Below are 47,103 nucleotides of genomic sequence, written 5' to 3' on the forward strand. Positions count from 1 at the left end.
AGATCGTCCAGTCAAAGTGCGCATCGAACCCCTTGATCACCTCCAGCAGGGCGTCGGCGGCCTTGCTGCGATAGCGCTCCTTCTGGCGCAGGCCAAAGTACCACCGCTCGGGCAGATTGAACGGCAGGGCAAACAGCGCGCGTGCCTCGATGGCGGGGGCCACCACCAGTTGCGACAGCACCGCATAGCCGATGCCCGCGCGCGCCGCCGCCAGCACCGCTTCGTTCGAAGGCAGGGTCAGCACGACGTTGAGGTCTGCCGGTGACAGGCCGCGATCGACCACCGCGCTTTCAAACGTCGATCGCGTGCCCGATCCCCGCTCGCGCATGATCCACGGCGCATCTTTCAGCCAGTCATTGGTCACCGTATCGACTTGCGCGCGACCGACCAGCAACATGCGGTCGGTGCCGATTTTCCAGTGCGCCAGCGCGGGCTCGTCGATCGCGCCTTCGATAAAGCCCAGCTCCGCCTCGCCGGTCAGCACCGATTGCGCGGCGTTTTCAGTGTTGGCGATGGCGACCGACAATTCGATCTCCGGATAGCGCTGGTGAAACGCGGCCAGGCGTTCGGGCAGCCAGTATCCGGCGATCGTCTGGCTGGCGACGAGGCGCAGATTGCCGCGCTTCAGCCCGGCATATTCCGACAGCGCGAGTTCCGCGCTGGCCGCGCGGGCCAACACCGCGCGCGCCTCGACCAGGAACATGCGCCCGGCATCGGTCAGTTCGATGCCGCGTCCGACCCGGTGGAACAGCTTGGTATCGTGTCGCGCCTCCAGCGCGGCGATCGCGCTGCTTGCCGCCGATTGGGTCACGTTGAGCATCTCGGCGGCGCGCGTGACATGTTCACGTTCGGCCACCGCGACGAAAATCCGCAATTGTTCGAGCGTCATCAATTCCTCGCCAGCATGGTGCGCCGACGCACCCTGCACAGCAAGCGCCGGATTGATCAATGCCTGATCGGGCCCGGTGACGATCTGCCCGCGGCGCCCGGCTCGATTTCCCGCCGCCGCGCTTGCCAGGCCGCCGTTGCGGCGGCATGGAACGGGCATGCGAATTGCCTTGTTCGAACCGGAAATTGCCGGAAATGTCGGCGCCATTCTGCGCCTTGGTGCGTGCCTGGGGGCGGCTGTCGATCTGATCGAGCCGATGGGCTTTGCCTGGGACGATCGCCGTGTGCGCCGCACGGCGATGGACTATATCGATCATGTGAGCGTCACGCGGCATGCCGGGTTTGACGCGTTTGCGGCCACCGTCGGCACTGGTCGCCTGGTGCTGTTCACCACCAAGAGCCGCCAGTCGGCCTATGAATTCACCTTCAGACCGGACGATATCTTGTTGTTTGGCAAGGAAAGCGCGGGCGTGCCCGGTGCCGTTGCCGAAGCGTGCCCGGCGCGCGTGCGCCTGCCGATGCGGCCGCAAGTGCGCTCGATGAACCTGGCAACGTCTGCCGCGCTGGCGCTGGGCGAGGCCTTGCGCCAGACCGGTGGCCTGCCGGAATGACGGGTTACGGGATCAGCACGGCCTTGATGCATTCGCCCCGGTGCTGCGCGGCGATTGCGTGATTGATCCGGGCGAGTGGGAAAGTGCTGATCAGCCGGTTGAACGGAAAACGTCCGGCGCGGTGCAGCGCGATCAATTCGGGGATGAACCCGTCGAGATCGCTGTCTCCCTCGATGATGCCGATGATGCGCTGGCCATACGTGATCGCAGCGGCCAGATTGAGCGACAGCGCGTCGTCGGGCCGGGGCGGCACGCCGACCAGCCCCAGCATGCCCCGGCTGGCCAGACTGGCAAGCGCGGCCTGGGCCACGGCGACCTGGCCGCTGGTTTCCAGCGCGAAGTCGACCCCTTCGGGAACCAGCGCGCGCAAGGCTGCGGCAACATCGCCGGTGGCCGGATCGATCACCTCGGTGGCGCCAAGGTCGCGCGCGATGGCGCGGCGCGCGGCCACCGGTTCAATCAGGATGATCCGCGCACAGCCCCGGTGATGGGCCGCCATCACCCCGGCCAGCCCGACCGGGCCGCCGCCGAACACCGCGATCGTGCTGCCGGGCGGGCAATCCATCGCCCGCAACACTGCGCCAGCCCCGGTCTGCAACCCGCAGCCCAGCGGCCCGAGGATGGCCAGATCGAGCCCTGTCGCATCGACTTTCACCACATTGCGCTGATCGGCGAGCGCGTGGCTGGCAAACGAGGACTGGCCAAAGAACGCCCCTGCCACCGGCACGCCGTCGCGTGATAGCGGGCTGGTGCCGCAGGGCCGCACCCCGGCATAGTTGCGCGCTACGAATTCGCGGCAATAGGACGGCAAGTGATCGGCACAGCGCGGGCATGTGCCGCAACTGGCAAAGCCCAGCACGACGGTATCGCCGGGCACGACTTTGGTGACGCCCGGGCCCATCGCCACGACCACCCCGGCACCTTCGTGGCCCAGCACGGCGGGTAGCGGAAACGGCACGAACTGGTCGCGAAACACGATGTCGGTGTGGCACAATCCGACGCCCGCGATCGCCACCAGCACTTCATCGGCGCCGGGCGCGGCCAGATCGAGTGTTTCGAGGGCAAAATCGGCGTGCGGGGCACGGGCGACGGCGGCGGTGATCTGCACGGTGGTGGTGTCCTTTACGATCAGGTTCGCGCGCGCTTGCGGAATTCGCTCGGCGCCTCGCCCGTGAACTGGCGAAAGGCGCGGGTGAAATGGCTCTGGCTGGCAAAGCCCAGGCCTTCGGCGACCATCGCGATCGACTGGTCGGTCTGGTGCAAGAGCTGCTGCGCCTTGTCGAGCCGGGTCTTCATCACATATTGATGCGGGGTCAGCCCGGTTGCCTTGCGGAACACGCGGCAGAAATGCGACGGGGTCAGCCCTGCAATGTCGGCCATTTCCTCCAGCGAATGCTGCGCTTCGGGGTGCCGCAGGATGCCGTTCATGACATGGTGGATGCGGTACGAGGAAAACGCCGATGTCGGCACTTCGCTGGCCGACATCGAATTGGCGCCGCGCAGGATATGCGCCTTCAGCGCATTGACCAGCGCGCCGACATAGACTTCGCGTTCATCGCTTTGCGGGGCATAGAGTTCCGACAGCACCTGCCGGGTCAGCGCCGCGCCCAGCGGATCGGAAAAGGCAAACCGCATCGTGCGGAACTGGTCGGCGGCGGGCGCCTTGTGCAACTGGTCCGACGCCACGCTCAGCGTCACCACATCCAGCTCTCCATCGATCAGCCAGCCGGTCTGCTGTCCGGCAGGCACGATCGTGGCGCATCCGTGCATCGAGGCATGTTCGCTCCACCCGCCGTTCAGCCAGGTGCGGTTGTGCTGCTGTCCCGCGATATGCACGGTATAGAGCGGTTCGGGCAGCGCGGGCACCACATACGATCCGACAAACTGGCGCCAGCGGCACAATTGCCAGCCATCGATCTGCGACCCCAGTTGCATGTCGGGCCCGCGCCCCAGCGCATCGGAAATGATCGCCTCGCAAGTCCCGGCGGGGTTGAAACGCGGGTGTGCAGCCATGAACGTTTCTCCCAAACGCGCGAGCGGTCACGCCGGCTCGAGGATCATCTCCAGGGTCTTGAGCCCGTTGATGAAATTCGACCGGAACCGACGCGGCGGGGACAGCAGGTCAAACCGCTTCACCCGCCCGGCCAGCAACCGGAATGCCACCCGCAATTGCATTTCGGCCAGACGCGACCCCACGCAGACGTGTTGCCCGTGGCCAAAGCCCAGATGCTGAATGTTTCCGCGCGTGATGTCAAAAGCATCGGGGCGATCGAACACGGTTTCGTCGCGATTGCCCGAGGCATACCACAGCACCACTTTGTCGCCGCGCTTGATCGCCTTGCCGCCCAGCACGGTGTCGGCGGTGGCGGTGCGGCGCATGTGGATGACCGGGCTGGCATGGCGCACCATTTCGCGCACCGCCGTTGTCAGGATCGCAGGGTCGGCGCGCACCATGTCCCATTGCGCCGGGTTGGCGGCAAAGTTGACCATCGTGTGGCTGAGCGAATTGCGCGTGGTCTCGTTCGCGCCGACCAGCGTCAGGATCATGTTGCCCAGAAAATCGCGAAACTGTGTCGGCTCGCCATTCACGTCGGCGCTTGCCAGCAGGGTCACCACATCGTTGCCCGGTCCATGTCTGCGCGCTGCGAACAGGCGCTGCATCAGCGCGAAAAAGCTGGCCAGAATGGCGCCCATGGCTTCCGGGCTCTGGCGGAATTCGGGATCGTCTTCACCGACGAAGGCGTTGGTCCAGTGATAGAGATCGCGCCAGTCGACATCGGGCGGCAGATCGAGCAATTCGCACAAAGTCATCAGCGGCAACGGCGCCGACAGCGCCTGCACCATGTCGACCGGCCGCCCCGGCTCGATCGCGTCGAGCAAGGCCGCGGTGCGGGCGACGATGCGATCCTCGATCCCCGCCAGCCGCCCCGGCGCGACGGCGGGCATCATCAGCTTGCGGTACTGCGTGTGCAGGGGCGGATCGATCGAGATGAACGGAATGCCGATCGCGCTGTCACCCGCCCCGGTCAGCCCGACTTCATTCTCGTTGAAAATGCGGTGGCCGCCATGGGCATGCGCCGATGAATAGAGGCCGGGCTGGCGCGAAACCTCGACGATGTCGTCATGGCGCAGCACCGCCCAGAACCCGGGTCCGTCGCTTTCCGCGTTCCAATAGACGCGTTCGTCGCGCCGCAATTGCCCAAACAGCGCATGCGGCATGGCCTCGATATAGAGATCGGGGTTCTTGAGATCGGGCCGCGATGGGGCGATGTCGGCCATGGATCAGAAACCGGCGTGAACGCTGATGCCGAACGTGCGCGGGGTGGATGGCACGAGGAAGTTGTAGGGGAACCCCGCACCGCGCAGATCGAGCCCATAGGCCAGCACTTTGGTATTGAACGCGTTGCTGACCCAGGCGCGGACCGCATAGCCGGCATGTTTCCACACCAATTGCGCGTTGACCTTGGTATACCCGTTCTGTTGCAGTTCGCTGTTGGCCTGCAACGCGTTGGCGTTCACCAGATTGAACGGCGTGAAATAGACATGGCTGGTATAGGCCAGGTTGGGCGACAGGCTGATTTCATCGGCGCCTTGGCGCCAGACCGCCCAGTCCACACCCGCCTGGGCGGTCACGTGCGGGGCAAAGGGCAGATCCTGTCCGGCCAGATCGACGCCTTGCAGGGTCAGTTCCTTGTATTTGGCGTGCAGCAGGCCCAGCGATCCGTTGAACGCCAGCGTGGGCAGGGCATGCCAGGTCGCCTCAAGCTCGCCGCCATAGATTTCCGACTTTGGCGCGTTGACCAGGATCGCGACCGGCCCCGGCAGCGTGTTCTGCAACTGCTGGTTCTGGTAATCGTCATAAAACGCGGCGGTCGAGAACGTCAGCGCGTGATCGAACAGGTGTCCTTTCAGGCCCACTTCATAGGCGTTGACCCGTTCGGGCAGGACATAGTCGATGCCCGTCTGCGATGTATAGGCACCGCCATTGAACGCGCCCGAGCGATAGCCCCGGTTATAGCTGGCATAGGCCAGCAGACCCTCGTCGAGCTTGTAGTTCAACGAGGCGCGCCCGGTCAGCGCTGCATTGTTGCCCGCCGCCGCATAAGGCGCAGAACCGGGCGTGCAGGCCGCGCCGGGTGCCGAAGGTGTGCACACCGTTGTCGCCAGCGGGGTTTCGCCCGCGCCCAGCAGGAACCCGCCGAAATATTCATCGGCCGTGCCGTTCTGATAGAGCGCCTTGTCCCAGGTTTCGCGCAGCCCGAGCGTCAGGCTCAGCCGCGGGGTGATCTGGTAATCCCCCTGCAGAAACGTCGCGACCGAATAGCGGTTCTGCACATAGTGCTGATAGTACCCGACCGCACCCAGCGTGGCGACGCCGATGTTGAAATCGTTGTCGGTGGTGGTGCGGTCCCACCCATAGAACACGCCGCCGACCAGCTTCAGCTTTCCGGATTCGTAGTTGACGCGCATTTCCTCGGTGAACTGGCGGAATATCGAATGCCAGTGGATATAGAGATCGCCCTCGCCGGTAACCGGTGATCCAAAATCGGCCGGGGCATAGGCGCCGCTTTCGGGCGTACCATCGGACGGTGACTGCATGTTCAGCCGCCCCCCGTCGTAGGACGTGATCGAGGTTGCCGTGAGGCCCGGCGTGAACGCGTACGACACGGTCAGCGCAGTGCCCCAGGCGCTGGTCCGGTCATACCCCACATTGCCTTCGTTGACGGTGAAGAAATCCAGACCCTGTCGCGCGGATGCCGGGCCGAACACCGGCGTGCTGGTGGGGTTGTCGCGCCCGGCATAGGCGCGCAGCTTGATATCCAACCCGCTGCCGGTGGGGCGGAACCGCACCGAAAAACGGCCCTGCAATGTATCCTGGCTGCCCGGACGCATGGCGCCCGGCGCCACATTGGCGAACTGTCCGTCGCCCTTCACATAATTGATCGCCGCGCGCATGCCCAACTGGCCATCGTCGGTGGTGATTTCGCCCGCGCCTTGCGCGGTGAACGTGTTGAAATTGCCATAGCCCAGATCGACATAGCCGTTGTCGCCCTGCAATTTGGGGCCCCTGGTGATGAAATCGATCGCGCCGCCGGTGGTGTTGCGGCCAAACAGCGTGCCCTGCGGCCCGCGCAGCACTTCGACCCGGTCGAGATCGAACAGCCCCATGCCGTGGCTGGCCCGCGCCGCCAGATAGACATCGTCCATATAGACGCCGACCGGCGAGACCTGGTTCGAATTGTATTCGTTGGCGACCGATATCCCGCGCATCGAAAAGTTGGGCTGGGCAGTGCCGAAATTGGTGCTGACCTGCAGATTGGGCACGACTTCGGCCAGATCGACCGAATTGGTCACGCCTTTGGCCGCCAGCGCATTGCCGCTGACCGCCGAAATCGACAAGGGCACATTCAGCACCGATTCCGATCGCCGCAGCGCGGTGACCAGAATTTCGCCGGTGGGCGGTGCGCTGTCGGTGGCCGGTGCCGCCGGGGCATCGCCAGCGGCGGCCCAGGCCGGGCTGACTGCCCCGCACAAAAATCCCGCGATCACCATGCGCAAGGCGCTCGATGCTACCATGTCCCGTCTCTCCCATCCTGGCCATGCGTGCATCTGCGGCACGCTGGGCCTTTTCGATTTTTTCTGGAGACAGGATCTACGCCGCGCCGGGGACGCAGGCTTTAGCCACACTTGCTGCGGTTTTTGACATTTCTTGTGGTGCGCATGCCCGATCGGGCATGCGCACTGGTCATTCGTCGAATTCGGCGTTCATGACGATCGCGCAAAAGCCGGGAATTGGCAAATGGGCGTGGTCGCGGCCCACTTCGCCCATCAGATTGACCGCGCCGGTCATCGGCTTGCGCCGGATTACCGCCGCCATCGCGTCGAGCATGGCGCGCTTGAAGCCGAGCCGGGGATATTCGGCCAGGATCATCTCGACGCTTTCAGGCGTCACCAGCGCGCGCGGGATTGCGCCGATGTCGATCCCTGCGCCCAATTGCACCAGCGCGATTTCCGGTTGTTTGCGCTGGGGCACGCCGGGTGTACTGTGCAATGCGATGGCATCCCACACGACGGCGATCTTGGCATCGCTATAGCCCTGTCGCGACAGGAATTCGGCGGCGGCATCGGCACCGTCGATCTCGAACCGGTCCTGGCCGATGAACCGTTCCACCAGGCCCAGATCGTGCAGCACCGCGCCGACGAAATAGAGCTCTTCATCATAGACCAGCCCTTGCAGCGCCGCCGCTTCGCGCCCGAAGGCATGGCTGCGCATGACATGGTTGAACAGGAACGGATCGAGATGGTCGCGCGCAAGCTGCAACGCGGCCAGCGCAATGGGCGTATCGGGGTGGGGCATCGGGCGTTCCCTCTGGCTGGGCGGCTGGACCAAAATCGCATCGGTCCTAGCTTTACGCGCGGCTGCGGATAATCGTCTTTCTGGTATCGGCACTCGATAGTGGCACGCTTGCACGCCATCGGCGTAACCACGGCCGGCGCGGTCCGGGCGTATGGCCTGATACGCTCCACAACGGGGTGCGGGCACCAGTCGCAGCAGGTTACGGGCGATTCCGGTGCCCGGTGCGGCACGATCGTGCCACACCCGAAATCCGGGCCGGGGGGCGATGTTGGCAGTTTATGCGATGATCGTGGCAGGATCCATGGGATCGATCCCATAGCCATCGCACGGAAAATCGCCGATCATCCAAAGTGTCAGATGGAGACCGGCGATGCACCTCGAACCCAATCACACCTCCGCCGCATCTGATGCGGTCACCTACCGGTTGGCCGGCACCGTTGGTGCAGCCTGTCTGGCCCTGCTTCCGGTCGAACTGCGCGACACATTGCCGCTGTTGGTGCGATCGGGTCCGGCGTTCGGGTTGCGCCTGCTGACAGGTCGTTAGCGGCACCCGATCCACCCCCGACCAAAGCGCGTCGTTCTGCCTGCGGGCGGAGGCGATGGCGCTTGCCCTCATCCATGTTCCCACAGGAGACTTTCGATGACCACCGTTCGCACATTGCTTGCCGCTGCTTCGTTCCTTGCGCTGTCGGGCGCCGCGGTTGCCGCCCCCGCCGGTGCACCGGTGCGCGCCATCGTCCTGGTTCACGGCGCCTTTGCCGATGGATCGGGCTGGCAACCGGTTGCCGAGATCCTGCGCAAGGACGGCTATACCGTCAGCGTGGTACAGGAACCCGAAACCTCGCTGGCCGACGATGTCGCGGCAACCAACCGCATTCTCGATCATCAGACGGGCCCGGCGGTGCTGGTCGGGCACAGCTATGGCGGCGCGATCATCACCGAGGCGGGCAACAACGCCCATGTCGCCAGCCTGGTCTATGTCGCCGCCTTTGCGCCCGATGAAGGCGAACGCCTGGGGCCGCTGACCGGCAGCAATCCGCCCGCATCGAACAGCATCGTGCCGATCGGCGATGGCTATCTGGAGGTTGATCCGGCCCAGTTCCCGGCCGATTTTGCCGCTGATGTGCCCGCTGCCGAGGCGCAGTTCATGGCCATTTCGCAAGTGCCGATCAAGGCGGACATCTTTGGCACGCCAATCACCGCGGCGGCCTGGAAAACCAAGCCCAGCTATGCCGTGGTGGCGACGCAGGACCGCATGATCAACCCCGCGCTGGAACGCACGATGTACAAGCGGGCGGGTGCCAAAGTGACCGAAATCACCGGCAGCCATGCGGTGTTCGTGTCGCAGCCCCGGTTGGTCGCCGATGTGATCGAGCGCGCGGCGCGCGACGCCGGCTAGGCCTGGGATAGAACCCATGGCCCGTCTCCGCCCGAACCGGGCGGGACGGGCCATGGCCCCCCCTTTGGCGGCATAGTCGGATCGCCGGGTTGGCAATCCCGCGCTTCAGGCGCGCGGTTTCAGGCCGTTGACAAACTCTGCAATCGCTGCGGCCAGCGCTGCGGGCGCTTCGAGCGGCACCAGATGGCCGATGTCGGGCAGCACTGTCAGCCGGGCATGGGGAATGCGCGGCATCAGTTCTGCCTCGATGATGGCCGGGCTGTCGACACGGTCGCCAGCCCCGCACACCACCAGAGTGGGAACGGCGATCTGCCCGACCAGCCCCGAAATGTCTTCGCGGCTGGTCGCCGTCGGCCACGCCAGCTTGGCCTGCGGGGCACCGCGCAAGCTGTCTTCGATCACCAGTTCGCGGTCGGCGGGAGCCAGCGGCGTGGCGGTCAGCACCTGGTCGATGGTCTGCTCGACACTGTGTCGCGAGGCATAGGCAGTGGCCATCATGTCGCGCGCGACCGGGGGCAGCGCCAGCGGGGTGGGCGGTGCGGGGGCCACCAGCACCAGTCCGTCGAGCCCGGCGGGGCGGCCTGCCGCCATCAACTGCGCCACTTTGCCGCCCATCGAGTGCCCGACGATGACGAACCGGTCCAGACCAAGCTGCCCGATCACGGCGAGGGCATCGGCGGCCAGATCCGCCAGCGCATAGCCGGCCGGTGGCGCGTCCGACCGGCCCCACCCGCGATGGTCGATGGCGATCGTGCGGCAGGACGGCGCCAGCCGGGCCGTAACGTGATGCCAGGTGCGCGAAGAGCCGCCCCAGTAATGCAGGAACACGATCGCCGGTCCCTGATCACCCTGCCGTTCGACATGAAGGTCAATACCATTCGCCACAATCACCGCGTCTGTCTCCGTCATCGGCCGGCATGGCCGACGTTGACCGCGAAAATAGGTTCCATCCCCCTTGTTGATAATCGACGCGCCGCTATCACCGATCGATAGTGTGGTGATCGAAAGGATGGCCAATGGACCGCTTGACCAGCATGGCGGTGTTCGTGACCGCAGCCGACGAGGGCAGCCTGATCGCTGCGGCGCGGCGCCATGGTCTGTCGCCATCGATGGCTGGCAAGCATGTCGCGGCGATCGAGGCCGATCTGAATGTGCGGCTGATGCAGCGCAGCACGCGCCATCTGTCGCTGACCGAGGCGGGACGCGCCTATTACGCGCGCAGCAGGCGCATCCTCGACGAATATGAGGATGCCAGGCGCGAAGCCGCACAGGCCCAGGCCGTGGTGCACGGCACGTTGCGCATCGCTGCGCCTTATACGTTTGGCGCCATGCACCTGAGCGGGGTCATCGCCGATTTCATGGCGCTCTATCCGCAAATTGCCATCGAGGCGGTGCTGAGCGACCGCTATATCGACTTGCTGGCCGATGCGATCGATGTGGCGGTGCGAATTGGCCGGCTGCGCGATTCAGACCTGGTGGCGCGGCGTCTGGCGCCGTGCCGCATGGTGTTCTGCGCCGCGCCCGCGTTTCTCGACCGGCACGGCGCATTGCGCACGGTTGCCGATTTGCGCAGTGCCCCGCGCCTGGCCTTCAGCGATGCGATTTCCGCCGGGGACTGGACGATTGTCGATCCCGACGGCACCTCGCATATGATCGGTGGGCCCACGCGGATGGTCGCCAACACCATGGAATTGCTGTTGGCAGCCGCCTTGCGCGGTGGCGGGGTGGCCTATGGTCCCAGCTTCGTGTTTGGCGAAAGGATCGCCACGGGTGACCTCGTGCAAGTGTTGCCCGACCACCGCACGATCGATCTGGCAATTCACGCGGTCTATCCCTCGAACCGCCATATCTCGTTGAAATTGAGAACATTCATCGATTTTTTGGTCGATCGTTTGGGCAGCAGCCTGCCCTGGGATGCCGCAGTCGCGTGATCCCGTCCGGTCAGTCTGCGGCTTCGAGCGCCCGGCCACGGCGACGCAGGGCCTGGGGCGTCTGCCCGTAAATGCGCAGACAGACGCGGCGCATGCGCTCCATGTCACCAAAACCGACCTGGATCGCGATCTGGTCGAGCGGCTCGGTGCTCGCCTCGATCTGCGGCAGCGCCGCCTCGCAGCGCAGGCGTTCGACCGCGCGCGCCGGGGTCTCGCCGGTTTCGGCGGTGAATTGGCGCGCAAACTGGCGCGGGCTGATCATTGCGACATCCGCCAGTTGTTCGACCGACAGGCGTTCGCGCAAGTGTGATCGCGCATAGGCCAGCGCATCGCGGATGCGGCCGGGGCGGGGTTCGAGTTCGAGCATGGTCGAAAACTGCGACTGGCCGCCGCTCCGCCGGTGATAGACCACCAGATCGCGCGCGATCGCCTTGGACGTGGCAATGCCGCAATCTTCCTCGATCATCGCCAGCGCCAGATCGATGCCCGCAGTGATCCCCGCCGAAGTCCAGATATCGTCCTCGCGCACAAAGATCCGGTCGGCATCGACCCGCAGCAAAGGATGGCGCCGTTGCAGTTCGGGGGCATAGCGCCAATGCGTAGTCGCGCGGTGGCCGTCCAGCAAGCCCGCCGCCGCCAGCAGAAACGCGCCGGTGCACACGCTTGCCTTGCGCCGTGCGCGCGGGGCCAGTGCGCGGACCAGATCGACCGTTTCGCTCTGGCGGTCGAGCACTTCGGCCGAAGGCGCGCCGACCACCACCAATGTATCAAGATGCCCCGGCGAAGGCGGCGCGATCGTATCGATCGCCACGCCCGACGATCCACGCACCAGGCCGCCCGCCGCCGACACCACGCGCACTTCGTAGGCGGCATGGTGATAGTCGATCGCCAGGTTGAACGCGCACAGCGGCCCGCCCAGATCGAGCAGTTCGAAGCCTGGAAACACGATGAACCAGATTGTCCTTGCGAGGCCGGGTTGGGGCATGGCCAGTCTCCGTGATTATGGCAGAATTTGCCGTTTATATGTCATTTCTGCCAAGGGGTCTTTGGTCTAAACCTTGGTCATCGAATGAACGACCAATCAGGGTCGGTCAAACATGGAGCAAGACAATGACCAAGGTATCGCACGCAATTCTGGTTCATGGCGCATGGGCCGACGGTTCGAGCTGGGGCAAGGTGATCCCGCTGCTGGCTGCCCAGGGACTTTCGGTGACCGCCGTGCAACTGCCGTTGACAAGCTTTGAAGCCGACGTGGCTGCGGTTCGCCGCGCCATCGCACTGACTGATGGCCCGATCGTGCTGGTCGGCCACAGCTATGCCGGTGCGGTCATTGGCGAAGCCGGCAACGATCCCAAAGTGGCGCGCCTGGTCTATATCGACGCCTTTGCGCCCGATGCCGGGGAATCCGCCGGTACGCTGTTCGCACAGTTCGAGGCCGCACCGCTGGGCGCCGCCATCATCCCCGACGCCGAAGGCTTTCTCTCGCTGTCGCAGGCCGGCGTGTTCGACTTGTTTGCCCAGGATCTCGATCCCGCCGAAAAGGCCGTGGTCTATGCCACGCAGGGCCCGATCAACGGCGCCGCGCTGGGCGGCACGCTGACCCAGGCGGCATGGCGCACCCGGCCGACGTTCTATCTGATCGGCGATCAGGATCACGCGATCCCGCAGATCGAACAGGAACGCATGGCGGCCCGCATGAACGCCACCGTCGCGCATGTGAACACCAGCCACGTGCCCATGCTGTCGCAGCCCGAAGCCGTCGCGCGCTTCATCGTCGACGCAGCCGCCTGACCGGTTGCACCCCACTGGCGAGGCGGCGCGCACGTTGTGCCGCCGCCTCTGCACTCTTCAAGGGACGCGTGCCATGATCGTTGTTGCCGATGGCGTCAGGCTGCATGTCGAACAGCGCGGGGCAGGTGTGCCCGCCCTGGTGTTTCTGCACTATTGGGGCGGATCGTCGCGCACCTGGCGGCATGTTGTCGATCGGCTGGCGCCGGATTTTCGCACCGTTGCGATCGACCAGCGCGGCTGGGGACAGTCTGACGCCCCGCCGACCGGTTATGCGCTGGCCGATCTGGCCGATGACGCCATGGCGGTGATCGCGGCGCTCGATCTGGAATTGTATGTCCTCGTCGGCCATTCGATGGGCGGCAAAGTCGCGCAACTGATCGCATCGCGTTGCCCGCCCGGGCTGATCGGCGTCGCGCTGGTCGCACCGCCGCCGCCGGGGCCGCTGGGCCTGCCGCTTGACGCACGGCGCGCGATGGTGCGTGCCTATGATGATCGCGCCAGCGTGACTGCCGCTGTCGAACACGTGCTCGCCCCGCATGGCCTGACCGTGCAGGATCTGGAAACCGTGGTTGCCGACAGCCTGGCCGGTGCGCCGGCCGCGCGCCTCGCCTGGCCGCTGGAATCGAGCCAGGAAGACCTGACCGCCGCCGTGGCCGCCATTGCGGTGCCGGTGATGATCATTTCGGGTGCCGACGATCGCGTCGATCCGCCCGAAACGCTGCGCCGCGAATTGCTGACCCGCATTCCGCACGCCCAGTTCCATGTGCTGCCCGGTGTCGGGCATCTGTCACCCTATGAGGCGCCCGCTGCCGTTGCCGGTCTGCTGCGCGACTTTGTCCATGCGCAAACGGCAGGCGATGGGTTCGCCGTGCCCGCGCACCCCATCGGCGGCCTGTGCGCGCGTTGCGGCATTGCCCTGATGAACACGCCGGTCGTCCATCCCGCCAGCCGTCGTTGACCCGGCCATTGTGCCAGCCACCAATCGAGGAATTGCCCATGAACAGCCCCGAAATCATCCGCATTCCGATCCTGCCGCTGGGCATGGTCAACGCCTTTCTGATCAGGAACGGGCAGGACTGCATCCTGGTCGATGCCGGGATTCCCGGCTCCGAGCGCAAGATTGCGCGCGTACTGGCGCGCCATGGTCTGACCTTTGGCGATATCCGCCTGATCATCGTCACCCATGCCCACACCGACCATGCGGGCAGCGCGGCGCGCCTGCGCCAATTGTCCGGCGCGCCGATCCTGGCGCACAAGGACGATGCCGATTTCTACAGCCGCAAGACGCCGATGACGTATTGCCCCACCGGTCCGTTCGGCCGGTTTTTCCTGAAAACGCCGCTGCCGCATGAGCCCTATGAGGGGTTTGTGCCCGATATGCTGATGTCCGATGGTGATCAGGTGCGCCTGGACGATTTCGGGGTTGAGGGCGTGGTGCGCCACACCGCCGGGCACACCCCAGGCTCGATCGCGGTCGAACTCGCCTCGCGCGAGGTGGTGGTCGGCGATCTGGTTGCTTCGGGCATCCTGATCGGCGGCATCGCCTTCACCGGGCGGGCGACCCGGCCTCCGTTCGAGGATGATCCGCACACTGTCGCACGCGAACTGACGCGGATGGTCACCGGCGGCGCGCAGCGTTTCCACATGGGCCATGGCGGGCCGCTGGGTGCCGGAGAAGTCCTGCGCCATGCGCAAGTGCTTGCCGCCCTGCCACACCAGGGTTGCGCGCACGGATAATGGTTTGCGCGGGTCAGACCGTGCGTCGCTCGACCAGCGGGCAGGCCAGGCGTTCGATGGTCGGCTGATCGTCGGTCCCGGCCAAGATCGCAAACAGCTTGTCCGCCGCGCGCATGCCGATCTCGTAATAGGGCAACGCCATAGTCGTCAGCGGGGGAACCACTTGTTCGGAAATGATGCGAAAATCGTCAAAGCCGATCACCGCGATATCGTCGGGCACGTGCAGATTGAGACTGGCGGCGGCAAACAGGCACTGCATGGCGATTTCATCGTTGCCGGTCAGCAACGCGGTCGGGCGGTCTTCGGCGGGGCGCGCCAGAAGGTCCCTGGCCGCGTCGTAGGCGCACATCACTTCCTCGCCGACCGCCCCGACGATACCCGGCCTGATCCAGTCGGGCCGGATCGGCAACCCGGCCTGGCCCATCGCGTCGACAAATGCCGCACCGCGTAATTCCGCCGCCAGGATCAGCGGGTTGAGCGTGACATAGGCGATGCGGGTGTGGCCCTGCGCGATCAGATGGCAGGTGGCGGCGTGGCTGCCCTGATAATCGTCGGGCAGGATCGCGGGCACATCGTCGCGCCCGGCGGCAAAGCAGTTGAGCAGGACCGTCGGCATGTTGTGCGTGGCCGGGTCGAATGTGATGGCATGGTGATACATCGTCGCGAACAGCACGCCGTCGATGCGGTGTTCCTGAAACGTGCGCCAGATGCGCGCCTCTTCGCCCGCTGCGCCCGACGTGTTGGCGATCAGCAGGCTGAGATTGGCGCGCGATACGCGGTCCTGCACCCCCCTGATGATGTCGACCGAATTCGGCGTGGTGGCGACCACGTCGGTGATCAGGCCGATCACGCCCGACCGGTTGGTGCGCACCATGCGCGCGGCCAGGTTGGGGATATAGTTCAACCGGGCGATCGCCTCTTCGACGCGGGCCCTGGTCTTGGCGCTGATATTGGGTTCGCCGTTGACGACCCGCGACACTGTGCGGTCGGAAACCCCGGCCAGTGCGGCCACATCCTTGATCGTCTGCAATCCCGGGCTCCGCCTGCAATGGGCCATACGCGCGCGGGGTTGGTTTAGCACCGGTTTCGGGGATGGCCAGATCGTTGTTGGCCGCGGCGGGCGCCTATTGCACCGCGATGGCGCGGGCCTGGAATGATGTCAGCCTGGCCGGGCCGCCATGGGCAAACACCTGCAGGCGCGTATAGGGCGCGCGCGGGAACAGCGCGGTGGTCATCGCGGTGGTGCCATGGTCCAGGAACGCCTCGACGCTGGTGGTGTCGATATAGAACGACATGCGGACCACCCGGTTGCCGCTCGCGCGCGGGGCCCGGTCGATCGAGGCGAAACCGGGCGCGAAATCGACCGCGCCGGAATGCGTGCGATCACTGACAAAGGCGTTCGTCCGGGCGTCGTAGCTGAAGGTGTAACGATCGCCGAGGCTGTTCGACAGTTCGATCCCCACGCTGGTGCGATGCCGGGGCAGGGCAAAGCTCAGCTCGATATGCGCGCGTGACACGCTCTCACCGGGCACGGCCACGGTGCTGGCACCCGCCAGATTGCGCGCGGGCAGGGTGACCAGGGGGCGTTCGAGCGCACGGATTTCGCGCACCGGCCGCTGGCGCAGCGCCATGCTGCCATCGCCAAGCCGGTACAGCGACAGCTCGCGCGGCAGGGTCATCGCGCTGCGCCAGGTGCTGGTCGGGGTTTTCTGGCCATAGTCCCAGTTGTTCATCCAGCCGATCATGATCGTTCGCGGGTCGGTGCGGGGCAAGTCGGACCAGGCCACGCCGGCATAGTTGTCGCGCCCCCAGTCGATCCAGCGCGGCCCATGCGCGGCGATCGAGCGGACAAAGGCCGGGTCTGGCGTAAATGTCGTGCCATTGAAATCGCCGACAAAATACTGCGTTGCCGATCCGCCGTTGGGCCCGCCGGGGTTGACGCTCTGGATCAGCACCCATCGGGTCCGGGTGCTGCCCTCGACCGCAATCGGCAGCAGGTCGGGGCATTCCCACACCCCGCCATGCGCGCCAAGCCCGCCGCCAAACCGGCTGAGCCGGTGCCACCGGGCCAGGTTGGACGAACCGAACAGTTCGGCATGGTCGCCCACTGCCAGCGCCATCACCCATGACTTTGTCGGCGCATGCCAGAACACCTTGGGATCGCGGAAATCGACCTGCCCGGCATCGGCGCGCAGCACCGGATTGGTGGCATATTTGCGCCAGGTTTCGCCCGCGTCCAGGCTATAGGCCAGCCCCTGGCTCTGCGAGGGTTGCCCGGCCTTGCGCGCGGCCGGGTTGTCATAGGTGAACAGCGCCAGCAGCGGCGGGGCGCCATCGTGCGACAGTCCGCTGGTGTTGTGCCAGTCGACCGCTGCGCTGCCGCTGAAGATCATCCCGTTGGCATCGGGCGCCAGCGCGATCGGGCGATCCTGCCAATGCACCAGATCGCGGCTGACCGCATGGCCCCAATGCATCGGCCCCCATACCGTCGCATCGGGATTGTACTGGTAGAACAAGTGATAGAGCCCGCGATAATAGACCAGCCCGTTGGGATCGTTCATCCAGTGCGCGGGCGGGGTGAAGTGATAGGCGGGTCGCAGCGGCTCGTTTGGCTGACGCGTCGGGATGGCGGGTGCGGCAACGGGGGCCTGCGCCGATGCCGGCACGGCAAGCGCGGCGAGCGGCAACACCAACAGGCGATGAAGACGGGACATCGGGAGGGAGCTTTCGATGGGGGAGGCGGCGCGGAATCTAGCGGCTGATCGACAGTTCCATGTCTTCAAGCGCGATGCCTTTGGTCTCGGGAAAGAATTTCAGCACCACCACGAACTGGATCGCCATCGCCACGGCAAACACCACGAACGGCAGCCCTTTCGAATAGGCTGCGATGATCGGAAACGCGGTGGCGATCAGCGCATCCATCAGCCAGTGGGTCGAGCAGCCCAGGCCCTGGCCGCGCGCGCGCACTTCGGTGGGGAACACTTCGGCGATATAGACCCAGATGATCGCCCCTTGCGAAAAGGCAAAGGCGGCGATGAACCCGATCAGCATCGGCAGCAGCAGCGCCTGATGCGTTCCGGTCAATTCGATGAACGCCACCCCGGTCAGGCTGGCGACCAGTCCGACCGAACCGATCAGCAGCAGGGTCTTGCGGCCGACGCGGTCGATCACGCTGAGCGCCAGCACGGTGAACACCAGATTGGTCGCCCCGATGATCACCGATTGCAGATCGGACGACACTTTGCCGAACCCGGCGGCGGCAAAGATGTCGTTGAGATAATAGAGAATGGCATTGATGCCCGACATCTGGTTGAAAAACGCCACCAGCACCGCGAGCGTGATCGGACGGGCATGTCTGCGCCACGACAGGCGGATTTTTTCACCGGCTGCGGCGGTGTGCTGGCGGGCATAGCTGGCCAGTTCGCCCGCGATGTCGGCATTGCCGATCTGGCCCAGCACGGCGCGCGCCTCGTCGATCCGGCCCTTGACCGCCAACCAGCGCGGGCTGTTGGGAATGGCATAGAGCAGCGCCGCCAGCACGAGAGCAGGCAGCGCGGTGATGCCGAATTTCCAGCGCCATTCCTGCGGTCCCAGATCGAGCAGGCCGATCAGATAGTTGCTGAAATAGGCGACCAGAATGCCGACCACGATGTTGAGCTGAAACACGCCGACCAGCTTGCCGCGCGCCTTGGCCGGGGCGATTTCCGCCAGGTACGTGGGCGCCAGCACGGACGATGCACCGACTGCCAGCCCCGCCAGCACACGCGCCGCGACCAGCACGGCCAGATCGGGCGCGAAGAAACAGCCCAGCGCGGACACCACATACAGGATCGCGATCGCGCGCAGGCAATTGCGCGCGCCGAACGCATCGCCCGGCATACCGGCGGTGAACGCCCCCACCAGCGTACCCCACAGCGCGCTGGACACCGTCAGCCCCAGAATGGCGGGGCTGAGATCAAACGTCTGCGCCAGCCCGTGGGTGGTCCCGGCGATCACTGCGGTGTCGAAACCGAACAGCAGACCCGACAGGCCGCCGACAAAAATGCCCCGCTTCAGGCTGGAATTCATGGGGGTGTTCCCTGTCATGTGAGCCAGGATCGGGGGGCGTGCCGGTTGCCAAACCGGCCCGCCTCCCGGCCTGGATCAGAACTTGTACTGCAACGATGCGGTTATTGTGCGGCCAAGTCCCACAGCCGTCGACAACACGTTGCTGCCCGGCGTGTAGCCATTGTCCGCGCTGCGGAAACCGAGCGTGTTGAGCAAGTTGGTGGCATTGACCCCCAGTTCGAGATTCGAGGTGGGACGCACGGTGGCAAAGGCGTTGATGAAAGTCGTCGCCGTCAGCTTGACCGCGTTGATATAGCCCGGCGTGGTAGCGGTCGGTTCATAGACATTGTAGTTCCATGTCCCGTCCTGGCCGTCGACCGAAAAGCCGACGCGTGCCAGCCCGAAATCATAGCTGGGGCTGATCACGTATTGCAGCTTGGGCGATCGCGGCGACTGGTATCCGGCCAGGCTCAGCGGCGCGTCGCCGCCATCGGCGGCATAGATCGAATGGGTATACGTCGCGATCGCCTGGATGGTGAACCGCGCGATGTGATACCCGGCATCGAGTTCCAGGCCATAGCTGTGGAACACCGCATCGGTGAACGGGTTGGACCCCGCCGGTGCCGTCAGATTGAAGTTGTGTTCGTCAAGTTGCGCGCGGAACAAAGTGGCCGACACATCGTATTGGCCGCCGACCACCCGGCCATGGCTTTTCAGGCCGATTTCCTGCTGGGTGACATAGTTGATGGCATCGCCATTGCCTGACGCGTTGAGCGAGCCGTCGGCGTTGAAACGGCTGGCATTCACCGTCTGGCGATCGGCGTTGAACCGGCCACCCCGGCTGATGCGGGCATAGACGGTGGTGGTACTGGCCAGGCTGTAGAGCGCGCCGAACGACCATGACGAATAGCTCTTGGTATAGTTGACCAGATTGCCCGACGAACAAATCGAGGGATTGCAGGCCAGCGTCGGCGTGCTGCCGGGCGCGGCACCTGGCGCATAGGCCGCCGCCGAGGCGCCCGCCACCCCGCTGGACAAGACCGATGACAGTTGCGCGGTGCCGAGCGCATCGCTGACCGCATACGTCGGCCCTTGCACGACGCCATCGTTCCAGCCGTCGGCGCGCACCGTGTTCCAGCGGAAGCTGCCATCGAGGTCAAGCTTGCCGAAATTGAATCCCAGATCGAGATAGGGCGCATCGTCGGTGAAATTGAAGCTGTAGTTGTCGGCGCCAAGGCCCCAGTTGTTGTTGAACCCGGCCTGGCCATTGGCCGTCAACTGCGCGCCGCTGGCGGTGAACAGATCGAGCATCGCGCCGTTGGCCGCGGCATCCGAAAACGTCTGGTTGACGTGCCAGTCCATGGCGATGGTCTGGCGCATGTGGAACCAGCCTGCGAACGCGGTGATCTTGACGGCATCGAGGGCGAACTTGCCCTCGACGCGCAAGTCGTTGGCCAGGCTGCCGACATCGCGCATGTTGGTGTTGATGTTCGGATTGCCGTTGTAATAGGCACCGGTATAGGCCTGCCCCTGGTGCGGGCCGTCGGCATATTTGATCGACGCGACGGTCTGGCCATTGACGGTCGATCCGATCAGGCTCGACGTGGTCAACGCGTTGTAGAACTGCGTGTTGAACACCCCGCTGGCATCGGTGTAGCGGAACTTGTCGTCGATGGTGATGTTGCTGTCGATCTCGTAATGCAGTTCGCCGCCAAATGCGGTTTCCTTGGGATGGATGCCCTGCATCGTTGCGGTCGTCACCTGGCCCTGGTTGTTGAGCACCTGATACTGCTGGTTATAGATCGACTGGTTGGTCTGATTGCGCGCGTCAAAACCGGGAAACTGCGAAAAACTGTGCAGGACGGTGGTCGTCAGCCCGCTGGAAATGCTGCCGGTGGTGGTCACATTGGCCAGCACGGGATTTTCCGTATAGGTCGGCTCCTGATCATCCATCCGCTTGAATGAAAAGCGGATGAAGCCCTTGCCGTCGTCAAATTCCTTGGTGATGTTGCCTTTGATCTGATAGCCCTTGGACGCCAGATAGCCAAAGTGGCGCGGGTCGTAACCGTCCTTGACGAAGCCGCCGAAATTGAAGCGCAAGGTGTCGTTGAGATGCCCGCCATAGTCGAAATCAAGGCGGTTCTGGCTGAAATTGACGCCTTCTTCCAGCTTGACCAGCCCGCCGTCACGATCGCCGGTCTTGCTGATATAGTTGATGACCGCACTCGGGCCTTGCGAGGCGAACGTGGAATCGCGGCCGCCGACCTGCGATTCGACGCGCGCATTGGCCAGATCGTTGCGGATCCAGTAGTCGGCATTGCCGAACTGGATATCGCCGAACAGCACGATCGGCAGGCCGTCTTCCTGCAATTGCACATATTCGGCGCCGCCGACATAGGAGGGCACGCCGCGGGCGGCGATGTTGAGATTGCCGCCCGGGCTGTCGCTGACGCCCTGAACCAGCACGCCGGGGATCAACCGGTAGAGCGAGGCTTCGCCGCGCGGCGCATAGTCCTCGATCGCCTGGTTTGAAATGCTGGTCACCGCGACGGAACTCTTGAGCTGGGTCTTGTCGCCTTTGGATGCGGTGACGACGATCTGTTCCAGCCCGATACCTTCGGGCGGCGCCTGATCGGCCTGTGCCGGGGCGGTTTGGGCGGGCGCATCGGCATAGGCCGACGTCATGCCGACGCCCATCGTCATGATCGACGCGGTCAGCGCAAGCAGACTCGTCGAATGGCGGAATTGTATGGTCATTTCCCCTCCCATGTCGCCCTTTGGCGATTGCGCAGTGTACGAACGCGGGCCCTCGTCGGGGCGCTGCGGAGCCCTGAATATCGCCGTTGTCGACGTTGTCAATTTAAAATGTCGACGTTGACAATTTGGCGCCAGTCGATGACACGGGGGCAGGGCCAGGGCTGCAGGGGATCGGAATTGTGCGGAGGAGCGGCGCGCCGGGTGCGATCATCATGACGCGCGTCGCATCACTTTGGCGTTATATGGCGGCCATGCCGAGTCTCGTCCCGCAGCCAATCCGCATCGATTGTGTTCGTCGCGCGGTTGTCCTGTTCGGCCTGCTGCTCGGGTCATGCGGCCCGCCGCCGCCGCGCGGCGATCGCATCGATCTGGTGCTGTGGAAAAACCAGGTCGGGCTTGATGAGGCGGCGATCACCAACGTGCTGATCGACCGCTTCAACGCCGGGCAGCATCGCTGGCGCGTGATCGCACAATCGCTGCCGCAGGGTGGTTATGACCAGTCGATCGTGGCCGCCTCGCTGGCCGGGCGCATGCCGTGCATTGTGGCGGTCGATAGCCCGATGGTCGCCCGCTATGCCTGGGCCGGGCATCTGCGCCCGCTCGACGGCCAGGTTTCGGCCGCGCTGTTGCGCCGGGTCAGCCCGGCGGCGGTCGGTCGCTATGGCGGGCATGCCTATGCGGTCGGCCAGTTCGATGCGGCGCTGGCGCTCTATACCCGCGCGTCGATCCTGCGCCGCATGCACACCCGCGTGCCCACGCTCGACCGACCCTGGACCGGGGCGGAATTCCAGACTTTGCTCGAACGGTTGAAGGCCGAGGGCGCTTATCGCTATCCGCTCGATCTGGCGACGCGCGACGACAAAGTCAGTTGGTGGACATATGCCTTCAGCCCGATGCTGCAAAGTTTTGGCGGCGACCTGATCGACCGGCGCACCATGACCAGCGCCGAAGGCGTGCTGAACGGTGCCCCGGCGCAGGCGTTCGGTGCGTGGTTTCAGGCGCTGTTTGCCAAAGGGCTGGTGGCACGGGCCGAACCCGACGAAAATGCCTTTGTCAAAGCGCGCGCCGCGATTGCCTATAGCGGCGACTGGTGGGAACCGGATTTTCGCAAGGCCTGGGGCAGCGACCTGCTGGTGCTGCCACCGCCCGATTTCGGGCATGGCGTCGTGATCGGCGGCGGATCGTGGCAATGGGCGATCAGCAGAACCTGTCCGCACCCGGACGGGGCCGGGGCCTTCATCACGTTCATGCTGCAGGACAAGCAGATCGCGGCGATGAGCGATGCATCGGGCAATGTTCCCGTGACAGAGCATGCCGCCGCGCTGTCGCGCGATTTTGGTCCGCACGGGCAATCGCGCGTGTTTTTCGAACTGATGAGGCGGTTCGCGCGACAGCGCCCGGCCACGCCCGCCTTTCCCACCATTGCCAATGCCTTCACATTTGCCATGCGCGACGTGATGGATGGCAAGGATGTCCAAGATTCGCTCGACGATGCGACCGACGATATCGACCGCGCGCTGGCCGATACGGTCGGCGTCGACGATCGCGGGCGGGCGAGGGGGGCACGGTGATGGGCGTGCGACGCCACAGCCCGATCGCGCCCTGGCTGTTCGGCGCGCCGGCGCTGATCGGCCTGATGCTGTTTCTGGTGCTGCCGTTCGTGATGGCGGTGATCCTGACATTCACCGATCAGCGGCTGGTCTCGCCCCGGCCCGGCGCGTTTGTCGGCCTGCGCAATTATCAGCGGTTGCTGTCGGTCGGCGCGCTGGTACAGACCCCCGAACGCAGTGCGGCGGGCGCGCCGGTCTATGCGCGGGTGCGGTCGATCACGCGCGGCAATCGCGCCTATGCCGGGTATCGCCCGTTAACGGCGTTCCGGCTGGGCAATCGGCGTGTGACGGTGCTCGCCACCGATCCGGCGTTTCTGCAGGCGCTGGGCAACACGATGCTGTTTGCCGTGCTGGTGGTGCCGCTGCAATGCGCGATGGCGCTGGGGCTGGCGCTGCTGGTCAACGCCGGGCTGCGCGGGCAGACGCTGTTTCGCGCGATCTTCTTTTCGCCGGTGGTGATGTCGATGGTCATCGTCTCGGTGGTCTGGGCGTTCCTGTTCAACAAGGATCTGGGCCTGTTCAACCAGGCGCTTGGCTGGATCAGCCTGGGCGCGGTCAGGCCGGTCGACTGGCTGGGCAATCCGGCCACCGCGATGCCCGCGATCGTGATCATGTCGGCCTGGCAGGGTGCGGGGTTCCAGATGCTGATCCTGCTGGCCGGGCTGCAGGGCATATCGCAGGAGCTGTATGATGCGGCGCGGCTTGACGGGGCCAGTGCGTGGCAGCGGTTTGTGCATATCACGCTGCCTGGCCTGCGCCAGACCGTGCTGTTTGTCGCCGTGGTTACCACGATTGCCGCGCTCGGCCTGTTTACCCAGGTTGACGTGATGACCGGCGGCGGACCGCGCGGCACCACCGCAACCGTCATGTTCGAGGCGGTGCGCCACGGCGTGCGCGAGGAAAACATTGCCTATGGCGCGACGATATCGGTGGTCTATTTCGCGCTGATCACGCTGGTGATCGTGGTGCAGCAGGCGATCCGGCGCCGCCGTGGCGGGGGTGTAGCATGACGCCCGCGCAACGCCGGTCGATCCCGCTGCGGCTCGCGCTCCATGCGCTGATGGTGGTGTTGGCCGCGGTATTCCTGTTTCCGTTCCTGTTCATGCTGGCCTCGTCGTTAAAGACCAACGACGCGATCTTTGCCGATCTGGAAAGTGGCCGCGCGCTGCTGCCGGTCGGGGATCTGACCGGGGCAAACTATGTCGGGGCCTTTGCGCGCGGCCATATCGGGCATTATCTGGCAAATTCGGTGCTGATCACGGTGGTAACCGTGGCGCTGGGGCTGGTCGTCAACAGTCTGGCGGCGTTTGCGCTGGCGCGGCTGGAATGGCGCGGCAAACAGGCGGTGATCACGCTGCTGGTGATCCTGCTGGTGGTGCCGTTCGAAGCGATCAGCGTGCCGCTGATGCTGCTGGTGGCCAAACTGCCGGGGATCGCGTTCGGTGCCGATGGCGTGGTGCTGACCGGATCGTGGCTGGACACGATCTATGTCCAGATCATCCCGTTTGTCGCCAACACCTTTTCGATTTTCCTGTTCTATCAGGTGTTTCGCGACATCCCCAAGGATTTTGACGAAGCCGCCTATGTCGACGGGGCAACCCCCTGGCAGGTCTATCGCCACATCATCGTGCCCTCATCGGGGCCGGTGTTTGCAACCGTGACGATCCTCCAGGCGCTGGCCATGTGGAACCAGTATCTGTGGCCGCTGATCACCGTGCCGGGTGAGGCCGCGCGCCCGCTGATGGTGGGCATGGAACAGTTTTTCAGCGCGCGCAAAACCGCCTGGGGCGAAGTGATGGCCTATGCCGCGCTGATCACCGTGCCGGTGCTGATCGCGTTCGTGTTTTTCCAGCGCTGGTTTGTGCGCAGCGTCGTCGGCAGCGGCGTAAAGGGGTGATGATCGCATGCCCGCATCGCTGATCCTTCGCGATATCCGCAAAAGCTATGGCGCGACCGAAATCATCAGAGGCATCGACCTGACGGTTGCGCCGGGCGAATTTGTCGCGCTGGTCGGCCCGTCGGGTTGCGGCAAATCGACGCTGTTGCGGATGATTGCGGGGCTGGAAGAGATCACGTCGGGCGAACTGCGGTTCGACGACAGCGTCGTCAACGACTGGGACCCGGCGCGACGGCGAGTGGGCATGGTGTTCCAGTCCTATGCGCTCTATCCGCACATGACGGTCGAACAGAATGTCGGGTTCGGGCTCAAACTGGCCGGGACCCCGCCCGCAGAACTGGCGGCGCGGGTCGACCAGGCTTTGCACGTGCTGCAATTGACCGCCTTGCGCAAACACCGCCCCAGCCAGTTGTCGGGCGGCCAGCGCCAGCGCGTGGCGATCGGGCGGGCGATCGTGCGCAATCCCAATGTGTTCCTGTTCGACGAACCGCTGTCCAATCTCGACGCCGCCTTGCGCGGGCAGATGCGGCTGGAAATCGGCAAGCTGCACCAGCAACTCAAAAACACCGTGATCTACGTGACCCACGACCAGGTCGAGGCGATGACGCTGGCCGACCGGATCGTCGTGCTCGAAGGCGGGCTGGTGCGTCAGGTCGGCAGGCCGATGGATTTGTACGAGCACCCGGCCAATCGCTTTGTCGCCGGGTTCATCGGCACGCCGACGATGGGGTTTCTGGCCGGGCAGGTCACCGCGGCGGGATCGGGTGGGATGGCGGTTGCGCTCGATGGTGCGGTCGGGCGCGTGGTGACGGTGCCCGCGCGGGCGGCGTCGCCGGCCGTGGGCGCGGCGGTGACGCTGGGCGTGCGGCCTGAACATTGCACGGTGTGCCCGGTCGATCAGGCCGTGCTGCCGGGCACGGTGGTCATGCTGGAACGGCTGGGTGCCGACACCTTCGCCTTTCTCGATGTGCCGGGTGCGCCCGCCCCGATCGCGGTCAGGCTGGGCGGGGCGGATGCCGACGTTGCGCCGGGCCAGCGCGTCGGGCTGCGGTTCGACAGCGATCACGCTCATGTGTTCGCCGATGACGGCACTGCCCTGGCCAAAGCCGCCCCTTCAACCGACCGAGTAACCGCGCCCGCCATGATTCCAGCCTCTGCCAGTCCCGCCGTGCCGCCCCTCGGATCCGAGCCGTTCCGCCCGCAGTTCCATTTCACCGCGCGGCGCAACTGGATCAACGATCCCAACGGACTGGTCTGGTTCGATGGCGAATATCATCTGTTTTTCCAGCACAATCCCCATGGCACCGACTGGGGCCACATGAGCTGGGGCCACGCGATCAGCACAGACCTGCTGCACTGGCGTGAATTGGCAGTGGCCATTCCCGAAAGCGATCACATGATCTTTTCGGGCAGCGTGGTGGTCGATCGGGATAATGTGTCGGGGCTGGGCGATGGCCGCACGCCGCCCATGCTGGCGTTCTACACCGCCTACCATCCGGGCAGCGAAATCCAGGCGCAGCATCTGGCGGTCAGCCAGGATCGGGGCCGCACGTTCACCGCCTATGCGCTCAATCCCGTGATCGATCTTGGGGCAACCGACTTTCGCGATCCCAAAGTGTTCTGGCACGCGCCAAGCGGGGCGTGGATCATGGCGGCGGTGCTGGCGCGCCGCCAGGTGGTGCAGTTCTATCGCTCGGCCAATTTGCGCGACTGGGTGCTGGCAGGCGAATTCGGCGGCCACGGCGCGGTTGCCGGGCAATGGGAGTGCCCCGATCTGATCCAGGTCGGCGTCGATGGCGATGACCGGCAGGCGCACTGGGTGCTCAAGGTCGATGTTGATACCGGGCTGCTGGCGGGCGGATCGGGCGCGCAATACTTTGTTGGCGCCTTTGATGGCCATCGCTTTGTGCTCGATCCGCAGCGGGGCAATCCGGCTGGCGATCCGGTCGATTGCGGCCCCGATTTCTATGCCGCGGTGACCTGGGGCGACTTGCCGCCCGATCAGCCGGGGCCGGTGTGGATCGGCTGGCAGTCGAACCACCAGTCGGGCAAGGCCTATCCCACGATGCCCTGGCGCGGCGCGCTGTCGCTGCCGCGCCAGGTGTTCCTGTTCGAAGAGGCGGGGCGCTGGCGGCTGGGCCAGCGCCTGATCGGCGCGCTGGACGATTTGCGCCAGGCCGGAACGATGCTGCCCCCGGTCACGCTCGACGACGGTGACCAAACCGTTGTGCCGCTGCCCGGTGCCGGGTTCAGCCAGTCGGTGCGACTGATCGACCGGGGCGCAGGCCGGATCGCGCTGACGCTGCACGATCACGATCACGCGTTGCTGACCATGACGTTCGATCTGCCGGCCGGGACGATCGCGTTCGATCGCCACGCCTCGGCAGTGTGCCCGCAGGACAGCTTTGCGCGCCTGACCACCACCCAAATGCCTGCGTCGGGGGCCGTCGATCTGACCATCGTGTGCGATGCCGGTCTGGTCGAGATTGTCATTGCGGGCGGGCGCCGGATATGGACGGGCGTGGTCTTTCCGCCAGGGCCGCTGCACCTGGTGATGCGGGCCACGGCGGGCACTGCGCGGGTCGAGGCGATCGCCGGCTGGACACTGCGGCGGTCAATCGATTTTGTCACTTGAACCGATCGATTTTTTTTCGCGAAAGGCGCGCCCCGCACATCTTGAATACCATCACTGGCATTCTTATAGTTGCCACCGCAATGAATAATTGACAACGCCGGGAATGGCCCCGTGCGGTGGTGTGCACAGGAGAATGACCGATGACCGACGCAACCCAGGCCCGGATCGCCGATGCCATTGCGTCGCATGATGTCGTGCTGTTCATGAAGGGCACGCCGCTGTTTCCGCAGTGTGGCTTTTCCAGCCGTGCGGTCGCCATTCTCGACCAACTGGGTGTCGAATATGCCTCTGTCGACGTGCTGCGGGATCAGGCCATGCGCCAGGGCATCAAGGCCTATTCGGATTGGCCGACGGTGCCCCAGCTTTATGTCAGGGGCGAATTCATCGGCGGGTCGGATATCATGATGGAAATGTACCAGGCGGGCGAACTGGCCGACGTGGTGCATGGCATGTCTGCCGGGGACGCGGTCAAATGATCGCCCCGGCCCACAGCAACGGTGACGCGTCGCGGGCGCTGCCTGCGGTACGGTTGCGCCACGATGACCGGCGCCGGACCATGCGTACCCGGCGCAAAATGGTGGCACGCACGCGCGTCACGCTGCCGGCGATCGGCACGCCGCGCGCACCGGTGGCGGCGGCGCACCCGTCGCGAGGCCTCGCCCCCGCCGCGCTGCTGGCGCTTGGCGGTGGGGTTCTGGCCTGGCTGGGAGCGATTGCCTGGATCGGCGCCGATCTGGCCGATCCGCTGATCGCCACGGCAGTGGTTACTTATGTCAGCCTGCCGTTTGTGGTGTTCTTCAAGCCCGGCGGCGATCGCAGGCGCTATCGCCGCTGAACCTTGCGGGATCAGTGTGACGCAATCTCTTCGATCTTGCGAAAATTCTCTTCCCATTTGTCGAGGTTGCTGACCGCATCGCGGACAAAGGCCGACCGCCTGATCCCGCCCAGAAACGCCTTGGCAATCGCGCGGCCGGGTTGGCGCAAGGGCCGCTCGAACTGCACCAGCAGGACGATCCGCGTGCCATCGGTGTCGTTCCACACCTCGTGCGGATACGTATCGTCGAAAAACAGCGTTTCGCCTTCGCGCCAGCGCAGTTCGCGGTCATCGACCATCATCCGCAGCGGGCCTTCGGGCACCACCAGACCCAGGTGACAGGTGATCAGGCCCTTGGTCACGCCGACATGGCGGGGAATGTGTGTGCCGGGTTTGAGGATCGAGAAAAACCCGCTGTTGAGACCGGGCACATGCGCCAGCACAGACGCGGTGACCGGGCACTGGTCGAGGTTGCGCTGAATCCGTGCACCATAGCCGACGAGGAAAAAGCTCCGCCAACCCTGGTCGGCAGCGATGGTCTGGTGGTCGGGGGATATGGTGTTGAGCGCGGGCACTGCATCGGGGTTGCGCGCCACCACCAGCGCCTCTTGCCGGATCGCCTGCCAATGCGCGCGCAGCATTTCGGCCCAGCCAAACGCGGCGGAATCGAACACCGGATCGGTTCCAATCAGCGAGAACGGCGTCATCATCTGATCAAGGTGAGGGCGCAATTTGCTGCCGATGCGGATGGTCAGCGGGCGCCGGGTTCGCGCCGGGCGGTTCAGCACACTTTGGCCGGAGAGAGTTTGCTGCATTCGTCGGTCCTCCTCCAATCTGGTCGCGCAACGCTGTGCGGATGCACAGGCGCACGCGGCGGACGGACGGACTCTGCGGCATTGCTGCGGATCGATCTTGGAAGAATATGCTTCAAATTGCAGATCGGTATCACAATGCGTGGCCGACGACGCGTGCTGCTTTGCTACGCCTGTTTTAACGGAATTTCACAGCGATTGGAACAGGTTGTCGTATCGGCCCGGTCGCTGGCGCGACCGGGCCGATGGCCTATGCCGCAGACTGTGCGCCGCGTGCCTGGGTATGGCGGTTGACCGGGAAGGGCAGGCCAAGCTGTTCGCGGAACGTACCGCCCTCGTAGTCGTGGTGGAACAGGCCGCGCTCTTGCAGGATCGGGATCACGTGGTCGACAAACAGACGCAATTGTCCCGGCAGCGGCTCGAACAGCACAAAGCCGTCGGCGGCTTCGCTTGCGAACCATTCCTGCAACTTGTCGGCCACCTGCACCGGCGTTCCGACGAAATCGCCCCTGGGGCTGGCCAGCCGTTGCGCGACCTGGCGCAGCGTCAGGTTTTCCTCGCGCACCAGCTTGAGGATACGCTGCGTTCCGCTCTGCTGGCTGTTCCAGCCAATATGTTCGACATCGGGGAACGGCCCGTCGAGATCATAGCGGCGGAAATCGTGATCGTTGAACGTGCGGGCCAGGAAACCCAGTCCGGTCTCGATCGAGGTGAGCGCGAGCAGTTCCTGATAGCGCGCTTCGGCATCGGTTTCGTCCAGGCCGACAATCGGCGCAACGCCGGGCAGGATCAGCGGTTCGCGGCCTTCGCGGCCAAAGCCGCGTGCGCGGGCCTTCACGTCGCGATAATAGCTTTGCGCCTCGTCGATGTTGGCCGGTCCGCAGAAAATCGCCTCGGCGCGTTTGGCCGCGAAATTGCGCCCGTCGTCCGATGCCCCCGCCTGAAAGATCACCGGCTGGCCCTGGCGCGACCGCTTGATGTTGAGTGGGCCGCGCACCTGAAAGAATTCGCCCTTGTGGTTCAGCGCATGCAGCTTGTCGGGGTTGACGAACACCCCGGTGGATTTGTCGGCCACCAGCGCATCGTCCTCCCAACTGTCCCACAACCCTTGCACGACATCGAGGTATTCGGCGGCGATGCGATAGCGCACGTCGTGCGCCGGGTGCTCGGCGCGGCTGAAATTGGCGGACGTTTCGCCTAGCCACGATGTCACCACGTTCCATCCGGCCCGCCCGCCCGACAGATGGTCTAGCGACGAGAACTGCCGCGCGACATTGAACGGTTCGGAATAGCTGACCGTCAGCGTGCCGACGAGGCCGATTTTCGATGTGACCGCCGCCAGCCCCGACAGGATGGTCAGCGGTTCAAACCGGTTGAGGTAATGCGGGCTCGATTTGTCGTTGATCGACAGGCTGTCGGCAACGAACAGAAAGTGGAACTTGCCCTGTTCGGCAAGCTGCGCCTGCTGGGTGTAGAACGCGAAATTGGTACTGGCCGTCACGTCGCGGTCGGGATGCCGCCAGTCGTCCCAGGTGCGGCCGACCCCGTGCAGGATAAGGCCGAGTTTGATGGTGCGCGCCGAAGTCATGGCATGGTCTCCTAAGGGGGATTACCGTGCCAGTGTTCGGCCTGTTCGCGGGCCCGCGACACCGAGTTCTTATTATATGGCGATGAATTAATCTGGATGCGCGGGCAGCCATGGCAGCAATGCCGTGGCTGCCCGCGCAGCGTCAGAACGCCGCTTCGGCCAGCGCCATGGTCGAGGCCTTGCCGGCCTTGATCGCCAGGAACGCGGCGGTGGCCTGCGGCAACAGCCGATCGTAGAAGAACTGCGCGGTATGGATCTTGGCGGTGTAAAAGGCAGCGTCGTCGCTGCCTTCGGCCAGCCGCGCCTGCGCGACTTTGACCGCGCGGGCGAACACATAGGCCATCGCCACCAGCCCCATCAACCGCAGATAGTCGGTGGCGGCCGCGCCCGCTTCTTCGGGATCGCGCAAACCGCGCTCGGCGATCATCGCGGTCGCGCCCTGCAAGGCCTCGAACGCGCGCTTCAGCCCGGTGACAAACGGGGCAAGGCCTGCATCGGCGCCATTGTCCTCGATAAATCCGGCGATCGGGTGGAACAGGCCGCGCAATTTGCGGCCCATGTCGGCCGGCAGCTTGCGCCCGACCAGATCGAGCGCCTGGATGCCGTTGGTGCCTTCATAGAGCATCGCGATGCGCGCATCGCGCATGTACTGTTCGACCCCGCTTTCGCGGATGAAGCCGTGCCCGCCATAGACCTGCACCGCCAGGCTGGCGCTTTCCAGACCCAGATCGGTGAACAGCGCCTTGACCACCGGGGTCATCAGCGCGACGAAATCGGCGGCGCGGGCGCGGGCCTGCGGATTGGGGGCGTGCTTTTCGGCATCGAGCGCGCGCGACACCCATCCGGCAATGCCCCGGCACCCTTCGTTCCACGCGCGCATGGTCAGCAGCATGCGCCGCACATCGGGGTGCACGATGATCGGATCGGCGGCCAGTTCGGGATGTTTGGTGCCCGCCAGCGACCGGCCCTGGACTCGGTCTTTGGCATACCACACCGCCGCCTGATAGGCCGCCTCGCCGATCCCCAGCCCTTGGATACCGACGCCGACGCGTTCGGCGTTCATCATCGTGAACATCGCTTCGAGCCCGCGATGGGGTTCGCCGACCAGCCAGCCGGTGGCATCCTCGAACAGCATCTGGCACGTGACAGACGCCTTGATGCCCATCTTGTGCTCGATCGCGGTGCAATGCGCGCCATTGCGCACCGACCACTGGCCTTGCGCATCGGGCAGGAATTTGGGCACCAGAAACAGGCTGATGCCTTTGACGCCCTTGGGCGCATCGGGCAGGCGCGCCAGCACCAGATGGACGATGTTGTCGGTCAGATCCTGTTCGCCCGCCGAAATGAAGATCTTGGCGCCCGACACGCGATAGCTGCCGTCTTCGGCGGGGACCGCGCGGGTGCGCAGCAGGCCCAGATCGGTGCCGCAATGCGGCTCGGTCAGGCACATCGTGCCCGACCATTCGCCGCCGACCATCCGGGGCAGATAGGTCGCCTTCAGCGCGTCGGTAGCATAGCCGTCGATCGCCGCGATCGCCCCGTTGGTCAGGCCCGGATAGAGGCTGAATGACACATTGGCGGCGCAGACCATTTCATCGACCAGTTTGCCCAGCGCTTCGGGCAGGCCCTGTCCGCCCCATTGCGGGGGCAGCACCAGCGCATTCCAGCCACCGGCAACAAACTGGTCCCACGCCGCCTTGAACCCGGCGGGGGTGCGCACGGTGCCGTTTTCGAAATGGCAGCCTTCCTCATCGCCGCTGCGGTTGAGCGGGGCGATCACCGCATCGCACAGCCTGGCCGCCTCGGTCAGCACCGCCTCGGCCAGATCGGGGGTGACTTCGGCAAAGGCGGGCAGATCGCCAAAGCCATCGTCGGTGTGGAGTTCGTGAAGCACGAAGCGCATGTCGCGCAAAGGAGCGGAATAGACCTGCATGATCGGGTATCCTTCAATTGCGCAGCGGTTTGCCGGTGGTCAGCATGTGCTCCACGCGGTCTTGCGTTGCGGGATTGCGCACCAGCGCCAGAAATGCCTTGCGTTCGAGCGCCAGCAGATCGCCCTCGGTCACGGTGTCGACCAGATCGGCTTCGCCGCCGGTCAGCACATCGGCCAGATGCGCAGACACCACCACATCGTGCGGCGTTGCCTTGCCTTGCGCACGAAAGCCAGCGACGGCCAGCGCAATCGCCGCCTTGCCACCCGCGCCGGGCAGGCGATAGGTCGGCGGGGCAGGGGGCTGATAGCCGGGCGCCAGCGCCAGCGCGCGCGCCTTGGCATCGGCCAGCAGGCGATCGCGGTTCATCGAAATGCCGTCGGTGGGCCTCAGGAAGCCAAGCTCCACCGCCTGCGCTGCCGATTTCGACACGGTCGCGGTGGAGATCGTTTCGAACACTTTGGTCATCGCCGGCATGGGCCCCTTGGGCAAGCCGGGCATCGCCTGCCAACGTGCGAGCATTTCGCCGCAGCCGCCCCAGCCCGGCACCAGCCCGACCCCGCATTCGACCAGTCCGATATAGCTTTCGGCATGGGCCTGCACTGCATCGGCATGCAGCACGATTTCGCACCCACCGCCCAGCGCCATGCCCGCAGGCGCAGCCACCACCGGGAACGGCGCGTATTTCAGCGCCTTCAAGGCCATCTGCCCGCCGCTGACCAGCTTTTCGATCTCGCCCCAAGCGGCGATGTTGACCGCAAACATGGCAAGGCCCAGATTGGCCCCGGCGGAGAAATTGCCGCCCTCGTTATAGATCACCAGCGCCTTGAATCGGCTGGCCACCAGCGGCACGGCCTGGCCGATCAGCTTGAGAATCTCGCCATCGATGGCGTTCATCTTCGAGGTGAATTCCAGCGCGGCCACCCCGTCGCCAATATCCCACAGCGATGCAGAACCGTTCTTCAGCAGCGGCTTGGCCGTCAGCTTGATATCATCGAGCAACAGCACGCCGTCGGGCCGCACCACATCGCCATAGCTGCCATCGGCGCCGAGCACCTGGCGACGTCCGGCCTCGATGCGATAGAACGGGCGGCCATCGGCCACGCGCAGGATCGCCGGAACCGGGCGCCCTTCGGCCTCCAGCCGGGCAACGAAGGTCGCCACGCCGATCCGGTCGATCAGTTCGAACGGGCCATATTTCCAGTTATAGCCCAGCTTCATCGCCACATCGATGGCCAGCACATCGTCCGAGGCCTGCGGCACCAGCGCGGCGGCATAGCTGAGCGTGGGGCCCAGGATCGCCCAGGCATAGGCGCCCGCCGCACCGGGCAGCGCGAGCAGCGCGTTGAGTTCTTTCAGCGCGCGCGATGGCAGCGGTTCGGGCTTGGCCTGCGGGCGATAGTCGCCGCTGACCAGATCGATCGCCTCGCGCCGTTTGCCCGCCTCGCGGTTGACGCGATAGAACCCGCCCTTGCCCTTGCGTCCGGTAAACCCGTCGGCGATCATGCGATCGATCAGCGGGTGATCGATCGCGATCGCCTGATAAGGATCGTCGGCGGGCAGGGTGCTGGTCAGGCTGGCCTTGAGATGCGGCATCAGGTCGATGCCGACCAGATCGACCAGCCCGAAAATGCCGGTGCCTGGCACGCCCATTGGCTTGCCCGCGATGGCATCGGCCTGTTCGACCGTCAGGCCCAGTTCGAACGCGGCGTTGACCGCGCTTTGCAGCCAGAACGTGCCGACCCGGTTGGCCAGAAAGCCCGGCGTATCCTTGCACGCGACGATCGTCTTGCCGAGCGCGCGGTCGGCAAAATCGGCGATCCGTTTCACCAGACTGGCATCGCTGCGCGGCCCGGCAACCACTTCGAGCAGGCGCATATAGCGCGGCGGATTGAAGAAATGGGTGATGAAGAAATCGCGCGCAAAGGCATCGCTGCGCCCCGCCACGAGTTGCCCGAGCGGGATCGTCGAGGTGTTCGAAGTCACCGCCGTGCCGGGGCGGCGCACGCTTTCCAGCTTTTCATAGAGCGCGTGCTTCAGATCGAGCCGTTCGATGATCGCCTCGATCACCCAGTCGCATTCGGCGACACGGGCCAGATCGTCCTCGATATTGCCCACTTCGACCAGCTTGACCGCGCCGCGCGACATGAACGCGGCGGGTTCGGCCTTTTGCAACTGCTTGAGCGCGCCGGCGGCCACCGCGTTGCGATCGGCGGGGTTGCGCACGATATCGAGCAGCAGCACCGGCACCCCGGCATTGGCGACTTGTGCCGCGATCCCGGCGCCCATCACCCCGGCACCGATCACGCAGACCTTTTTGACCGGTTCGCTCATCAGATCGCCTCCAGCACGGTGGCGATACCCTGACCGCCGCCGATGCATTGCGTGGCCAGCGCAAACCGGCCGCCTTCGCGCCGCAGCAGCGACGCCGCCTTGCCGACGATGCGCGCCCCGGTGGCGCCCAGCGGATGGCCGAGCGCGATCGCCCCGCCGTCGAGATTGATCCTGGACTGATCGAGCCCGAGTTCGGCAATGCACGACAGCGCCTGGCTGGCAAAGGCCTCGTTCAATTCGATCACGTCGAGGTCGGCGACGCCGATCCCGGCGCGTGCCAGCGCCTTGCGGCTCGATTCGACCGGGCCGATGCCCATGATGTCGGGGCTGCATCCCGAAATCGCAGTGCCGCGAATGCGCGCCAGGATCGGCAGGCCATGGGCGCGGGCATAGTCTTCACTCGCCACCAGCACCGCGCTGGCGCCGTCGGTCAGCGGCGAGGACGTGCCCGCCGTGACCGAGCCGTTGGCGCTGAACGCGGGCTTCAGCGCGGCCAGCGCCTCGGCAGTCGTCGACGGACGCGGGCAGCCGTCGGTATCGACCAGCCCGGCCTTGGTGCTGATCGGCACGATTTCATCGGCCAGTTTGCCCGCCGTCATGGCCCCAGCGGCCTTGCGCTGGCTGTCCACGGCAAAGGCTTCCTGGGTGGCACGGTCGATGCCATAGCGGCTGGCCAGGTTTTCGGCGGTATCGCCCATCGGGATATAGGCGCTGCTGGTCTTGGCCAGCGCCGGGTTGGGCAGGGGGTTGAACCCCTGCATCGGCACCCGGCTCATGCTTTCGACGCCCGCCGCGATGAACACCTCGCCCGCGCCCAGCGCGATCTGCCCGGCCGCATAATGCACCGCGCTCATCGACGAACCGCAGAACCGGTTGACCGTCATGCCCCCGGTGTTCAACGGCAGACCCGCGATCAGCCCGATCATGCGCGCCACGTTCAGCCCTTGTTCGCCCTCGGGGAACGCGCAGCCGAGCACCAGATCCTCGATCGCGGAGGGATCGACGCCGGTGCGTTCGACCAGCGCGCGCACCACGGCGGCGGCCAGGTCGTCGGGCCGGGTACGCGCCAGCGCGCCCTTGCCGGCCAGATGGAACGGGGACCGGGCGTAACCGGCGATGACAACACTGGTCATGTCAATTCCTCTTCAAGATCGGGCGGGACGCGAATCTCGTGCCCCGGACAGCGACTGCGCCGCAAGCTTCTCTAAGGGTGCTCAACTTTACCTATACGTCAATCAAAATTTGCGGCATAGGGTGATTCGTCACGGTGAACGACACCGGTCCCTTCGGGTGCAAGGATGTGTGAAGAATGAAAGGTTTATCGCTCGCCGTTTGCGGTCTGGCGGCCCTTCTGGCCAGTGTTTCGGGCAGCGCGGCCCCGGTGTCGCAACCCGACGATGTGATCGGCCGATGGGCGACTCCGTCAAAACACGGCGAAGTTGAAATCACCGCGTGCGGCACTAGCGTGTGCGGCCGCCTGATGTCTTCGGACGCCATCCGCGCCAACGCCGATGCCCGGGACACCAAGAACAGCGATGCCGCGTTGCGCAGCCGCCCGCTCAAGGGCCTGATGCTGCTCGGCGGGTTCCACCGCACGCGTGGCGGCTGGGACGGCGGCACGATCTACAACCCCGAAGACGGCGGCACCTACCACGCCACGATGACGCTGGCGGGCGTCGACACCATCACGCTCAAGGGCTGTATCGTGTGGCCCTTGTGCAAGTCGCAGACCTGGCAGCGTCTTCATTGACAACCCCGGTGCCCATGGCATGGGCGCGCGTTTTCCTCCCCCAACAAGCGGATCCCCCCCAGAATGACCCAGATTTCTCGCCTGTTCGCCACCACCCTGATCGCCAGCGGCGGATTTTTCGCCCTGGCGCAACCGGCGATGGCCAGCGGCTTTTACCTTCAGGAACAGTCGGCGCGCGCGACCGGCCGCGCGGATTCGGGCGAAATCGCCGACACCGGGGCCGACAGCCTGTGGTGGAACCCGGCGGCGATCGGCGGCATGATCGGCGGCGACGTTTCGATCAATGCCACCGAAATCCTGCCGCGCGCGACGGTCACCGACACCGGTTCGCTGATCGTGCGTCCCGGGCAATACCCGGCCTCGGTCGGCGGCAATCCGGTCACCAACGATCCGATTTCGAACGGCCTGGTGCCGCAGGGCGCGATTGCCCATGCGCTGACCCGCCAGATCGCGGTCGGGCTGGCGATCAGCGCGCCGTACAATTTCACCACCAATTATGCGGCTGACAGCTTTGCGCGCTATTCGGCGCTGTCGACCCGGCTGCGCACGATCGACATCCAGCCGACCGTCGCGGTCCATTTCGACGGCCCCGACGGCATCGGCATCAATCTGGGCGGCGGCATCAACATCGAACGCGCCAGCGCAACCTTCGGCAATGCGCTACCCAACCTCGTCGCCGCCTTGCCCGATGGGCAGCAGATCCTGTCGGGCCATGGCTGGGACGTCGGCTTTTCGCTCGGCGCGCGGATTGAGGCCGGGCGGCTGAGCTTTGGCACCAGCTACAAGTCGGCGATCGTCCATCATCTCGACGGACAAGTCGTTGTGTCGGGCCTCGACGGTCCGCTGGCGGGCGGCAATGGCTCGACGGCGACCACCGCCTCGTTCACCACGCCCTGGCAACTGGGCGCGGGCGCGCGGTACAAGCTGACCCAGCGGTTGACGCTCGATGCCGAAGTGATCCGCTTTGGCTGGAGCAAGTTCAACCAGATCAACCTGGGCGCGCCGCTCGATACGGCCATCCCCGAAAACTATCGCAACACCTGGAACTATGCGCTCGGCCTCGATGCCGATGTCGCCAAGGGCTGGACGGTGCGCGGCGGGGTGCAGCGCGATCTCAGCCCGGTGCAGGACGACCAGCGCGACGCCCGCGTGCCCGATAGCAATCGCTGGACATTTGCCACCGGCGCCAGCCATGACGTGACCAGGAACCTGACGCTCGACGCCGCATTCAACTATGTCGCGCTGAAATCGGCGGCGATCGATCGGCCGACCGAAGCCTATGTCGGGACCGCCGTGGCGACCCCGGTGCTGATGAGCGGCGAGGTAACTTCGGCGCATGTGTTCATCGTCTCGTTCGGTGGACGCCTGCGTTTCTGATATAGCTTTCACGACCGAGGCCGCCATGATCGCACCTGCTTCCCCATCTCCCGTCTTGTGGCAACCGCCGGTCATGCTGGTGGGCGACTTGCTGGCAGGGGCAGTGCGCGATCATGGCGACCGGCCCGGGGTCGATTTCCTGGGCCGGTGCTGGACCTGGGCGGAGATCGGCGACTGGGCCGCGCGCGCGGCGCGGGGCCTTCAGGATCTGGGGCTGGGCAAGGGCGACCGGCTGGCGCTGTGCCTGCCCAACACGCCGCACTATATCGCGCTCTATTATGCGGCGGCGCGCATCGGCGTGGTCGTGGTCAATTGCAACCCGCTCTACACCGCGCGCGAAGTGCGCCACCTGCTCGACGATTCGGGGGCGGTGGCGATCGCGGTGCCCGATATTGCCGAATTCCATGGCAAAGTGGTGGAGGCCGCCGCCGACACCGCGTTGCGCCATGTCATCGTCTGCCCGATGGCCGAAATCCTGCCCTGGCCAAAGGCGCTGGGCTGGCGGCTGTTCAAGCGGGCCGAACATGCCCGCATCCCCGCCTCGGGCCCGGTGGCACATATCACCTTTGCCCGGCTGGCGCGCAACCGCGCCGCGCCCGATGTGGTGACGCTGGCGCCCGACGATCTGGCCGTTCTGCAATATACCGGCGGCACCACCGGCACGCCCAAGGCGGCCATGCTGACCCATCGCAACCTCACCGCCAATGCGCTGCAACAGCGCAAACATATCGGGGTGGATTTGCCCGCGCCGCAGCGGACGATGGCGGTGCTGCCGTTCTTCCATGTCTTTGCGCTGACCGCGGTGCTCGATTTTTCGGTGCTGATCGGCGCCGAACTGGTGTTGTTGCCGCGCTTTGAAATGAACGCGATGCGCGCCGCGTGCCGCCGCAAGCCGCCGACGATGTTCTTTGGCGTGCCCACGCTGTTCATCGCGATTGCCGCACTGGCCGATGCCGATCTGCCCGATCTCAGCCGGGTGATCGCGTGCATTTCGGGCGGCGCACCGCTGCCGTTCGATGTGCGCACGGTGTTTGAACAGCGCACCGGGGTGCGCATCTGCGAAGGCTATGGCCTGACCGAGGCCTCGCCGGTGATCGCCTGCAACCCGGTGTTCGGCGAAGCGCGTGCCAATTCGTGCGGGGTTGCCTTTCCCGGCACCACGCTGGAAATCCGCGATCCCGAAGACCCCACGCGCATCCTGCCGCAGGGCGAACGCGGCGAAGTCTGCGCGCGCGGGCCGCAAGTGATGGCGGGGTACTGGAACAAGCCCGAGGACACTGTGGCAACCTTCGTCGATGGCGCGCTGCGCACCGGCGATGTCGGCTATTTCGATGAAGACGGCTATCTCTACCTGGTCGATCGCATCAAGGACGTGATCCTGGCGGGCGGCTACAACGTCTATCCGCGCGTGATCGAGGAAGCCGCCTATCTCCATCCCGCGATCGAGGAAGCCATCGCCATCGGCATCCCCGATCGCTATCGCGGGCAAAGTCCCAAGCTGTTCGTCAAGCTGCACGACGGCGCAAGCGTAACGCCCGAGGCCTTGCGCACGTTTCTGGCCGATCACCTGAGCAAGATCGAATTGCCCAGGGCGATCGAGATCCGCGATGCCCTTCCGCGCACGATGATCGGCAAGCTGTCCAAGAAGGAACTCGTCGCCGAAGAGCAGGCGCGCGCCGACGCCCTTCAAGCACCTTGATCTGGTTGCGCATTTCTGGTCGACTGGCGAAGGGATTGTTTGGGGGGATAACCGGCCTTTGGCGAGCGAACACATGACCCATGGGTCAGACGACGGATCGGTTGTGCCGCAGGCGATCGACCATGCGCCGCATCCCGGCGATGCGGGGGCGGCGCTGGCGGGACTTTGCGGGATCAACGAGGTTGCGGCGGATCTGGGCATTACCCACCGCACGCTGCGCTTCTATGAAGACAAGGGCCTGATCGAGCCCGCGCGGGTCGGCAACACGCGGATCTATTCGCGGCGCGACGTGGCACGCATGCAATTGATCCTGCGCGGCAAACGGCTGGGGTTCTCGATCCGCGAGATCAAGGAGTTCCTCGATCTTTATGACGCCGATCCGACCCAGCTTGAACAGATGCAGCATCTGGTCGCGCAGATCCGCGTGCGCACCCGCCAACTGGAACGCCAGCGCGCTGCGCTCGACATGACGATTGCCGAACTCAAATCGATGGATCAGCAAGCCAGCGCGCGGATTACCGAACTGTCATCGTGACCAACCCGGAAAGGTTCCTCCCCGTGCCGGTGAGGATACAAAAAATCTCAGATCAGCGCCTGGATCTGCGAGGCGATGGCCTGGAGGATCGCGTCCGATCCAGCGGGATCGGCATCGCGTATGGCGCGGGACAACGCTAGGCCGCCGACCATGGCGGCAAACACGGTGATCACCCGGTCGCGACCGTGTTCGCGTCCGGCGCGTTCGAGCGTTTCTCCGGCCAGGCCGACAAAGTTCTCCAGCCCGTCGCGAAACGCCTGCTGGGTGGTGGCCGGTTGGCGCGCGACTTCCCCGGCGAGCGCGGCATTGGGGCATCCTGCTTCGGGATGATCGCGGTGGCTGGCTGACAGATACCAGGCCAGAAAATCGTCCATGCTGGCGCCGGTGAACGCCTGCAGGGTCTGTGCGAACGCGGCCCTGATTGCTGCGGCGGCGAGTTCATCCTTGGATTTGAAGTGGCTATACAGCGCACCATGGGTCAGACCGGCGGCGCGGGCGACTTCGGCCACGCTCATCTGGTCAAACCCGCGCAGACGCAGTTGCGCGGCGGCGGCGCGGATGATTGCATCCCGGTTTTCGGACGCCTGCGCCTTGCTGACTTTCATGATCGGTTCCGGGCTTGCAGCGACACAGTGCCGCCGGTGAATTAATAATTGCGTCAGCAATGATAATGGCCGGTTGCAATCAAGTCAAGATTGGCGGCGGCGGCCTGCCGTCGGCGCGTCGCGATACCAATGTATAGCCCGCGCCCCCTTGATCCCAATCATTGGATATGCAATCTAACCAATCATTGCGAAGATAATGATTGTGGGGCCAGACCGGCCAGGCCGCACCCCTCCACTGATGGAGATCAATATGAAAATTGCTGGTTCTGTGGCTCTCGTTACCGGTGCCAATGGTGGCATCGGTCAGGCCTATGCGCGCGCTCTGGTCCAACCGGGTGCGGCGAAGATCTACCTCGCGGCGCGCGACGTCACCTCGCTCGGCGCGTTGCTGGCCGAATCCGATGTGTTCGTTCCGATCGAACTCGATGTGACCAACCCGGCGCAGATCGCGCGTGCGGCGGAACTCGTCAGCGACGTTACCCTGCTGATCAACAATGCCGGTGTCGCCATGTTTGCGGGCGCGCTGTCGACCGACACGCTCGACAAGGCGCGGCTTGAAATGGAGGTGAACTATTTCGGCATCCTGGCACTGGCCCAGGCGCTGCGCCACACTCCGGCGTTCCAGTCGGGCGGCGCGATCGTCAACGTGCTGTCGTTCCTGGCGCTGGCCACGCTGCCGGCTGCGGGCACATATTCGGCATCGAAGGCGGCTGGCCTGTCGCTGACGCGCACTTTGCGTGCAGAACTGGCCCCGCGCGGCGTGCGTGTGCTGGCCGTTCTGCCGGTACAAGTCGACACGGCAATGGGGGCGGCGCTTCCCGAACCCCGGCTGACCCCCGAAACCGTCGCCTTGGCCACGCTTGAAGCGCTGGAAGGCACCACCGACGACGTGTTCCCCGGCGAACTGACGCAGCAGGTGGCGCACGCTTTCCGCAACGATCCCGCGGCGGTCCAGGCCCAGTTGTCGGGCATGGTTCACGCCATCGCATGACCAGGTGCCCCGGCCCTGGGCCGGGGCAGCAGACGTGACACGGGCCAGGTGGTTGTGATTGTGCAACTGCCGCCGGGCTTCGACCTGGCCCAACCAGCCGCCGTCCCGTGCCTCTGTGCTTAGGGGGGCGGGCGGATCACTGCCCGCACCCCCGAACTGATCCCGCCAAGGAGAACCCCGTGATGACCAGACTGCCCTCGACACCCCCCGCCAAAGGGCCCTTGGCCCGTTTCTGGACATGGCTGACGCTGTGGGCCGAAGCAGTCGAGCGGTCCGAGACCGCCAGCCTCGAAGAGCGGATCATGCGGGTCGAGATCGATCTGGCGGCCCTGCAGGCCGACCGCGGCAAACCCTGCGGCGACACGATCTGACGCGCGATCAGCCGTGACCGGCGCGCCGGTGTGTGACGGTCAGGGTCATGGCGCCAGACTGCGCAGGACCAGGCCGGTCAATTCGACGAGCCCTTCGGGCACCAGGTCCAGATTGTGTTGCAAGGCGCGTGGGTCCATGAACGGACTGATCGCGAGCATGATCGAACGAACGGTTTCATCAAGCGGTGTTTTGCGTTCGAATTCGCCGGAGGCGCGGCCCTCGGTCAGGATCTGGCGGATGAATTCTGCCACCGCGTGCCTGTACCGTTTGGAGGATCCCCACTGTTCGTCATACGATGCTGCGGCAATGTCGTGCAGCCTGCGATCGTGGAAAAACGTATCGACGCCAAAATTGGCAATGATCTTGAAGGTCTTGCGCAATTTTTCGGTGGGATATTCGGCGGCCATTGCGTCGTTGGCGATGGCGGTCAGAATTCTTTGCAGGGTTATTTCGCAAATTGCCTCGCCAATCTCCTGCTTTGATTTGAAAAAGCGGTAGATATAGCTTTTGGAAAAGCCCACTTCCCGGGCCAGCTCCGCCAGCGTGGTCTTGGCATAGCCATATCGGCTGAAATGCACGGCTGCGGCTTCGATCAGTTGCGTGCGAACCGAATGCTCGCCCTCGTGCGATGCGGCCGTGGGTGCGGCGTGTGATGCCCGGTCATGTGTCATGGCCATCGGATATAGGCCGACGCCGTCAATGCACAACCAGTGACCGATCGGTTTTCTGGACACTGCGGCCCAATCCGAAACTGCCCATGCGCACACGATCCGAGAGGCCAACAGGGTCTATATCTAGGTATAGTAGGGTGCCAGAGTGACGTAATTAAATATAATAAAAACAGATATATAATGGGAAAAATTGGAGGCGGTTCGGATCCTGTCGGTGCAGCGGCGGGGGCGTAATCCTTTGGTATAATTTGAGCGTAGGGCGACCTTGCCCCTAGTCAGGATGCATGTTCAGCCCACACGGGAGATTACCATGGCCCTGTTCGTTACGCCGCAACGCGACCCCGCGGTACGCTTGAACGTCACCACCATCACCGAAATGCATGTGCCGTTTGACGAGGCCGTCAGCGTCAGCCGGATCCGGTCGGGCGATGTCCATCGCGGGCACCTGATTGCCTTTGGCAATCGCGATGCGGATTCGGTGCGAATCCCGCTCAGGGACGCGCCGCAGACGACGCTGGTGCTCAATTCGGGCCAGGTGGTCCTGCCGCCCGCGCGGGCCTATCAATCGATGATGCGCGATCTGCGCCCCGGTCAGGCGTGGTGGAGCGACTATGATCTGGATCTGCTGACGTTCGACATCCCCGGGGCGGCGATCGATCGGCGTATTCGTGAAACCGGCGGCAAGGCCACGATCGACCTCGCCCATAGTGCCGATGCCTACGCCCAGGACGAGGTGTTCGAAGGATTTGCGCGCGCAGTCCTGCCGTTCGTCACCGATCCGGCCAATGCGCCGCGCCTGTTCATCGATCACGTGCTGCATTCGGTCTGCGCCCATGTCGTGCGCAAGTTCGGTGTCGAATGCGCGCCGCGCAACGATGCCGGCGGGCTGGCGCCGTGGCAGGAACGGCGTGCCAAGGAGATGATCCTGGCCAATCTCGACGCGCAAGTCTCGCTCATGGCGCTGGCCGACGAATGCCGCCTGTCGGTGTCGCATTTTACCAATGCATTTCGCCAGGCCACCGGTGAAACCCCGCATCAGTGGCTGATGAGCCAGCGCATCGAACGCGCCATGGGCTACCTGCTGTCGGGCAAGTCGTCGCTGGCCAGCGTTGCCTCGCAATGCGGATTTTCCGATCAGAGCGATTTCACCAACGCCTTTACCAAACGGGTTGGCGCCTCACCGGGGGCCTGGCGCCGTCAACGCCGCGACACGGTAACGGTGTCGCTGCCCGCCGCCGTCGGTCTGTGATCACCATTCCCAAAAATACACCAAACCTACAATCACCTGCCTGTCTGTCCCGATAGGCTGGCCAGCAATTCATTCCCTTCAGGAGCGATGACCATGACTGATGCCCGCGTCCCGTTCACCAATGCCGCCGGTGCGCCCGTGGCCGACAACACCAACATCCTCACCGCCGGTCCGCGCGGTCCGGCCTTGTTGCAGGATGTCTGGCTGATGGAAAAGCTTGCGCATTTCGATCGCGAAGTGATCCCCGAGCGGCGCATGCACGCCAAAGGCTGGGGCGCCTACGGCACGTTCACCGTCACCAACGACATCACCCACCTGACCCGGGCCAAGATCTTTTCCGAGATCGGCAAGCAGACCGACATGTTCATGCGTTTTTCTTCGGTCGCCGGGGAACGCGGCGCGGCGGATGCCGAACGCGACATTCGCGGCTTTGCGATGAAATTTTACACCGACGAAGGCAACTGGGACATCGTCGGCAACAACACGCCGGTGTTCTTCTTTCGCGACCCGTTGCGGTTTCCCGACCTGAACCATGCGGTCAAGCGCGATCCGCGCACCGGCTTGCGGTCGGCCAACAACAACTGGGATTTCTGGAGCTTGCTGCCCGAAGCGCTGCACCAGGTGACCATCGTGATGTCGGAACGCGGCCTGCCGCGCACGTTCCGCCACATGCACGGGTTTGGCAGCCACACGTTCTCGCTGATCAATGCCGACAATGAACGCGTGTGGGTGAAATTCCATTTCACCACGCAGCAGGGTATCGAGAACCTGACCGACGAGGAAGCTGGCGAAGTGGTCAAGAACGACCGCGAAAGCCATGGCCGCGACTTGTTCACCGCGATCGAAAGCGGCGATTTCCCGCGCTGGACCTTTTCGATCCAGGTGATGACCGAGGCGCAGGCCAAGGCCCATCGCCACAATCCGTTCGACCTGACCAAAGTCTGGCCAAAGGGTGAATATCCGCTGATCGAGGTTGGCGTGATCGAACTCAACCGCAACCAGGTCAACTATTTCGCCGAAGTCGAACAGTCGGCGTTCACGCCCGCCAGCATCGTGCCCGGCATCGGCTTTTCGCCCGACAAGATGCTGCAGGCGCGGCTGTTCTCGTATGGCGATGCGCATCGCCATCGGCTGGGGGTCAATGCCCATCTCATCCCGGTCAACGCGCCACGCAACCAGCATGTCAGTTATCATCGCGACGGGGCAATGCGCACCGACGGCAATCTGGGGGGGACACTGTCCTATCACCCCAATTCGCAGAACCTGTGGGCCAACCAGCCCGATTTTTCGGAACCGCCGCTGCCGATCGATGGCCCGGCCGATCATTATGACCACCGCGTCGATGATGACCACTGGGAACAGCCGGGCATTTTGTTCCGCAAGATGACCCCGGCGCAGCAACAGGCGCTGTTCGACAACACCGCGCGGTCGCTCGGGGCTGCCGATCTGCACATCCAGGAACGCCACGTCGCCAATTGCACGCGGGCCGATCCGGACTATGGCGCGGGCGTCGCGCGCGCGCTCGGTCTCGAACTGGCCGTAGCCGCCGAATAGGCCAAACCCCCGTAAAGGCGGGCCTTGCGCCGTGGCGATCCCGGTCGCTACTGCGAAACGGCCCGCCTTTGCCAATCGGAGAGTGTCAATGGAGCGGCTGGCAGTGGCGATTGTCATCTATGACGGTGTTTCCACGCTAAACGTGACGGGGCCGCTGGACGTGTTTGCGCGGGCGAATGCGCTGCTGTCACCAATGGGCGGCTATGATGTAACGGTAGTGGCGCCCGAACAGCGCCCGATCCGGGCCTCGAACGGCCTGACCATCGTGCCCGACAGCGATTTCACCGATCACACGCTGCAATTCGACACCGTGCTGATCGCGGCCGATTTGCCCCACCACGATGCCTCGGGCAATCGCGCGCGCGCAGTGTGGTTTGACGAACAGGCGATCGAGACGATCCGCTCCAAGGCCGAGCCGATGGTGTGCACGCCAGCGCGCGCAGCGCACGGGATCGAACTCGCGCTGGCGCGGGTGGCACGCGATCATGGCACCGAACTGGCGGTCCGGTGCGCGCAGCAGATGGTGTCCGGCACGCCGCACCATGCGCCATGGTCGGATTCTCCGCGTGCCGAAACGCGGTCGCAACTGGCGCGGGTGCAGGCCTATGTCTGCGCCAATCCGGGGGCGCAGCTTTCGATCAACCGTCTGGCCGAAGTCGCGGCAATGAGCCCGCGCAGCCTGGCGCGGCTGTTCGTTGCCGAATTGGGCATGACGCCGCATGACTATGTCGAAATGGTGCGGTTCGATCGCGCCTATGCGCTGATTGCGGGTACCGAGATGGCGTTGAAAGTAATCGCGCACGACAGCGGCTTCGGCACGGCCGAACAGATGCGGGTGGTGTTCCAGCGCAGGCTGGGGATCAGCCCGGCGGCGCTGCGTCAGCGCAAGCGCCAGCCCCGTACGGTATCCACCATCCCGCGTGCGCAGGGCATTGACCACGTTCTGGCTCATCCCGCCTGAACCCGACGCCGCAGCGCAAGACTGCATAGGCCAGGCAAAGCGCCGGAACCGTGATCCGCTGGGGAGGGGGCAGGGCAGGATCAACGGCTCCGACACCTGCAAATTGCCTGATCCGGGCGCCCTTTACAAACGCTGCCGGGCCTTGAAACTTGCCAGAATACCCGGATAAACTGCCACGCGGAAAAATTGGAATGATATC

Annotated in this window: 41 protein-coding genes; 22 read left to right on the plus strand and 19 right to left on the minus strand. The window is 64.9% G+C overall.

The genetic code is table 11. The features are described 5' to 3' along the window. The coding region (locus AQZ49_RS16010) for a LysR family transcriptional regulator (RefSeq protein ID WP_082701856.1) at positions 1 to 889 on the minus strand (889 nt) is incomplete at its 3' end. Between the two features lie 157 nt (positions 890 to 1,046). Here AQZ49_RS16010 and AQZ49_RS16015 point away from each other — a divergent pair. Beyond that, positions 1,047 to 1,499 carry a tRNA (cytidine(34)-2'-O)-methyltransferase gene (locus AQZ49_RS16015; RefSeq protein ID WP_067617816.1) on the plus strand — a complete coding sequence of 151 codons (453 nt, stop codon included), beginning with the start codon at positions 1,047 to 1,049 and terminating at the stop codon, positions 1,497 to 1,499. A 4-nt stretch (positions 1,500 to 1,503) separates the two neighbouring features. Here the strand turns inward: AQZ49_RS16015 and AQZ49_RS16020 are convergent, their stop codons facing one another. From AQZ49_RS16020 to AQZ49_RS16040, 5 genes are all read right to left on the minus strand, one after another. Then, positions 1,504 to 2,607 carry an NAD(P)-dependent alcohol dehydrogenase gene (locus AQZ49_RS16020; RefSeq protein ID WP_067617818.1) on the minus strand — a complete coding sequence of 368 codons (1,104 nt, stop codon included), beginning with the start codon at positions 2,605 to 2,607 and terminating at the stop codon, positions 1,504 to 1,506. A gap of 20 nt (positions 2,608 to 2,627) precedes the next feature. Continuing rightward, the gene (locus AQZ49_RS16025; protein WP_067617820.1) at positions 2,628 to 3,512 is read right to left on the minus strand and encodes a helix-turn-helix domain-containing protein; all 885 of its coding nucleotides are present in this window, start codon (positions 3,510 to 3,512) and stop codon (positions 2,628 to 2,630) included. 27 nt (positions 3,513 to 3,539) lie between these two features. Then, positions 3,540 to 4,778: a cytochrome P450 gene (locus tag AQZ49_RS16030; protein ID WP_067617822.1), complete on the minus strand. Its 1,239-nt coding sequence runs from the start codon at positions 4,776 to 4,778 to the stop codon at positions 3,540 to 3,542. 3 nt (positions 4,779 to 4,781) lie between these two features. Beyond that, positions 4,782 to 7,076: a TonB-dependent receptor gene (locus AQZ49_RS16035; protein WP_231739274.1), complete on the minus strand. Its 2,295-nt coding sequence runs from the start codon at positions 7,074 to 7,076 to the stop codon at positions 4,782 to 4,784. A gap of 169 nt (positions 7,077 to 7,245) precedes the next feature. After that, on the minus strand, positions 7,246 to 7,857 hold the full coding sequence (locus AQZ49_RS16040) for an HD domain-containing protein (RefSeq protein WP_067617828.1): 612 nt from the start codon (positions 7,855 to 7,857) through the stop codon (positions 7,246 to 7,248). A gap of 370 nt (positions 7,858 to 8,227) precedes the next feature. Between AQZ49_RS16040 and AQZ49_RS22390 the strand changes: the two genes are divergently transcribed. Both AQZ49_RS22390 and AQZ49_RS16045 read left to right on the plus strand, forming a co-directional pair. Further along, positions 8,228 to 8,401 (plus strand): hypothetical protein, encoded by a 174-nt coding sequence (locus AQZ49_RS22390; RefSeq protein ID WP_156428347.1) that lies wholly within the window; start codon positions 8,228 to 8,230, stop codon positions 8,399 to 8,401. 96 nt (positions 8,402 to 8,497) lie between these two features. Then, the gene (locus tag AQZ49_RS16045) at positions 8,498 to 9,256 is read left to right on the plus strand and encodes an alpha/beta fold hydrolase (RefSeq protein ID WP_067617831.1); all 759 of its coding nucleotides are present in this window, start codon (positions 8,498 to 8,500) and stop codon (positions 9,254 to 9,256) included. Between the two features lie 105 nt (positions 9,257 to 9,361). On the opposite strand, the gene AQZ49_RS16050 is transcribed toward AQZ49_RS16045, so the two are convergent. Further along, positions 9,362 to 10,165, minus strand: a complete 804-nt coding sequence (locus tag AQZ49_RS16050) for an alpha/beta fold hydrolase (protein ID WP_067617834.1) — start codon at positions 10,163 to 10,165, stop codon at positions 9,362 to 9,364. A gap of 107 nt (positions 10,166 to 10,272) precedes the next feature. On the opposite strand from AQZ49_RS16050, the gene AQZ49_RS16055 reads away from it, so the two are divergent. Further along, positions 10,273 to 11,187 (plus strand): LysR family transcriptional regulator, encoded by a 915-nt coding sequence (locus AQZ49_RS16055; RefSeq protein WP_067617837.1) that lies wholly within the window; start codon positions 10,273 to 10,275, stop codon positions 11,185 to 11,187. A gap of 10 nt (positions 11,188 to 11,197) precedes the next feature. Here the strand turns inward: AQZ49_RS16055 and AQZ49_RS16060 are convergent, their stop codons facing one another. Beyond that, positions 11,198 to 12,172, minus strand: coding sequence for a GlxA family transcriptional regulator (locus AQZ49_RS16060; protein ID WP_067617840.1), 975 nt, complete (start codon positions 12,170 to 12,172; stop codon positions 11,198 to 11,200). Between the two features lie 125 nt (positions 12,173 to 12,297). Between AQZ49_RS16060 and AQZ49_RS16065 the strand changes: the two genes are divergently transcribed. From AQZ49_RS16065 to AQZ49_RS16075, 3 genes are all read left to right on the plus strand, one after another. Then, positions 12,298 to 12,978 carry an alpha/beta fold hydrolase gene (locus AQZ49_RS16065; protein WP_067617843.1) on the plus strand — a complete coding sequence of 227 codons (681 nt, stop codon included), beginning with the start codon at positions 12,298 to 12,300 and terminating at the stop codon, positions 12,976 to 12,978. Between the two features lie 73 nt (positions 12,979 to 13,051). Beyond that, a complete protein-coding gene (locus AQZ49_RS16070; protein WP_082701836.1) occupies positions 13,052 to 13,936 on the plus strand; it encodes an alpha/beta fold hydrolase in 885 nt (294 codons plus the stop codon). Between the two features lie 38 nt (positions 13,937 to 13,974). Further along, complete coding sequence (locus tag AQZ49_RS16075; RefSeq protein ID WP_067617846.1) at positions 13,975 to 14,715, plus strand: MBL fold metallo-hydrolase; 741 nt, start codon at positions 13,975 to 13,977, stop codon at positions 14,713 to 14,715. Between the two features lie 13 nt (positions 14,716 to 14,728). Here the strand turns inward: AQZ49_RS16075 and AQZ49_RS16080 are convergent, their stop codons facing one another. The 4 genes from AQZ49_RS16080 to AQZ49_RS16095 all read right to left on the minus strand — a co-directional run bounded on the left by AQZ49_RS16080 (position 14,729) and on the right by AQZ49_RS16095 (position 21,519). Next, entirely contained in the window at positions 14,729 to 15,745 is a 1,017-nt protein-coding gene (locus tag AQZ49_RS16080) for a LacI family DNA-binding transcriptional regulator (protein ID WP_067617849.1), read from the minus strand. A gap of 94 nt (positions 15,746 to 15,839) precedes the next feature. Next, entirely contained in the window at positions 15,840 to 17,429 is a 1,590-nt protein-coding gene (locus AQZ49_RS16085) for a glycoside hydrolase family 32 protein (protein ID WP_067617852.1), read from the minus strand. 37 nt (positions 17,430 to 17,466) lie between these two features. Continuing rightward, positions 17,467 to 18,783, minus strand: a complete 1,317-nt coding sequence (locus tag AQZ49_RS16090; RefSeq protein WP_231739275.1) for a sugar porter family MFS transporter — start codon at positions 18,781 to 18,783, stop codon at positions 17,467 to 17,469. A 75-nt stretch (positions 18,784 to 18,858) separates the two neighbouring features. Continuing rightward, positions 18,859 to 21,519, minus strand: a complete 2,661-nt coding sequence (locus AQZ49_RS16095; protein WP_067617858.1) for a TonB-dependent receptor — start codon at positions 21,517 to 21,519, stop codon at positions 18,859 to 18,861. Between the two features lie 251 nt (positions 21,520 to 21,770). Here AQZ49_RS16095 and AQZ49_RS16100 point away from each other — a divergent pair, with 251 nt between their 5' ends. From AQZ49_RS16100 to AQZ49_RS16125, 6 genes are all read left to right on the plus strand, one after another. Next, positions 21,771 to 23,090 (plus strand): sugar ABC transporter substrate-binding protein, encoded by a 1,320-nt coding sequence (locus tag AQZ49_RS16100; protein ID WP_197411087.1) that lies wholly within the window; start codon positions 21,771 to 21,773, stop codon positions 23,088 to 23,090. Continuing rightward, complete coding sequence (locus tag AQZ49_RS16105) at positions 23,090 to 24,139, plus strand: carbohydrate ABC transporter permease (RefSeq protein WP_067617864.1); 1,050 nt, start codon at positions 23,090 to 23,092, stop codon at positions 24,137 to 24,139. Before AQZ49_RS16100 ends, AQZ49_RS16105 begins: the two co-directional genes overlap by 1 nt. Continuing rightward, positions 24,136 to 25,026 (plus strand): carbohydrate ABC transporter permease, encoded by an 891-nt coding sequence (locus tag AQZ49_RS16110; RefSeq protein ID WP_067617867.1) that lies wholly within the window; start codon positions 24,136 to 24,138, stop codon positions 25,024 to 25,026. Before AQZ49_RS16105 ends, AQZ49_RS16110 begins: the two co-directional genes overlap by 4 nt. Positions 25,027 to 25,033: 7 nt before the next feature. Next, on the plus strand, positions 25,034 to 27,661 hold the full coding sequence (gene ugpC / locus AQZ49_RS21920) for a sn-glycerol-3-phosphate ABC transporter ATP-binding protein UgpC (RefSeq protein ID WP_082701838.1): 2,628 nt from the start codon (positions 25,034 to 25,036) through the stop codon (positions 27,659 to 27,661). A gap of 140 nt (positions 27,662 to 27,801) precedes the next feature. Then, positions 27,802 to 28,137, plus strand: coding sequence for a Grx4 family monothiol glutaredoxin (gene grxD / locus AQZ49_RS16120; RefSeq protein WP_067617870.1), 336 nt, complete (start codon positions 27,802 to 27,804; stop codon positions 28,135 to 28,137). Then, a complete protein-coding gene (locus AQZ49_RS16125) occupies positions 28,134 to 28,496 on the plus strand; it encodes a hypothetical protein (protein ID WP_067617873.1) in 363 nt (120 codons plus the stop codon). The genes grxD and AQZ49_RS16125 overlap by 4 nt, the downstream gene beginning before the upstream one ends. An 11-nt stretch (positions 28,497 to 28,507) precedes the next feature. Here the strand turns inward: AQZ49_RS16125 and AQZ49_RS16130 are convergent, their stop codons facing one another. The 5 genes from AQZ49_RS16130 to AQZ49_RS16150 all read right to left on the minus strand — a co-directional run bounded on the left by AQZ49_RS16130 (position 28,508) and on the right by AQZ49_RS16150 (position 36,273). Continuing rightward, positions 28,508 to 29,290, minus strand: coding sequence for an aspartyl/asparaginyl beta-hydroxylase domain-containing protein (locus AQZ49_RS16130; protein ID WP_067617876.1), 783 nt, complete (start codon positions 29,288 to 29,290; stop codon positions 28,508 to 28,510). 247 nt (positions 29,291 to 29,537) lie between these two features. Further along, positions 29,538 to 30,875, minus strand: coding sequence for an LLM class flavin-dependent oxidoreductase (locus AQZ49_RS16135; protein WP_067617879.1), 1,338 nt, complete (start codon positions 30,873 to 30,875; stop codon positions 29,538 to 29,540). Between the two features lie 142 nt (positions 30,876 to 31,017). Next, complete coding sequence (locus tag AQZ49_RS16140) at positions 31,018 to 32,808, minus strand: acyl-CoA dehydrogenase C-terminal domain-containing protein (RefSeq protein WP_067617882.1); 1,791 nt, start codon at positions 32,806 to 32,808, stop codon at positions 31,018 to 31,020. Positions 32,809 to 32,821: 13 nt separating this feature from the next. Next, the gene (locus AQZ49_RS16145; RefSeq protein ID WP_067617884.1) at positions 32,822 to 35,140 is read right to left on the minus strand and encodes a 3-hydroxyacyl-CoA dehydrogenase/enoyl-CoA hydratase family protein; all 2,319 of its coding nucleotides are present in this window, start codon (positions 35,138 to 35,140) and stop codon (positions 32,822 to 32,824) included. Further along, positions 35,140 to 36,273 carry a thiolase family protein gene (locus AQZ49_RS16150; protein WP_067617887.1) on the minus strand — a complete coding sequence of 378 codons (1,134 nt, stop codon included), beginning with the start codon at positions 36,271 to 36,273 and terminating at the stop codon, positions 35,140 to 35,142. The genes AQZ49_RS16145 and AQZ49_RS16150 overlap by 1 nt, the downstream gene beginning before the upstream one ends. Positions 36,274 to 36,449: 176 nt before the next feature. Here AQZ49_RS16150 and AQZ49_RS16155 point away from each other — a divergent pair, with 176 nt between their 5' ends. The 4 genes from AQZ49_RS16155 to AQZ49_RS16170 all read left to right on the plus strand — a co-directional run bounded on the left by AQZ49_RS16155 (position 36,450) and on the right by AQZ49_RS16170 (position 40,501). Then, a complete protein-coding gene (locus tag AQZ49_RS16155) occupies positions 36,450 to 36,890 on the plus strand; it encodes a DUF2147 domain-containing protein (RefSeq protein WP_067617889.1) in 441 nt (146 codons plus the stop codon). Between the two features lie 63 nt (positions 36,891 to 36,953). Next, the gene (locus tag AQZ49_RS16160; RefSeq protein WP_067617892.1) at positions 36,954 to 38,267 is read left to right on the plus strand and encodes an OmpP1/FadL family transporter; all 1,314 of its coding nucleotides are present in this window, start codon (positions 36,954 to 36,956) and stop codon (positions 38,265 to 38,267) included. A 25-nt stretch (positions 38,268 to 38,292) separates the two neighbouring features. Then, positions 38,293 to 39,966 carry a long-chain-fatty-acid--CoA ligase gene (locus AQZ49_RS16165; protein WP_231739276.1) on the plus strand — a complete coding sequence of 558 codons (1,674 nt, stop codon included), beginning with the start codon at positions 38,293 to 38,295 and terminating at the stop codon, positions 39,964 to 39,966. A gap of 73 nt (positions 39,967 to 40,039) precedes the next feature. Continuing rightward, positions 40,040 to 40,501, plus strand: a complete 462-nt coding sequence (locus AQZ49_RS16170; protein ID WP_082701839.1) for a MerR family transcriptional regulator — start codon at positions 40,040 to 40,042, stop codon at positions 40,499 to 40,501. Between the two features lie 47 nt (positions 40,502 to 40,548). Here the strand turns inward: AQZ49_RS16170 and AQZ49_RS16175 are convergent, their stop codons facing one another. Continuing rightward, entirely contained in the window at positions 40,549 to 41,106 is a 558-nt protein-coding gene (locus tag AQZ49_RS16175) for a TetR/AcrR family transcriptional regulator (protein ID WP_067617897.1), read from the minus strand. Positions 41,107 to 41,356: 250 nt separating this feature from the next. Here AQZ49_RS16175 and AQZ49_RS16180 point away from each other — a divergent pair, with 250 nt between their 5' ends. Together AQZ49_RS16180 and AQZ49_RS16185 are read left to right on the plus strand one after the other, a co-directional pair. After that, positions 41,357 to 42,097, plus strand: coding sequence for an SDR family NAD(P)-dependent oxidoreductase (locus AQZ49_RS16180; protein WP_067618373.1), 741 nt, complete (start codon positions 41,357 to 41,359; stop codon positions 42,095 to 42,097). 182 nt (positions 42,098 to 42,279) lie between these two features. Continuing rightward, complete coding sequence (locus tag AQZ49_RS16185; protein WP_067617900.1) at positions 42,280 to 42,468, plus strand: hypothetical protein; 189 nt, start codon at positions 42,280 to 42,282, stop codon at positions 42,466 to 42,468. Between the two features lie 45 nt (positions 42,469 to 42,513). On the opposite strand, the gene AQZ49_RS16190 is transcribed toward AQZ49_RS16185, so the two are convergent. Next, positions 42,514 to 43,146 carry a TetR/AcrR family transcriptional regulator gene (locus tag AQZ49_RS16190; protein WP_231739277.1) on the minus strand — a complete coding sequence of 211 codons (633 nt, stop codon included), beginning with the start codon at positions 43,144 to 43,146 and terminating at the stop codon, positions 42,514 to 42,516. A 304-nt stretch (positions 43,147 to 43,450) separates the two neighbouring features. Between AQZ49_RS16190 and AQZ49_RS16195 the strand changes: the two genes are divergently transcribed. The 3 genes from AQZ49_RS16195 to AQZ49_RS16205 all read left to right on the plus strand — a co-directional run bounded on the left by AQZ49_RS16195 (position 43,451) and on the right by AQZ49_RS16205 (position 46,904). Then, positions 43,451 to 44,389, plus strand: coding sequence for a helix-turn-helix domain-containing protein (locus AQZ49_RS16195; protein ID WP_067617903.1), 939 nt, complete (start codon positions 43,451 to 43,453; stop codon positions 44,387 to 44,389). A 93-nt stretch (positions 44,390 to 44,482) separates the two neighbouring features. Then, a complete protein-coding gene (locus tag AQZ49_RS16200; protein ID WP_067618379.1) occupies positions 44,483 to 45,943 on the plus strand; it encodes a catalase in 1,461 nt (486 codons plus the stop codon). Positions 45,944 to 46,031: 88 nt separating this feature from the next. Further along, a complete protein-coding gene (locus AQZ49_RS16205; RefSeq protein ID WP_067617906.1) occupies positions 46,032 to 46,904 on the plus strand; it encodes a GlxA family transcriptional regulator in 873 nt (290 codons plus the stop codon). Positions 46,905 to 47,103 lie beyond the last annotated feature (199 nt).

This window comes from Novosphingobium sp. FSW06-99 (assembly GCF_001519065.1).
GTDB lineage: Bacteria > Pseudomonadota > Alphaproteobacteria > Sphingomonadales > Sphingomonadaceae > Novosphingobium.

What these genes read in the sequence shown, in the direction of transcription:
- AQZ49_RS16015 (WP_067617816.1), top strand. Translation starts at nt 1,047, where the DNA reads ATGCGAATTGCCTTGTTCGAACCGGAAATTGCCGGAAATGTCGGCGCC.
- AQZ49_RS16025 (WP_067617820.1), bottom strand. Translation starts at nt 3,512, where the DNA reads ATGGCTGCACACCCGCGTTTCAACCCCGCCGGGACTTGCGAGGCGATC.
- AQZ49_RS16030 (WP_067617822.1), bottom strand. Translation starts at nt 4,778, where the DNA reads ATGGCCGACATCGCCCCATCGCGGCCCGATCTCAAGAACCCCGATCTC.
- AQZ49_RS16035 (WP_231739274.1), bottom strand. Translation starts at nt 7,076, where the DNA reads ATGGTAGCATCGAGCGCCTTGCGCATGGTGATCGCGGGATTTTTGTGC.
- AQZ49_RS16040 (WP_067617828.1), bottom strand. Translation starts at nt 7,857, where the DNA reads ATGCCCCACCCCGATACGCCCATTGCGCTGGCCGCGTTGCAGCTTGCG.
- AQZ49_RS22390 (WP_156428347.1), top strand. Translation starts at nt 8,228, where the DNA reads ATGCACCTCGAACCCAATCACACCTCCGCCGCATCTGATGCGGTCACC.
- AQZ49_RS16045 (WP_067617831.1), top strand. Translation starts at nt 8,498, where the DNA reads ATGACCACCGTTCGCACATTGCTTGCCGCTGCTTCGTTCCTTGCGCTG.
- AQZ49_RS16050 (WP_067617834.1), bottom strand. Translation starts at nt 10,165, where the DNA reads ATGACGGAGACAGACGCGGTGATTGTGGCGAATGGTATTGACCTTCAT.
- AQZ49_RS16055 (WP_067617837.1), top strand. Translation starts at nt 10,273, where the DNA reads ATGGACCGCTTGACCAGCATGGCGGTGTTCGTGACCGCAGCCGACGAG.
- AQZ49_RS16060 (WP_067617840.1), bottom strand. Translation starts at nt 12,172, where the DNA reads ATGCCCCAACCCGGCCTCGCAAGGACAATCTGGTTCATCGTGTTTCCA.
- AQZ49_RS16065 (WP_067617843.1), top strand. Translation starts at nt 12,298, where the DNA reads ATGACCAAGGTATCGCACGCAATTCTGGTTCATGGCGCATGGGCCGAC.
- AQZ49_RS16070 (WP_082701836.1), top strand. Translation starts at nt 13,052, where the DNA reads ATGATCGTTGTTGCCGATGGCGTCAGGCTGCATGTCGAACAGCGCGGG.
- AQZ49_RS16075 (WP_067617846.1), top strand. Translation starts at nt 13,975, where the DNA reads ATGAACAGCCCCGAAATCATCCGCATTCCGATCCTGCCGCTGGGCATG.
- AQZ49_RS16085 (WP_067617852.1), bottom strand. Translation starts at nt 17,429, where the DNA reads ATGTCCCGTCTTCATCGCCTGTTGGTGTTGCCGCTCGCCGCGCTTGCC.
- AQZ49_RS16090 (WP_231739275.1), bottom strand. Translation starts at nt 18,783, where the DNA reads ATGAATTCCAGCCTGAAGCGGGGCATTTTTGTCGGCGGCCTGTCGGGT.
- AQZ49_RS16095 (WP_067617858.1), bottom strand. Translation starts at nt 21,519, where the DNA reads ATGACCATACAATTCCGCCATTCGACGAGTCTGCTTGCGCTGACCGCG.
- AQZ49_RS16100 (WP_197411087.1), top strand. Translation starts at nt 21,771, where the DNA reads ATGCCGAGTCTCGTCCCGCAGCCAATCCGCATCGATTGTGTTCGTCGC.
- AQZ49_RS16105 (WP_067617864.1), top strand. Translation starts at nt 23,090, where the DNA reads ATGGGCGTGCGACGCCACAGCCCGATCGCGCCCTGGCTGTTCGGCGCG.
- AQZ49_RS16110 (WP_067617867.1), top strand. Translation starts at nt 24,136, where the DNA reads ATGACGCCCGCGCAACGCCGGTCGATCCCGCTGCGGCTCGCGCTCCAT.
- ugpC (WP_082701838.1), top strand. Translation starts at nt 25,034, where the DNA reads ATGCCCGCATCGCTGATCCTTCGCGATATCCGCAAAAGCTATGGCGCG.
- grxD (WP_067617870.1), top strand. Translation starts at nt 27,802, where the DNA reads ATGACCGACGCAACCCAGGCCCGGATCGCCGATGCCATTGCGTCGCAT.
- AQZ49_RS16125 (WP_067617873.1), top strand. Translation starts at nt 28,134, where the DNA reads ATGATCGCCCCGGCCCACAGCAACGGTGACGCGTCGCGGGCGCTGCCT.
- AQZ49_RS16130 (WP_067617876.1), bottom strand. Translation starts at nt 29,290, where the DNA reads ATGCAGCAAACTCTCTCCGGCCAAAGTGTGCTGAACCGCCCGGCGCGA.
- AQZ49_RS16135 (WP_067617879.1), bottom strand. Translation starts at nt 30,875, where the DNA reads ATGACTTCGGCGCGCACCATCAAACTCGGCCTTATCCTGCACGGGGTC.
- AQZ49_RS16140 (WP_067617882.1), bottom strand. Translation starts at nt 32,808, where the DNA reads ATGCAGGTCTATTCCGCTCCTTTGCGCGACATGCGCTTCGTGCTTCAC.
- AQZ49_RS16145 (WP_067617884.1), bottom strand. Translation starts at nt 35,140, where the DNA reads ATGAGCGAACCGGTCAAAAAGGTCTGCGTGATCGGTGCCGGGGTGATG.
- AQZ49_RS16150 (WP_067617887.1), bottom strand. Translation starts at nt 36,273, where the DNA reads ATGACCAGTGTTGTCATCGCCGGTTACGCCCGGTCCCCGTTCCATCTG.
- AQZ49_RS16155 (WP_067617889.1), top strand. Translation starts at nt 36,450, where the DNA reads ATGAAAGGTTTATCGCTCGCCGTTTGCGGTCTGGCGGCCCTTCTGGCC.
- AQZ49_RS16160 (WP_067617892.1), top strand. Translation starts at nt 36,954, where the DNA reads ATGACCCAGATTTCTCGCCTGTTCGCCACCACCCTGATCGCCAGCGGC.
- AQZ49_RS16165 (WP_231739276.1), top strand. Translation starts at nt 38,293, where the DNA reads ATGATCGCACCTGCTTCCCCATCTCCCGTCTTGTGGCAACCGCCGGTC.
- AQZ49_RS16170 (WP_082701839.1), top strand. Translation starts at nt 40,040, where the DNA reads ATGACCCATGGGTCAGACGACGGATCGGTTGTGCCGCAGGCGATCGAC.
- AQZ49_RS16175 (WP_067617897.1), bottom strand. Translation starts at nt 41,106, where the DNA reads ATGAAAGTCAGCAAGGCGCAGGCGTCCGAAAACCGGGATGCAATCATC.
- AQZ49_RS16180 (WP_067618373.1), top strand. Translation starts at nt 41,357, where the DNA reads ATGAAAATTGCTGGTTCTGTGGCTCTCGTTACCGGTGCCAATGGTGGC.
- AQZ49_RS16185 (WP_067617900.1), top strand. Translation starts at nt 42,280, where the DNA reads ATGACCAGACTGCCCTCGACACCCCCCGCCAAAGGGCCCTTGGCCCGT.
- AQZ49_RS16190 (WP_231739277.1), bottom strand. Translation starts at nt 43,146, where the DNA reads ATGGCCATGACACATGACCGGGCATCACACGCCGCACCCACGGCCGCA.
- AQZ49_RS16195 (WP_067617903.1), top strand. Translation starts at nt 43,451, where the DNA reads ATGGCCCTGTTCGTTACGCCGCAACGCGACCCCGCGGTACGCTTGAAC.
- AQZ49_RS16200 (WP_067618379.1), top strand. Translation starts at nt 44,483, where the DNA reads ATGACTGATGCCCGCGTCCCGTTCACCAATGCCGCCGGTGCGCCCGTG.
- AQZ49_RS16205 (WP_067617906.1), top strand. Translation starts at nt 46,032, where the DNA reads ATGGAGCGGCTGGCAGTGGCGATTGTCATCTATGACGGTGTTTCCACG.